General features: G+C 72.9%; 26 protein-coding genes (2 of these 26 running past the window's edge). 17 read left to right on the top strand and 9 right to left on the bottom strand.

Annotation, left to right across the window (positions count from 1 at the left end):
- The 3 genes from ACLF6P_RS07930 to ACLF6P_RS07920 all read right to left on the bottom strand — a co-directional run.
- On the bottom strand, window positions 1–1,292 hold the 5' portion of the coding sequence (locus tag ACLF6P_RS07930) for a radical SAM protein (protein ID WP_415949127.1). It extends 376 nt beyond the left edge of the window; only the first 1,292 of its 1,668 coding nucleotides appear in the window; it begins with the start codon at window positions 1,290–1,292; its stop codon lies beyond the left edge, outside the window.
- A 99-nt stretch (window positions 1,293–1,391) separates the two neighbouring features.
- Complete coding sequence (locus ACLF6P_RS07925) at window positions 1,392–3,647, bottom strand: TIGR04283 family arsenosugar biosynthesis glycosyltransferase (protein ID WP_415949126.1); 2,256 nt, start codon at window positions 3,645–3,647, stop codon at window positions 1,392–1,394.
- Complete coding sequence (locus ACLF6P_RS07920; protein WP_415949125.1) at window positions 3,644–5,188, bottom strand: dihydrolipoyl dehydrogenase family protein; 1,545 nt, start codon at window positions 5,186–5,188, stop codon at window positions 3,644–3,646. The genes ACLF6P_RS07925 and ACLF6P_RS07920 overlap by 4 nt, the downstream gene beginning before the upstream one ends.
- A gap of 285 nt (window positions 5,189–5,473) precedes the next feature.
- On the opposite strand from ACLF6P_RS07920, the gene ACLF6P_RS07915 reads away from it, so the two are divergent.
- Window positions 5,474–6,244 carry a class I SAM-dependent methyltransferase gene (locus tag ACLF6P_RS07915; protein ID WP_415949124.1) on the top strand — a complete coding sequence of 257 codons (771 nt, stop codon included), beginning with the start codon at window positions 5,474–5,476 and terminating at the stop codon, window positions 6,242–6,244.
- Window positions 6,245–6,512: 268 nt separating this feature from the next.
- Here the strand turns inward: ACLF6P_RS07915 and ACLF6P_RS07910 are convergent, their stop codons facing one another.
- Entirely contained in the window at window positions 6,513–7,892 is a 1,380-nt protein-coding gene (locus ACLF6P_RS07910) for a lipase family protein (protein ID WP_415949123.1), read from the bottom strand.
- Between the two features lie 211 nt (window positions 7,893–8,103).
- Between ACLF6P_RS07910 and ACLF6P_RS07905 the strand changes: the two genes are divergently transcribed.
- The 6 genes from ACLF6P_RS07905 to ACLF6P_RS07880 all read left to right on the top strand — a co-directional run bounded on the left by ACLF6P_RS07905 (window position 8,104) and on the right by ACLF6P_RS07880 (window position 13,231).
- A complete protein-coding gene (locus ACLF6P_RS07905) occupies window positions 8,104–8,490 on the top strand; it encodes a DUF3224 domain-containing protein (protein ID WP_415949122.1) in 387 nt (128 codons plus the stop codon).
- A 78-nt stretch (window positions 8,491–8,568) separates the two neighbouring features.
- A complete protein-coding gene (locus ACLF6P_RS07900) occupies window positions 8,569–8,850 on the top strand; it encodes a phosphopantetheine-binding protein (protein WP_415949121.1) in 282 nt (93 codons plus the stop codon).
- Window positions 8,847–10,136, top strand: a complete 1,290-nt coding sequence (locus ACLF6P_RS07895; RefSeq protein WP_415949120.1) for a beta-ketoacyl synthase N-terminal-like domain-containing protein — start codon at window positions 8,847–8,849, stop codon at window positions 10,134–10,136. The genes ACLF6P_RS07900 and ACLF6P_RS07895 overlap by 4 nt, the downstream gene beginning before the upstream one ends.
- Window positions 10,137–10,157: 21 nt before the next feature.
- Window positions 10,158–10,988 (top strand): 4'-phosphopantetheinyl transferase family protein, encoded by an 831-nt coding sequence (locus ACLF6P_RS07890; RefSeq protein ID WP_415949119.1) that lies wholly within the window; start codon window positions 10,158–10,160, stop codon window positions 10,986–10,988.
- A gap of 20 nt (window positions 10,989–11,008) precedes the next feature.
- On the top strand, window positions 11,009–12,424 hold the full coding sequence (gene cysS, locus ACLF6P_RS07885; RefSeq protein ID WP_415949118.1) for a cysteine--tRNA ligase: 1,416 nt from the start codon (window positions 11,009–11,011) through the stop codon (window positions 12,422–12,424).
- A 147-nt stretch (window positions 12,425–12,571) separates the two neighbouring features.
- Window positions 12,572–13,231 (top strand): Crp/Fnr family transcriptional regulator, encoded by a 660-nt coding sequence (locus ACLF6P_RS07880; RefSeq protein WP_415949117.1) that lies wholly within the window; start codon window positions 12,572–12,574, stop codon window positions 13,229–13,231.
- A 91-nt stretch (window positions 13,232–13,322) separates the two neighbouring features.
- Here the strand turns inward: ACLF6P_RS07880 and ACLF6P_RS07875 are convergent, their stop codons facing one another.
- From ACLF6P_RS07875 to ACLF6P_RS07855, 5 genes are all read right to left on the bottom strand, one after another.
- The gene (locus tag ACLF6P_RS07875; RefSeq protein ID WP_415949116.1) at window positions 13,323–15,149 is read right to left on the bottom strand and encodes an ABC transporter ATP-binding protein; all 1,827 of its coding nucleotides are present in this window, start codon (window positions 15,147–15,149) and stop codon (window positions 13,323–13,325) included.
- Window positions 15,146–15,991 carry an ABC transporter permease gene (locus ACLF6P_RS07870; RefSeq protein WP_415949115.1) on the bottom strand — a complete coding sequence of 282 codons (846 nt, stop codon included), beginning with the start codon at window positions 15,989–15,991 and terminating at the stop codon, window positions 15,146–15,148. The genes ACLF6P_RS07875 and ACLF6P_RS07870 overlap by 4 nt, the downstream gene beginning before the upstream one ends.
- Window positions 15,988–16,944, bottom strand: coding sequence for an ABC transporter permease (locus tag ACLF6P_RS07865; protein WP_415949114.1), 957 nt, complete (start codon window positions 16,942–16,944; stop codon window positions 15,988–15,990). The genes ACLF6P_RS07870 and ACLF6P_RS07865 overlap by 4 nt, the downstream gene beginning before the upstream one ends.
- Complete coding sequence (locus ACLF6P_RS07860; RefSeq protein ID WP_415949113.1) at window positions 16,941–18,476, bottom strand: ABC transporter substrate-binding protein; 1,536 nt, start codon at window positions 18,474–18,476, stop codon at window positions 16,941–16,943. Before ACLF6P_RS07860 ends, ACLF6P_RS07865 begins: the two co-directional genes overlap by 4 nt.
- Before the next feature lie 215 nt (window positions 18,477–18,691).
- Window positions 18,692–19,960, bottom strand: a complete 1,269-nt coding sequence (locus ACLF6P_RS07855) for a cytochrome P450 family protein (protein ID WP_415949112.1) — start codon at window positions 19,958–19,960, stop codon at window positions 18,692–18,694.
- 333 nt (window positions 19,961–20,293) lie between these two features.
- Here ACLF6P_RS07855 and ACLF6P_RS07850 point away from each other — a divergent pair, with 333 nt between their 5' ends.
- The 10 genes from ACLF6P_RS07850 to ACLF6P_RS07805 all read left to right on the top strand — a co-directional run.
- Window positions 20,294–21,313 (top strand): DUF6039 family protein, encoded by a 1,020-nt coding sequence (locus tag ACLF6P_RS07850; protein ID WP_415949111.1) that lies wholly within the window; start codon window positions 20,294–20,296, stop codon window positions 21,311–21,313.
- Window positions 21,310–22,542: a hydroxymethylglutaryl-CoA synthase family protein gene (locus ACLF6P_RS07845; protein ID WP_415949110.1), complete on the top strand. Its 1,233-nt coding sequence runs from the start codon at window positions 21,310–21,312 to the stop codon at window positions 22,540–22,542. Before ACLF6P_RS07850 ends, ACLF6P_RS07845 begins: the two co-directional genes overlap by 4 nt.
- Before the next feature lie 2 nt (window positions 22,543–22,544).
- Window positions 22,545–23,369: an enoyl-CoA hydratase-related protein gene (locus tag ACLF6P_RS07840; RefSeq protein WP_415949109.1), complete on the top strand. Its 825-nt coding sequence runs from the start codon at window positions 22,545–22,547 to the stop codon at window positions 23,367–23,369.
- Complete coding sequence (gene fabD, locus ACLF6P_RS07835) at window positions 23,366–25,960, top strand: ACP S-malonyltransferase (protein ID WP_415949108.1); 2,595 nt, start codon at window positions 23,366–23,368, stop codon at window positions 25,958–25,960. Before ACLF6P_RS07840 ends, fabD begins: the two co-directional genes overlap by 4 nt.
- 199 nt (window positions 25,961–26,159) lie before the next feature.
- Window positions 26,160–27,134, top strand: a complete 975-nt coding sequence (locus ACLF6P_RS07830) for a DUF6039 family protein (RefSeq protein WP_415949107.1) — start codon at window positions 26,160–26,162, stop codon at window positions 27,132–27,134.
- A 37-nt stretch (window positions 27,135–27,171) separates the two neighbouring features.
- Window positions 27,172–28,977: an amino acid adenylation domain-containing protein gene (locus ACLF6P_RS07825; protein WP_415949106.1), complete on the top strand. Its 1,806-nt coding sequence runs from the start codon at window positions 27,172–27,174 to the stop codon at window positions 28,975–28,977.
- 10 nt (window positions 28,978–28,987) lie between these two features.
- Window positions 28,988–29,944 carry a chlorinating enzyme gene (locus tag ACLF6P_RS07820; protein ID WP_415949105.1) on the top strand — a complete coding sequence of 319 codons (957 nt, stop codon included), beginning with the start codon at window positions 28,988–28,990 and terminating at the stop codon, window positions 29,942–29,944.
- Window positions 29,945–30,088: 144 nt separating this feature from the next.
- A complete protein-coding gene (locus ACLF6P_RS07815; RefSeq protein ID WP_415949104.1) occupies window positions 30,089–31,294 on the top strand; it encodes an alpha/beta fold hydrolase in 1,206 nt (401 codons plus the stop codon).
- 98 nt (window positions 31,295–31,392) lie between these two features.
- Window positions 31,393–45,186, top strand: coding sequence for an amino acid adenylation domain-containing protein (locus ACLF6P_RS07810; RefSeq protein WP_415949103.1), 13,794 nt, complete (start codon window positions 31,393–31,395; stop codon window positions 45,184–45,186).
- Between the two features lie 59 nt (window positions 45,187–45,245).
- Window positions 45,246–57,671, top strand: the 5' portion of a protein-coding gene (locus ACLF6P_RS07805) for an SDR family NAD(P)-dependent oxidoreductase (RefSeq protein WP_415949102.1). It continues 9,303 nt past the right edge of the window; 12,426 of the gene's 21,729 nt are visible here — the first part of the coding sequence; it begins with the start codon at window positions 45,246–45,248; its stop codon lies beyond the right edge, outside the window.

Raw genomic sequence — 57,671 nt, 5'->3', positions numbered from 1 at the left:
AGCAGGCGGATGCCGTCCAGGGTGCGCTCGAAGGAACCGGCGCCGCGGTGCAGATCGTGGGTGGCGGCGGTGGCGCCGTCGAGGGAGGTCTGGACGGTGAGCTTGCGTCCGACGAGGTGTGCGAGGCCGGCGGCGCGGCGCCCGCGCAGCAGCATGGCGTTGGTCATCACGACGGTGGGCAGCCGGGCGGAGGCGTGGTCGAGGAGGGCGGTGATCTCGGGGTGGAGGAAGGGCTCGCCGCCGGTGACGTACAGCTCGGTGAAGCCCGCGGCGACGGCCTCGTCGACCAGGGTGCGGAAGGTGTCGGCGGGGAGGGTGCGCGGGGTGGCTCTGGGGGAGGAGGCGACGGCGCAGTAATCGCAGGCAAGGTTGCAGTGGAAGTTGGTGTAGAGCCAGAGCCTGGACGGGAAGTACGGGCTGCCGAACAGCGGCACCACCGGCCGGTCGCCCGCCACACCCTCCACACCGGGCTCCGTGCCGACGGGCGTGAACGTGGTCGGAAGCGTGGACCGGTAGAGGTGGAAGCGCCCTCGGGAGCGTTCGGCCGGCGGCAGGATCTCCAGGCAGGTGGTCCACCAGCCGGTCTCGATCGTCTCGACGAAGACCTCGGGCAGTCCCGCGGCACGCATGGAGGCGGCCTGCGCCTGCCAGTCGTAGCCGAGCGGTACGAGTTCGGCGCTCGCCCGGCCGTCGTCGAGGTCCAGGATGGCGTACCAGACCTCCCTGCGCCCGTCGTTGGCCGGCTTGCCGAGCACACCGACGTTGACGACGAGGCTGCCGTCCACGTCCATCTGCCAGGGCAGCCCGCTGTGGGTGCACAGGATGACGTCGGCGCCGGAGGCCGCCACCCGTGCCTGGTGCTGTGCGTACGGCAGTGACTCCCACCAGAAGTCGTTCAGCGCGAGCGTCGAACCGTGCACCATGTGCACCTCGGTGCCGGCGATCGTCCCGCGGCGCTCGGTGGGCAGATCGCCCATCCATGCCGCGAAGTCCCGGCCGGTGGTGGCCAGGGTGTGGTCGTAGACGGTCTGGGCGTACTCGTTGTCCCTCGGATCGCGGTAGCCGCAGCCGCAGTCGGTGTCGCCGCGGGCGATCGCCACGTCGTAGTTGCCGGCGACGCAGGTGATGCCATGGTCGGTCAGGATCGGCCACAGCGCGTCCACGTCGGCACCGAAGCCGCCCAGGTCACCCAGGCAGTAGAGCTTCTCGGCGCCGCGGGCGCGGGCGTCCTCGGCGAAGGCGGCGAGGGCGTACGGGTTGCCGTAGGGCCCTCCGCATACTGCGATCCGCATGAGCTGGCACTCCAAAGTCGTACGGGACATGGGCCGGTCGGAAATGGGCCGGTCGGAAATGGGCCGGTCGGAATCGAGCCGAGGTCCGGAACGAGTCGTTCAGGAAGGGCGGTTGCGCCGCAGACGCGGCAACAGGCGGGGACCCGCGGCATACCGCCGCCGAATGGTCTCCGGATCGACCCCGGCGAAATACAGCAGCTTCAGGTACTGCATGAACACGATCATGCGCCAGACCCCGTGCGCGACAAGCCGCCGCGCGGAGGCCGTGGACGTCGCGGACAGCACCCGCAGCTCGCCGAGCCGGGCCAGGCGCCGTGACATCTCCAGGTCCTCCATGATGGCCAGATCCGGGAAGCCGCCGAGCGTGTCGAAGGCGGTGCGCCGGACGAACATCGCCTGGTCGCCGAAGACATGGTGCAGGCGGCGGGCGCGGGCGTTGGACGTCCGGGCCAGGCAGCCGAGGCCCGGGCCGCGGCGGTCGAAGCGCAGGGTGAGCCCGCCGCCGACCACGTCCGGATCGCGGAGGGCCGCGTGGATCTGGCCGAGGGCGGCCGGATCGATCCGGGTGTCGGCATGCACAAACCACAGCACCTCGCCGCAGCAGTGGCGCGCTCCCTCGTTCATCTGCCGGGCGCGGCCGCGTTCACCGCGTACGACCTTGGCGTGCGGGGCGGCGAGTTCGACGGTGGCATCGGTCGATCCGCCGTCGACGACCACGATCTCGCAGCCGGGGAAGTCCCGGCGCAGCCGGCGCAGCGCCGTCCGGACGGTGGCCTCCTCGTCGAGGACGGGCATGACGATCGAGATCTTCGGGTTGTCATCCGACAGGGCGGCCATGGAGGTGCCGGGCTGTGGGTCGGTCCGCGGGCCGCCCTCCGGCCCGGTCCTCGGCGAGGCACGGACCTCCACGATCGGGAGCAGCCTGCGCAGCGCCGCGTTCTCGGCCGGGTCGAGCACCGCATGCTGGACGCAGGCCGGTACGAGGGTGCCGTTCTCGGGGTGCGCCATGGCGTACGAGCAGGCCGCGAGGCGCTCCTGGGTCGTGCGCAGCCCGGGATCCCCGCTTGTCTCGCCGCGCCGCATCAACTCCCAGGCGGGCGCGACCTCTTCGGCGTCCATGAACAGATGCATCACGAACGTCACCGGCCGCACCCGGCCCCGGTGCCGCAGCATTCTGCCGATCCCGGCCCGGCGTACGGCACGGGTCAGCCAGCCCGCCGCGGTGACCAGGGCGGACGGGTGCCGGACAGCGATACGGGCCAGCTTGGCGGCGAGCAGCGCCGGCGGGGTCCCGGTGAAGTTCACCCGCCCCAGATGGCGGAAGAAGGCCTCGCGTACGGCGAGATCGCGCGGATCGGAGCCGTCGAGGAAGGGGAACCAGTGCTCGCCCACATAGAAGCCGTACGCGGTGCGGTTGCAGCGCACATCGCCGTTGTGAAAGACGTCGTGATCGAGGCGGGTGCCCGCGCCGCGCTCGATCTCCGCCCAGACCGCGTCCGGGGTGGCCTCGCGGTACCGCTCCTTCCAGCGCCGCTCGTCGCCGAGGAAGGCGGCGGGCTGGAAGGAGAACATGCCGTATCCGGCCGCGTGGTTGGCGCGGATGACCTCGGCGATCTCGTCGAGGTTGCCGGGCGTGACCGTCATGTTGTGCGCGAGGAAGAAGCGCACCCCGTGCTCGCGCTTCAGCCGCCGGAACATTCCGGCGAAGCCGCGCCGGTACGGATCCAGCTCCCGCTCGCCGTCCGGCCGTTCGATGCCGCGCCTGCCGTACATGAACCGGTCGAAGTGCGCCGCGAACGAGAGCCGGTCGAAGCGCCGCCGCCCGTCCGGGCCCAGGGCCAGCCGCTCCAGATAGCCGTAGTCGAAGTCGCCGTGGGTGAAGCTCATCGGCTCGCGGCCGTGTTCCGGCATGACGGCCAGCGCGGCGGCGTGGTCGTCGGGCGGCAGCAGGCTGACCTCGCCGCCGATCAGCTGCGTGTGGGCACGCGGGCCGCGCAGCCTGCGCAACAGGCCCATCTGGGCCGCGACCTGCTCGCGGGTGTGGGCGCCGTCGACACGTACCCGGTTGGCATCGCGGGAGTGGTAGCAGGGGGTGCACTTCAGATCGCACTTCGGGAAGACACCGTGCGTGCCCTCGCAGCCCACGCCGTGCCGCCCGATGATCTGGCCGGGCGTCCGCGCGGCCTCGGGGAGCTCCGCCCAGCGCCGCTCCATCGCCGCGGTGAACTCCTCGTCGTAGGGCCGAGTGGCGCGTTCGAGGGCGCGCAGGACCGCCAGGAATCCCCTCGCGCTCCTCGGCTCCCGCGCACGCTTCGCCTCCTCCTTCGTGTCCTCCGCCCCCTCGTGGGCGCTCATCGCCGCACCGCCCTGCGCAGGCCGAGCAGCGCCCCGGTGACCCGGCGGCCCCGAGCCAGCCGCGCGTACACCTCGGTGAGCGCCGCGTGCCAAGGGCCGTCCGCGTACGTCGGATAGGGGTGGACGGTCCTGGCGAACCGCGCCGGGGTCAAGCCCAGGCGGACCGCCGTGGCCAGATGCGCGATGATCTCCCCGGCGCGCGGCGCGACGACCGTGGCGCCGGCGATCCGCCCGCGGGCATCGAGGACCAGCACAGTGCAGCCGTCCGTGCGGCCCTCGGCCACCGCACGGTCGACGCGGTCGTGCTCCAGGACGAGCGTGCGCGCCCCTTCGGCGGCGGTGAGTCCGACCCGGGCCACCTCGGGATCGGTGTACGTCACCTGGGGCACCGCGCCGTGGTCGATGCGGCGCCGCACCCCGAGCAGCGCGTCGGTCACGGCGGAGGCGCCCTGGGTGGCGGCAAGGTGCGTGGAGGCCGATCTGCCGGTGACGTCGCCCGCCGCGTACACGCGCGGGTTGGTGGTCCGCAGCCGCGCGTCGAGCCGCAGCAGCCCACTTCCGTCCAACCGCACACCGGCGGCCTCCAGGGCGAGGCCGCCGGTGCCGGCGAGGCGCCCGGTGGCGACGAGCAGACGGTCGTACGGGACGGGGGTGCCGGGGCTGTACGAGTCACCAGGCGCGCTCGAACCGTGCACGTCGCCCGGGTCACCCGAACTGCGCACGTCGCCCGGGTCACCAGAACCGCGCACGTCGCCCGGGCGGTCCGAACCGCTCACACCACCACGTCCCCCGTACATCACCCCGCCGGTGACCTGCTCGACCCGATACCCGGTCAGCACCGTGACACCCTCCGCCTCCAGCCGTTCCCGGACGGTCCGAGAGGCGTGCGGCTCCTCGCCGGCGAGCAGTCGTTCCCGCACCTCGACGAGCGTGACCCGCGAGCCGAGCCGGGCGAAGGCCTGACCCAGCTCGCAGCCGATCGAGCCGCCGCCGAGCACCACAAGCCGTCCGGGCAGTTCCTCAAGCTCCCACACGCTGTCGCTGGTCAGGGGCTCCGCCTCGGCCAGGCCCGGCACGGGTGGCAGGGCGGGCGCGGAACCGGTCGCGATCAGCGCGTACCGGAAGGAGACCTCGCGCTCACCGGCCCGCAGCCCACGCGGCCCGGTGAAGACGGCCGGGCCGAACGCCACCTCCACCCCGAACTGAGCGAGCGCCTCGGCCGAGTCATGCGGTTCGACGGCCGCGATCGCCCGCCGGACCTCACCCAGCACCGCCGCGAGATCGACGGGTCCGGAGACCGCGGCGAGCCCGTAGCGCCCCACGCCGCGCGCGGCCCGCACCTCGGCGGCCACGTGCAGCAGCGCCTTGCTGGGCACACAGCCCGTCCAGAGGCAGTCGCCGCCGAGCCGGTCCCGCTCGACGAGCAGGGTGCGGGCCCCGAGCCGTCCCGCGGTGCGGGCGGCGGTCAGTCCGGCGCTGCCGCCGCCGATCACCACCAGGTCGTACGTCCCGCTGCCGTGCCGCGGCTCGGCCATGTCCATGGGACCGTCTCACCCGCCTCTCCTCGTCGCCCCGGCAGGGGCACCCGTGCCGCGGCTCCCGCCTTTCCTCGGCATTCGGCCTACGGCAGACATGCTCAGCCGTACCCGCTATACCGGACAATTCACAGTGAGCAGCAACAAGACGCGCCAATGCGGCGCCCTCGGCGCCCCACCGGCCCGCCACGACCGCGACGGTGCGGGTCAGCCGCCCGCCCGCTGCCGAGTGACGGGGACCGCGCCCGACCCAACCCGACCCAACCCGACCCGATCCGAGGAGCCCCAGCCGTGGACGAGTTGAGCGAGGACGACTGGCGCCGTTATCTCGCCGCGTACCACGATGTCCACGCCGGCATCACCGAACAGCTCTTCCGGCGCGCCGAGAGCTCGCCGTACGCCTGGCTGGCCGAGCTGCGGACCCCCGCGCCCGCCGGGCCGGTCCTCGATCTCGCCTGCGGCTCGGCGCCGCTGCGCGAGCTGCTGCCCGATGCCGATTGGCTGGGCGTCGACTCCAGCACGGGGGAGCTGGCCGCCGCCGCGCGGGCCGGGCGCGGACCGCTCGTACGGGCGAGCGCCGAGGCCCTGCCCGTGGCATCGGGCAGCATCGCGGCGGTCGCCGCGTCGATGTGCCTGCCGGTGCTCACGCCCCTGCCGCGCGTCCTCGCCGAGATCCGGCGGGTCCTGCGCCCCGGCGGAACGCTCCTCGCCCTCGTACCGGCCCGCCTCGGACCCAGCCCGATGGGCCTGCTCGCCTGGGCCAGGGTGATGCGCGCGCTCGGCGCGGCACGCCAGCCGTGGCCCAACCCGCAGGCACGCGACGGGCTCGCCGCGCTGCTGCGGCGCTCGGGATTCGAGGTCGAAGTCGACGAACGCAGGGTCTTCACCCTCCATCTGAGCACCCCCGAGGACGCGGCCCGCCTTGCCGAAGGCCTCTACCTCCCCGGTCTGACCCCCGAACGCGCGACCGCCGCCGAGCGGACCCTCACGGCCTGGGCCCGCTCCGGCAGGCGACTGCCGCTTCCTCTTCGGCGGGTACGGGCGACCGCCGTTCGGCGCTGAGCTTCGGATGCCGGATCACCGGGCCGATCCGGCATCCGAACCGTTCCGGAGTGCGTTTTGTTCCGGAGCCAGGGAAACCGGAACCTCCAGGGAATCCGGAACCTCCACGGAAACCGGAACCTCCGGGGAGACCGTCACCAAGGTCCCGCACGCAAACGCGGACCGCGGCCTCGTACGCCTGGCCCGGGGCAGGATCACCGTCCTGGAACCGGACCGCCTGCGCGACGAGTCCGGCTGGCCAGGGGTGGGGGTGGCGGTGGGTTCCGGGCTATGCGGGCTGTTCCGGCTCCAGGGAGTTGCCCGCGGGGATGCGGCCGCAGTCGGACCGGGCCCGGTCGCCGTCGAAGCGGGCGTCGAGCCAGGCCAGGGCCTTGGGGATCCAGGCCGCTGCCGTGCCCAGGTGGCTGAGGAGGTTGTGCTGGTCGTAGTCGATGGCGGGGCTGCCGGTGGCACAGTACTGGCGGGCCAGGGCGCGGACGTCGCCGGCGACCATGACGCCGTCGCCGGTACCGATGCCGGGCGGGCTGTTGAAGGTGCCCTCGAAGATGCCGCCGTTGCCCTGTGCGATGTAGCCGGGGATCGTGGGCGTCGCCGCGGAGCCGAGGTTGAGCTTGTTCACGGCCTCGACGAAGGGGGGAATCGAGTTGGGGTCCGTGTACTCGGGCTTCACCATCTTCTTCCACGTCAGGCCGGGGTACTGGGCCAGGACGTTGATGATGGAGGCCTTCTGGAGCTTGTCGAACAGCTCGTTCCCGTAGTCGCTGAGGTACGGGCGGAGGTCGAGGTCGTAGGAGCGGGCGACGCCGATGACCGCCATCGGCATGATGCCGGCCCATACCTTGCTGCCGGAGACGTACTTGAGGTTGTGCGCCGGGGCCACGAGCAGCCCGCCCTCGGCGAATCCGACCAGCTTCTCGTTGATCTCGGGGGCGTAGGCCGGGGCGAGAGCGGCCGCCCAGTTGGTGGCGATGGCGCCACCGGAGTAGCCGGCCAGGCCGAACCGGGTGCCGTCGTCCAGGCCGGTCTCCGGGGTGCGCAGGGTGGCGCGCAGCGAGTCGAGGGTGTTGGTCCCGTACTCCGGTCCGGCGGCGAAACTCGCCTGCTGGCCCTCGGTGTCCGGGATGATGACGGTGTAGCCCTGCTTCAGGGCGCTCGTCAGGAGCAGTGACTCGGCCTCCGCGATGAGGCCGCCGAGGCTGACGTCGCCGGCGATCACCCGGGACGGTCCGTGCTCGGGGTCGAGCGAGTCGTAGAAGGACTGGTACGACAGGGCCCGGTCGTTGTTGCCGTACAGGCTGCGTACGACCGAGGTCACGTTGGCGGACGGGCGGCCCTGGGCGTCGGTGCTGCGGTACAGGATCTGGACGGCCCGCACCGGTGTGGGGATGCCGGCGAAGTGGTACTGCAGCGTGCGCGTCCTGAGGACGTCGCCGGGGGCGTAGGAGGCCAGCGGCTTGCTGCCGTCGTAGCGGTAGAACGGGTCGCTCGCCGAATCGGCCGTCAGGCTCGCCGCGGCGATGACGTCCGGGGCTTTCGCGGGTGCTTCGGTCGGGGCGGCGGCAGCAGCGGGTGCGGCCGTGAGGATCAGTGACGCGGCGAGGGCTGCGGCCGACAGGCGGCCGGTTCTTCTGGGGATGACTCCACGCATGACTCCACCTGTTCACGAGGCGTGCACCTATGTGACTCGCGGGTAAGTTACCAGCGGTTAATGCGGCTGGGAAGGGATTGGGACGGCGGGGGGGAGAGAGTTCGCTGCGGTGCTCACTTTTGGCTGTGACCGGGCCGCGGATCTCGTGATACTCGGAGCGGCCGGGGTTTCCCGGTGCTGGTTCGTGATGGTTCGGATACGGGAGATGTTCATGGCTCGGGCAGTCGGCACCTTCGAGACTGAATGGGACGAGCACGTGCACGACGAGGAGCAGGGGGTGAAGAGGTTCAGCGCGACCGTGAGCAAGGTCTTCCGCGGGGACCTCGACGGCACCGCCTCCGTGCAGGTGCTGCGGACGGTGGGGCAGGTGCGGACATCGGCCGGTTATGTGGGGATGGAGCGGGTCAAGGCCACGCTGCACGGCAAATCCGGCACGTTCGTCCTGCAGCACAACGGGTCGATGTCGGCCGGGAAGCTCGGCCTGAGCGTGACGGTCGTGCCGGACTCCGGTACCGGGGAACTGCAGGGCCTGGCCGGTGAGATGACGATCGAGAACGCCGACGGAAAGCACTCGTACACCTTCGACTACACCCTCTGACCCCTGCTGACCCCTGCTGACCCCTGCCCCGAGCTCGGCCCTGTGATCGGCGGGGCCAGGTCGTCCTAGGAGATTCGCGTGACTGAATCCGAGATTTTCGCCGCTCTGACCCGGAACCTGGTCGATGTGCTGCCCGATCTCCTCGGTGTGCACATCACGGCCGACCTCACCATGCGGGAACTCGGGGCCAATTCCATCGACCGGATGGACGTCCTGATCGGCACCCAGGAGGAGCTGGGGGTGACGATTCCGGTCAGCGAGTTCGGAGCCGCCCAGGAACTCGGCTCCCTGGTCGCCGTCTTCGCCGAGTACACGAAGCAGGAGACCGGGCCGTCGGCGGGCGCGGGCCGGCGGATATGAACACCGCCGACGACGGCGTCGCCCTCAGCGGTGCCGCCGTGCTCACCCCGCTAGCCGAGGAGCTCGACGGCTTCCTGGCCGCGCTGCTCGAAGGTCGCAGCGCGGTGACACCGCAGGACGCCGAGGGGAGCATCCCGCTCGCGCGGCTCGGGGAGTTCACCCCGGCCGAGTGGGCGGCGCGGCATCTCGACGGGCGGCCGCAGAGCGCCGCGGCACTGCGCAGGCTCGTGGGGCGGGCCGCCGTCCCGGCCCGCACCGCGGCCTGCGTGGCGCTGAAGGCGGTCCTCGACGCGGGGCTGCCGACGGCCGAGGAGACCGGCGGCGGGCCAGGGCACTGGGGCGACGGCGCCGCCGTCCTGGTCGCGGGCAGTCAGTTCGCCCTTGCCCACCAGGCGCGGACCGTGCTCGCCCACCGGGACGCGCCGGCCGGGCTGCGCGCCTCGTACGCGCTGTCGCACATGGACATCGATGTCGTCGGCGCGGTGAGCGAACTGCTCGGCATACGAGGTGAGGGATTCGCCGTCGGCGGGGCATCCGCCAGTGGTGCGCTGGCCCTGGTCCAGGGCGCCCGGATGATCTCCGCCGGCTGGGCGGAACGGGTGGTCGTGGTGGCGCCGGTGGCCGAGCTCTCGGCGGCCGAGGAGGAGGCGTTCCGGCGCAGCGGAGCTCTGGCGCACGAGGGATTCCCGGACGCGCCCGAGCGGATGTGCCGGCCGTTCGACGTGGAGCGGAGCGGATTCGTACGAGGTGAGGGTGCCGCCGCGGTGGTGCTCGAATCCGTACGGGCGGTACGGGCCCGGGGCGGCGAGGTGAAGGCCGAGATCATCGGGCACGGGCAGCGGCTCGACGCCCGCAGAGGCACCGCTCCCGACCGGGAGGGGCAGGTCGCGGCGATGCGGGCCGCCCTGGCGTCCGCGGGTCTCGGCCCCGACGAGGTGGACTACGTGAACGCGCACGGGACCGGTTCGGTGCTCGGCGACGAGACCGAGGCCGCCTCACTGCTCGACGTCTTCGGCACCGGGGAAGCCGGCCCTCGACCCCTCGTCAATTCCACGAAGCCGCTGGTCGGGCACTGTCTGACCGCGGCCGGGCTGATCGAGGCGGTGGCCACGGTCCTGCAACTGCGGGCGGGCGTCTGCCATCCGAACCCGAATCTCGACAAGCCCTTCGAGCCCCGGCTCCCGCTGGTCGGCCGCGAGAGGCAGCAGCGACCGCTGCGCACGGCGCTCAGCAACAGCTTCGCTTTCGGCGGCATCAACGCATCCGTTGCGTTGCGGGCCGCATAGCCACGGTGTGGAGGCATCATCGTGACCGAGACCCGATACGGCTCCATCGGCTCCGAGTTGAGCGCCGTCCAGGTGTGGGTCTGCGGCAACGAGGACCTTCCGATGGACTTCGCCGAGACACTCGCCGTCCACTGGCTCGACGAGGGCGAGCGGCATACGGCCGGACGGTTCATCTTCGACCGCGACCGCGACCAGTATCTGGTGGCGCACACCTTCGTACGCCGGATCCTCAGCCTCGAACTCGGTATCCCCGAAGCAGAGCTGAGCATCGGACGGACGGAGAAGGGGCGGCCGTTCCTGGAGGACCGGGAGGCCGTCGCCCGCCGTTCCCGGGTACGCCCCGACTTCAACCTCTCCCACACGCGGGGCGTGAACGCGGTGGCGATCGGGCACGGGCGCCGCGTCGGCATCGATGTCGAACGCGTCGACCGGACCTCGCGCAGCCGGCTCGACCTGTTCTCCGGTGTCTTCTCCCGGCGCGAGCAGCGCTGGCTCGACGCCCTGCCGGAGGAACGCCGCCCCTATGCGCTGCTGCGGCTGTGGACCCTGAAGGAGGCGTACACGAAGGCGCGCGGGCTCGGCATGAGTCTGCCCTTCGACTCCTTCGACTTCACGCTGTCCACGGAGCGCGGCGTGCTCGAGTTCCGGCCGCCGCCCTGCGATGAATCCGGGCTCTGGCGCTTCGTCGAACTGCAGCCCTCGCCGCGGTCCCTGGTGGCTCTGGCGATCGACGTGAGCGGGGGCGCACCGGCCAGAAGGATCGAGATCCGGCACGGCTTCCCCTGGAAGCAGCCGGAACCGGTTCTGGTGACGCTGCCGCAGTCCCTGGTCGTCACCGAGGAGCACTACTGACCACCGACACGGGAGACAGCGTGAGGATTCGTCTGTACGACACCGGCGCCCGGCAGATCCGTGACTTCACCCCGCTCACCGAAGGCCGCCTCTCGGTCTACCTGTGTGGCGCGACCGTGCAGGCCGCTCCGCACATCGGGCACATCCGCTCGGGCCTGAACTTCGACATCCTGCGCCGCTGGTTCACGTACCGCGGCTATGACGTGACCTTCGTCAGGAATGTCACGGACATCGACGACAAGATCATCGCCAAGGCGGCCGAGCAGGGCAGGCCGTGGTGGTCGATCGGCTACGAGAACGAGCGGGCGTTCAACGAGGCGTACGACGCGCTCGGCTGCCTGCCGCCCACGTACGAACCGCGGGCGACCGGCCACATCACCGAGATGGTCGAGATGATGCGCGGCCTGATCGAGCGCGGTCACGCCTACGAGGCGGACGGCAGCGTCTACTTCGACGTGCGCTCGTACGAGGGATATCTGGAGCTGTCCAACCAGGATCTGGAGCATCTGATGCAGCCCTCCGGCGAGGGCGAGACGGGCAAGCGGGACGCCCGCGACTTCGCGCTCTGGAAGGCGAGCAAGCCGGGTGAGCCCGACTGGGAGACGCCGTGGGGCCGTGGCCGTCCTGGCTGGCACCTGGAGTGCTCGGCGATGGCCCACAAGTACCTGGGCAGGGCCTTCGACATCCACGGCGGCGGCCTGGACCTGATCTTCCCGCACCATGAGAACGAGATCGCCCAGGCCAAGGCGTACGGCGACGACTTCGCGAAGTACTGGCTGCACAACGCCTGGGTGACGATGTCCGGCGACAAGATGTCGAAGTCGCTGGGCAACTCGGTGCTCGTCAGCGAGATGACGAAGAAGTGGCGCCCGATCGTCCTTCGCTACTACCTCGGCACCCCGCACTACCGCTCGATGATCGAGTACAGCGAGGAAGCCCTGCGCGAGGCGGACGCGGCGTTCGGGCGGATCGAGGGCTTCGTGCAACGGGCCGCCGACTACGCGGGACGTCCGGTGGAGCCCGCGGCCGAGGTGCCGCAGGCCTTCGCCGAGGCCATGGACGACGATCTGGGCGTCCCGCAGGCGCTCGCCGTCGTGCACACCACGGTCCGGCACGGCAACAGCGCCCTTGCCGAGGACGACAAGGAAGCCGCCGTGGCCCGCCTCGCCGAGGTGCGTGCCATGCTCGGCGTCCTCGGCCTCGACCCGCTCGACGCGCACTGGGCCGCCCGGGGCGGGCGCGGGGAGGGCGGCTCCCGTTCGGGCGGGGCGCACGGCGGCGTGACCGACACCCTCATACGCCTGGTGCTGCAGCAGCGGGAGGCGGCCCGCGCCCGCAAGGACTGGCCGGCGGCGGACGCGATCCGCGACCGGCTGCAGCAGTCGGGCCTGGTCGTCGAGGACTCCCAGGACGGGCCGCGCTGGCACTTCGCCTGAGAGCGGCATCCCGGTTCCTCCGGGTTCGGGCAGACCTAGCCGAGACCCAAGGTCGGCCTGGCTGAATGACTGTTGCGAGAAGTCATCGGCTGACATTGGGGGGTAACGGTGTCCGTGGCGAAAACCCGTTCGGATATGGTCGCACGTGTGCCTGGGTCCGCGGCGCGGAGGTCCCTGGAATCAGTTCTCCTGGACGTGGCGCTGGCATCGCCGGACATACAGGTCCCGGCGCGCGACAACATCTACAACTGCGGTGACCACGACGAGTCCATCTATTTCCTCGTGCGCGGCATGGTCAAGTCGATGGCATGGTCGCGCGGTGGCAAGCGGTGCATGCTGGCGATCCACACGAGCGGTGAATTCTTCGGTGAAGTCGGCCTGTTGGGGACGCCGCGCCCGGACACCGCGATCGTGATGAAGCCCAGCGTCGTACGCCGGGTTCCCAAGGCGCGGCTGATCGCCTCGCTGCGGGGCGGTGACGTCCTGGACGACTTCAGTCTGCGGCTGATCGCGCGAATCGCGGAGAAGCAGCGGGTCATCATCAACATGGCCACCATGAAATGCGAGAACCGGCTGGCCGCCACCCTGCTCGAACTCGCCCGGAAAATGGGCTCGCGCGATGCCAGAGGGCTCGTCATGGAATGCATCACCCACGAGGATCTCGGGCTGATGGTCGGCACCACCCGCTCCCGTATCGGATTCTTCCTGAAGGCGTTCAGGGACAAGGGACTTGTCGATCTCAACGGGGACGGCACGATGGTGATCCATGAGCGGAAGGTGCTCGCCTATCTGGCGGAGGAGAGCTGAAGTCCGGCGCGGGAGGCCGGAATACGAAAGTGGGGGTGGCGCGAAAATTCGCGCCACCCCCACCGGCCGTTCCCGGCCCCTGCCCCGCCGGTCAGCGCGCCGCCACGGTGGGCTCCGGACGCTCCCCGCGGGCCTCCGCGGCAGCCGCGAGCAGGGACCGGGTCCACGGGTGCCGAGGCGCCGAGAGGACCTCGCCCACCGGGCCCTGCTCGCAGGTGAGTCCTTCGTGCAGGACCACCGTCCGGTCCGCGGCGGAGGCGAGCACCCCGAGATCGTGGGTGATCAGGACGACGCCGAGGCCCAGTTCGCGGCGCAGTCCCGCGAGCAGGTCGAGAATGGCGGCCTGTACCCGTACGTCCAGGCTCGACGTCATCTCGTCGCAGATCAGCACATCGGGGCCGGCCGAGAGCGCCCGGGCGATGGAGACCCGCTGGCGCTGGCCGCCGGAGAGCTCACGCGGGTAGCGGGCGGCGAGGGCCGGGTCGAGTTCCACCTGGGTGAGCAGCTCCCGCATCCGCCCGTCCGCCGCCTCGGCGTCCAGGCCGAGCAGATGACGCAGCGGACGCAGCAGCGTACTGCCCACCGTTCGGCGGGGGTTGAGCGAGCCGCTGGAGTCCTGGGGCACCAGCTGGATACGGCGGCGCAGCTCGGGGGAGCGCGCGCGCAGCGCGGCCGGGAGTACGTCGCCGTCCAGCGAGACCGTGCCCGCGGAGGGCACATGGGCCCCCGTCAGGCAGCGGGCGATGGTGCTCTTGCCGCTGCCGGAGATACCGAGCAGTGCCACGGACTCGCCGCGGTGCACGTCGAAGGAGATGCCGGAGACGACCTCGCGGCGCCCCCTGCCGCGCCCGTGCGCCGCGCCCAGTTCGGTCACCCGCAGCAGGGGCGCGGACGGTGCCGGGGCGGTGCCGGGATCGGTGGCGGGTTCGGTGGTGGTGGCGGTGGCGGCTTCCGGGGTCGGCGTCGGCGTCAGGGTCGGGGTCGGGGTCGCGCGGATCAGTTCGCGGGTGTACGCGGCCGACGGGTTCTTCAGGGTTCCGGGCAGCGGGCCCTGTTCCACGATCCGGCCCTGGTGCATGACGACGAGCCGGTCGGCGGTGCCGGCCACCGACAGATCGTGGGTGATGAGGAGCAGAGCCAGGTCACGGGCGTCGGTCAGGCCGTCGATCTGCTGCATGACGGCGCGCTGGGCGTGGGCGTCGAGGCCGGTGGTCGGTTCGTCGAAGACCAGCAGGCCGGGCATCGCCGAGGTGCTGCGGGCCAGTGCGAGCCGCTGCTGCTGGCCGCCGGACAGCTGGTGCGGGAAGCGCCGCTGGAAGGCCGCGTCGGCGGGCAGCGCGACCTCGGCGAGGCGGCGTGCGACCTCCTCGGCCGAAGGCGTGGCGGACAGTTCGGTGAGCTGGCCGCGTACCCGCAGCGTGGCGGTGAGCGCGGTGGCCGGGTCCTGCGGGAGGTACGAGACGACGCGGCGGCGGTGGCGGCGCAGGGCCGCGCCACGCAGGGAGAGCACGTCCTGCCCGTCGACCTCGATCCGGCCGGCGGTGACAGTCAGGCCCGGTCGCAGGGCGCCGAGCAGGGCGAGGGCGAGGGTGGTCTTGCCGGAGCCCGACTCGCCGACGACACAGACCCGTTCACCCCGGTGTACGCGGAGGGAGACATCGTCGAGGATGGGCTTGCCGCCCGGGCCGGTGATGGTGAGGCCCGAGACCTCGACCAGCACCGGACCGTCGGTGGGCATGACTTTCGCACCGTCGGCGGGCATGACCTCCGGACCGTCGGCGGGTACGACCTCCGCGCCGCCGGCGGGCACGCCCTTCGGACCGTCGGTCTCTGCCGCCGCTGCGGCCAGTGACTCGATCGCCGGCCCGACGGACGGCTGGGTGGGCAGCGCAGGGTGGAGACGGGTGGTCTTGTTCACTGTCCGATCCTTGCTGAGAGGCGGTCAAGGAGACGGTTGGCGCAGACGGTCAGCACACTCAGACAGACGGCGGGGGCCAGCACCGCCCAGCCGTTGAGCGAGATCCCCTCCATGTTCTGGCTGATCATCGCCCCCCAGTGGGGCGCCGCGCTGCCGAATCCGAGGAAGCCCGCCGAAGCGGTCAGGGTGATGGCGATCGCCAGCCGGGTACCGGCGTCCGCGAGCACGGGCCGCACGATGTTGGGCAGCACGTCCCGCAGCAGCACGGAAACGGTGCTCTCGCCGAGCCCCGCCGCCTGCTCCACGTACGAGTGCTGTCTGACCTGCGCCGTCGAGGCGGCCGCGATCCGTGCCACGAACGGCACACCGACCAGGGCCACGACCGTGATCAGGGTCAGCGGTGAATTGCCCCAGCCGTTGAGCAGCACCAGGAGCACGAGCACCGGGGGCAGCGCCAGGAACAGCGCGTTGAGCTGTCCGATCACGGTGTCCAGACGCCCGCCGATGTAGCCGGCGAGCATCCCGATCAGGGTGCCTAGCACGGCGGTGAGGACGGTCGCGATCACCGGGACGAGCACCAGCTCGCGGCCGCCCGCGAGCAGCCGGGCCGCCACGTCACGCCCCGAGGCGTCGGCGCCGAGCAGCAGCCCGGCCCGCGCGGCCGCGTAGGGTTCGGCGCTGATCCGCTCGGGATCCGGGCCGACGAGCCACGGCCCGGCCACCGCCACCAGAGCGATGGCGAGGCCGGGCAGCGCGCCGAGCGCGCCGAGGATCCGGCGCGCCGGCGTACGGGCGGCCCGGGTGGCGGGCCCTTCGGGTTTCTCAAGGAGTGAAGCCTTCATACGGCGGCCGTCCTCAGTCTCGGAGTGGCGAGCAGGGCGATGACATCGGCCGCGGCGAGCGCCAGGATGATCACGCCGGCGAGCAGCAGCCCCACCCCTTCGAGCACCGGGGTGTCATGGTGCTGCACCGCACCGACGAGCACCCCGGAAAGACCGGGATACGAGAAGACCTGCTCCACCACGGCCGTACCGCCGAGCAGCCCGCTGATCAGCCACGCGAAGGCGTGCGCGCACGGCGGCACGATCGCCGGCAACAGATGCCTGCGCAGCACGACGCTCTCCGGCAGCCCGGCGAGGCGCGCCGCCTCCACCGAGGGCAGGGAGTTGGCGTCGATCACGGTCGAACGCACCAGGCGCGCGGCCCAGGCGACCGCGAAGGCCGAGAGCGCGGCGACCGGCAGGACCAGGGCCTCGGGACGGTCCCAGACCCGGCCGCCGATCGGCGGCATCGCCACCGCGGGCAGCAGCCCCAGCATCGTGGAGAACACCAGGGCGAGGATGCTCGCGGTGACGAACTGCGGGATGGACACCAGCGTGACCGAACCGCTCGACAGGAGCCGGTCGATCCGGGAGCCGGGCCGCAGCCCGGAGACCGTGCCGAGCACCAGCGCGAGCGGCACGGCCACCAGGGCCGACAGGAGGACGAGCAGGCCCGTCTCCATGAACGGCTCCGCGATCAGCTCGGTGACCGGCTGCCGGGAGAACATGCTGGTGCCCAGATCACCCTGGACGGCCGCGAAGAGCCACTCCGCCCAGCGCAGCGTCCACGGCCGGTCCAGCCCCCACTCGGCGCGCAGCGCCTCGATCTGCTCGGGCGTGGCGTTGACCCCGAGCGCCGCGGCGGCCGCATCGCCCGGCAGCACCTCGGAGCCGGCGAAGAGCAGCATCGATACGGCGAGGAACAGCCCGCAGGCCGCGATCAGCCGCCGCAGCACGAACCGGGCGACCGTCATGAGAACGTGGCGCGGTCGAACATGGCGGCCGACTGGTTGACGTACACGCCCTCGATGCCCTTGCGTGCGGCATCGGGCTGCTCCTGGAAGCCCCAGAGCAGGTCGCCGCCGTTGTCGTAGAACTCCTGCTGCAGATCCTCGAAGGCCTTCTCGCGCGCCGTGTCGTCGGTCGTGGTCTGGGCGATCGCGAGGCGGCGCCACCAGTCCTTGCCGGTGCCGGTGACATTGAACGGCGCCTTCTCGTGGGTGACCGCCGCCAGGTGCACCGCGGCGGGCCGGTTGATGTAGTAGAAGGCCTGGAAGGGGTGCGTGGCCAGGGACTTGAGGTCCGCGTAGTAGGCGTCGGCGGGCACCTCGTCCAGGGTGAGCTCCACGCCCGCCTCGGCGAGCTGCTGGGCGAACAGGCGGCTCGCGCTGAGCATGCCGGGCACGATGTCGGAGGTGCGCAGCGTCAGCTTGCTGACCCCGGCCTCCTTGAACAGCCGGCGTGCCTCGGCGACATCGCGCTTGCGCGGCGCGATACCGGGCGCGTAACCCGGCAGGCCCTTGCCGATGACGTCGTCCGCCGGGGTGCCGAGCCCGAGCAGCGACTTGGCGACCAGTGCCTCACGGTCCGCGGCGAGCCGCACCGCGCGGCGCACCTTCGGGTCGTCGAAGGGCTTGAGCCGCTGGTTCATCGCGAAGGACAGGCCGTTGGCGTTGGCGACGCCGCTGCGCTCGATGCGCAGCGAACCGTTGCCGCGTTCGGCGCGGGCGGAGGCGGCGCCGATGCCCACGGCGTAGTCGATCTGGCCGCTCTTGAGGGCGTTGAGGCGGGCCGTGGGATCGGCGATCCGGCTGATCTCCAGGGTCTGCACGGTGGGCTTGCTGCCCCAGTAGTCCTTGTTGGCGACCAGACGCACCGTACGCTCGTCGCTGGAGTCCAGCCTGTACGGGCCCGAGCCGACCGCCTTCTTGAAGTCCTTGGTGCCGTCGGGGAAGACCACGGAGAACACGACGAGCACGCTCTCCTTGAAATCGCCCCGGGGACGCTTGAGCGGCACCTCCAGGGTGTGCTCGTCGACGACCTTGATGGCGGCGGTGTCGACGTCGGAATAGACCGAGGCGCGGTTGCTCGGCGGGGTGGCGACCGTCTTCATGCTGAACGCCACGTCGGCGGCGCGCACCGGGCTGCCGTCGTGGAACGTGACGTTCTTGCGGACCCGTATGGTCCAGCGGGTGGCGTCACCGTTCGGTTCGACGGACTCGGCGAGGCTGTACGCGTACCCGCCCTCCTTGAGGACCATCAGCGAGTCGTAGACGTGGCGCAGCGCGATCAGGCTGGCGCCGATGGAGCTGGAGCGCGGGTCGAGGCCGCTGCTGTTGGTGGCGTCCGCCGCGGCGATCCGCAGCAGGGAGGCCTTCGCCTTGCCGCTGCTCGTGGACTCGTCCGAGGGGCCGCAGCTCACCAGCGCGCCGGTGCCCACGGCCGCGCCGACGGCGGCGCCGAACTGCAGGATGCGGCGGCGGTTGAATTCTGGGTTCCTGGTCATGAGGTGCGTTCCTCCGAAGTGGATCGGCGGGGAGGCCGCCGTCTGGCAAGTGGCGTGGGGGGTGGTGCACAAGGGGGGGCGGGGCCGGGGGCCGGCTCAGGCGTGCGGGGGAAGTGCCTGCGCCGGTCCCCGGGCTGCCGGGGTGAGCGTCCGGGCCGGGGCCCGCGGAGTGGGCGTCCGGCCCGAAGGCCGAGGTACGGGCTTCCGGTCCCGGATCAGGTCTGCGGTGTGAACACCACGGGCAGCGCGGTCAGACCGCGCATGATGCGGGTGGGGCGCCAGGTCAGTTCCCCGGCGGGGCAGCCCAGCGCGATGTCCGGCAGCCTGCGCAGCAGCGCCCCGACCGCCACCTGGCCTTCGAGCCGGGCGAGCGGCGCACCGACGCAGTGGTGGATGCCATGGCCGAAGGCCAGGTGCGGGTTGTGGGCGCGCGTCACGTCGAGCTCGTCGGGACGGTCGAACTCCGCGGGGTCCCGGTGCGCCGAGGCGATGGCGGCGGTGACCACGGAGCCCGCGGGGATGACGGTCCCCGCGATCTCCACGTCCTCGACCGCGACCCGCATCGTGGACAGTTCCACCGGCGGGTCGTAGCGCAGGAACTCGTCCACGGCCGTCACCAGCAGCTCCGGCTTGTCCCTGAGCAGCTCCATCTGGCCGGGATGCGTGAACAGCGCCAGCATCCCGTTGTTGATCAGGTTGACCGTGGGTTCCTGGCCCGCGCTGAGCAGCAGCATCGCCGTGGAGATCAGCTCGGTCTCGCTGAGCCGGTCCTCGGCGTCCCGGGCCGCGATCAGCCCGCTGAGCACATCCGGCTGGGCGGCGGCGCCGTCCGCCTCGCCGAGTGCGGCGCGCTTCTCGGCGAGGAGCGCGGTGAAGAACTCCCGCATCAGGGCGTAACCCTCCTGCGGGCCCATGGTGTTCTCGTCCACCTGGTCCGGGGCGGTCAGCATCGCGGTGGCCCACACCCGGAAGTCGCTGCGGCGTTCCGCCGGGACGCCCAGCATGTCGCAGATGACCGCGACGGACAGCGGATGCGAGAAGTCCTCCACGAGGTCGGCCGAGCCGCGGGCCGCGATCCGGTCGATCAGACCGTCGGCGATCTCCTCGACGCGCGGACGCAGCGCTTCCACGCGTCGCATGGTGAAGGCCTTGCCGACCAGGCGGCGCAGCCGGGTGTGGTCCGGCGGATCGGTGTTGAGCAGGTGGTAGAGGTAGTCCGCCTTGTCGTCCTTGTCGCTGGTGACGTAACCGGCGCTGCGGAGCTTCTCGTAGGCCTTCTTGGGGTCCTTGGAGAGCCGTTCGTCGGTGAACGCGTCCCGCGCCTGCTCGTAGTTGAGGATGAGCCAGCGCTCCAGGCCGTTGGGTTCCTTGACGTGCTGCACCACGGTCCGCTCACGCATCTCGGCGTACATCGGATACGGATCGACGCGGGGGCCCGTGGGCAGGACGGGCGGCTCCTCGGCGCTCTGCTGGGACGGCGTCATCTGGGGCTCCAATCGGATACGGGCGCGATGAACGTTCGAGCGCCGTTCGGCCGCTCGATGGTCCGGGGCGTGGCGCGGCGCCGTCTGCTCCAAATTGAGCACGGCCGCACATCGGTGGTGAACACGGCCGGGCTCCGCTTCAGGACCGGCTTCCCGCCAGAGCCGCCGAGGGCCGTGCGGGCACCTTCGCCGGGCGCGGACCGTGCAGAAATGAGCAGAGGCCGCCGTCGTGCGCCCTTAACGTGACCGCGCCGGACCCTCCGGCGGCGTGCTCCGCCCGGGAACGGCTGTCGGCAAGGTGGAATTCAGGAATCCAACACAAGGGGAGCCCGTATGTCCGTGTCGCTGGAAAACGAGATACCCGCGGCGGGCAGCCGCCCCGCCGCATTCCGGCCGGCCCGCCACCAGACCTCCGTACCGGAGGAGCAGCTGCTGAACTCGGCCGACGCGGGGATTCTCATCCACCGGGTCGGACAGCTGAAGTACGAATTCCGCGAGGAGGGACTCGACTTCTCCTCGGAACTCGTGGAACTGATCAACTCCAAGCAGGCCGGCTACATCTCCATCTTCCACTTCGAGGAACTCTTCGGTACCCACAACCGCCTGCACTGGCTCCTCCACCTCAAGCGCCCCGACGACTACGCGCGCATGCTCGACATGGTCGACCACAGCGACACGTGGCGGGACGTCTCCCAGCGCAACCGGCTGCCGCGCAAGGGCGGCGGCAACTGGGAGCGGATGTTCGTCGAGGGCAGCATGTCGGAGACGATCATCTGCCCGCAGCACGGCCTGAGCGCCCATGACGAGCACGACGAGCACGACGACCACGACCACTCCGGCGACACCTTCCAGCCCGCCGCCTTCCACCAGACCACGCTCCCCGCCGAGCGCCTCCTCAACTCGGTCAACTCCGCCCTGACCGTGCACCGCACCTTCCGCGTGCCCTACGCGCTGCGCGAGGAGGCCAGGGTCTTCGCCTTCGAGTGGTGCGGCTACGTCAACAAGGCCCTGGAGGGCGAGCTGACCGCCTTCCTGTACGAGGAGATGTGGGGCCAGCAGGACACCCTGCACCTCTTGCTGCACGCCGCCTCGCTCGACGTCTACCACCGGCTGCTCGAACTGGAGCGCGGCGACCAGGGGCTGCGCGCCCTGCGGGCATCGCAGCGGCTGCCCGAGTCCGCGGGCGGTGCCGTCTGGCACAACACCCTCATCGAGGGCAGCCAGCGCGACACCCTGTGGGTCCCGGTACACCGCCGCACCGGCACCGAGGGCGGGCGGACCGCCGGCGCCGAGGACAGCCGCTCCGGCACGGAGGGCATCCGCACCGCCGATGCCGAGGGCACGAAGCCGTGAGCGCCGGCATCGAGGCCGTCAACGTCTACACCGGCCGCGCCATGATCGAGTCCCGCACCCTGTTCGAGGCCCGCGGCCTCGACACGGCCAGGTTCGACAACCTGATGATGAGCGAGAAGTCGGTCAACCTGCCCTGCGAGGACCCCGTCAGCAACGCCGTGAACGCGGCGAAACCGCTGGTGGACGCGCTCACTCCGGAGGAGCGCGGTCGGATCGAGGCGGTCGTCGTCGGCACCGAGTCCGGCCTCGACTTCGGCAAACCGCTCAGCGCCTACGTGCACGACCAGCTCGGCCTGTCCAGGCGCTGCCGCTCCTTCGAGGTCAAGCACGCCTGCTACGGCGGCACCGCCGCGCTGCGCACCGGGCTCGGCCTGCTCGCCTCCTCCGCCGTCCCCGGCGCCAAGGCGCTGGTGATCGCCGCGGACGCCGGCGGCGAGGTCACGGACATGCCGTACTGGGAGCCCTCGCACGGTGCCGGTGCCGTAGCCATGCTGCTCGGCGAGGATCCCGCCGTACTCGCCCTCGACCCGGGCGCGGTGGGCCTGCACAGCTTCGAGGTGATGGACACCTGCCGCCCCCGGGCCGACCTCGCCGCGGGCGACTCCGACGTCTCGCTGCTCGCGTATCTGGAGTGCCTGGAGTCCTCGTTCACCGACTACCGGGACCGGGTCGAAGGCGCGGACCTGATGACCACCTTCGACTACCTGGCCTTCCACACCCCGTTCGCCGGCATGGTCAAGGGTGCGCACCGCCAGCTCCTGCGCCGGGCCGCGAAGGCCGGATCCGCGGTGATCGAGGAGGACTTCACCCGGCGGCTCGCGCCCTCCCTCGCATGGTGCTCGCGCATGGGCAACACCTACTCGGCCGGCCTGTACGTCGCGCTGTGCTCGCTCATCGAGCACGGCGACTTCGCCGCGCCGCGCAGGATCGGCCTCTTCTCCTACGGCTCCGGCTGCACCTCCGAGTTCTTCAGCGGGGTCGTCACCCGCCGGGCGCAGGAGCAGCTCGCCGAACGCAAGATCGGCGCGGCGCTCGACGCGCGGCTGCCGCTCACCTTCGGCCAGTACGAGAACCTCGCCGGCCACACCCGGCTCGCCATGGCCGGGGTACGCGACCAGGTCTTCGACCACGCCCCCTACCGGGAGGTCTACGACGCGGCCCTCGACGGCCGCGGCCTGCTCGTACTCGACCGGATCGAAGGATTCCACCGCAGCTACCGATGGAGTTGACCATGTCACCGAGCCCTCCTGCCGGGACCGGGCGGGGCGCGCAGGCCGCCGGCTTCCGCACGCTGCGGGTCTCCCGGGAACCCGGCATCCTGCGGGTCGCACTGCACCGGCCCGAGCGCAGCAACAGCATCGATCCGGTGCTCATCGCCGAGCTGCACGCCGCGCTCGATCTCGCCGAGGCGGGCGAGGACTGCCGGCTCGTCGTCATCGAGGGCAGCGGCGGGGTGTTCTCCACCGGGATGGACCTCGTGGACGCGGGCGGCTCCGAACTGCCCGACGAGGCCTCGGCCCGCGAAGGCGCCGAACGCTTTCTCGGGCTGCTGCGCCGGTTCACGACCGTGCCGCGGATCGTCGTCGCCAAGGTCGACGGGCAGGCCGCAGGCGGCGGGGTCGGACTCGCCGCCGCCGCGGACTTCGTCTACGCGACGGAGCGCAGCCGCTTCAGTCTGCCCGAGGCGCTGTGGGGGCTGCTGCCCTGCTGCGTGGCGCCGTTCCTGATCCGCAGGACCGGCTTCCAGAAGGCGTACGCCATGACGCTGAGCACCCAGCCGGTGGACGCGCAGCGGGCGGCCTCCTTCCAGCTCGTCGACGAGGTGGCCGATGACCCCGAGCCGCTGGTGCGCCGCCTCGCCTTCCGCAGCTCGAAGCTTGACGGGACCACCCTGGGCGATCTCAAGCGGTACTACCGGCGGCAGTGGTTCCTCACCGACGAGCACGAGCGGGCGGCGGTCGAGGAGTTCGCCCGGCTGATCACCTCCGACGGCGTACGCGCCCGCCTGGAGGACTTCGCGCAGCACCAGCGACTTCCCTGGGAGGCCCGGCGATGACCGCAGTGCAGGAGGCACCCGTCGGCGGACTCCCCGCGACCGGCGGCGCATGGGTCTTCCCCGGCCAGGGCGCGCAGCGCAAGGGCATGGGGGCCGGGCTGTTCGAGCGCCATCCCGGCCCGGTCGAGGAGGCGGAGGGCATCCTCGGCTTCTGTGTACGCGAGCTGTGTCTGGAGGATCCGCACGGGCAGCTGGGGCAGACGCGCTATCTCCAGCCCGCCCTGTACGTGATCAACGCACTGGCGTGGCTCGACCGGTGCGAGCAGGGCGCGGCGCCCGGGGTTCTCGCGGGGCACAGCCTCGGCGAGTACAACGCCCTGCTCGCCGCGGGCTGTTTCGACTTCGCCACCGGGCTGCGGCTCGTCGCGCGGCGCGGGGAGCTGATGGGGGAGGCGAAGGGCGGCGGCATGAGCGCCGTGGTCGGGCCGCGGGCGGTCGAGGTGCCGGGGCTGCTTGCGGAGGCGGGCGCCGACGACATCGACGTCGCCAACTACAACGGGCCCGAACAGCTGGTGCTCTCGGGTCCGGTGGACTCCCTGAACGCCTTCGCGAAGCTGGTGAAGGCGCGCAAGCTGGCCCGCTGCGTGCCGCTGGGCGTCAGCGCCGCCTTCCACTCCCGCTATATGGCCCCGGCGGCCGAGGAGTTCGCTCGCTTCCTGCGCTCCGTGGACTTCGCCGCACCCCGCGTCCCGGTCATCGCCAACGTGACGGCGCGCCCGTACCCCGCCGACGCCGAGTCCGTACGCGGTCTGCTCGCCGAGCAGATCCGCAGCTCGGTCCGCTGGCGCGAGACGATGGGCCATCTGCGGGCGCACGGCATCGACGAGGTGACGGAACTGGGCCCGGGCACGGTGCTCACGGGCCTGTGGAAGTCCTCCCGCGAGGACTGGGAGGCCTGGCCGGAGGTGGCGGGCCCGGAGGTGGCGGGCCCGGAGGTGGCGGGCCCGGAGGTGGCGGGTACGGGGACGGCGGGTCCGGAGGCGGGTGCGGCGGTTGCTGGAGCGCCGGGGCGTGAAGCGCCGGTGGCAGAGGCGCCGACGGCTCAAGCGGCCCCTGACCCCGCAGCTCCTGACCCCGCAGCCCCTGGCCCCGCGGCCCCCGACCCAGCGGCCCCCGGCATCCCACAGCCGGACGCTGTGACGGCCGACAGCTCCCCGGGAGCAGCCGCAGCCACCCGGCCGCTCGCCTCGCCCACCCCAACCACCCCAACCACCCCAACCACCCCAACCACCCCGAGGATCCACCCCGAGCAGCTCGGATCGGCCGCGTTCCGCGCCGAGTACGGCGTGCGGTTCGCCTACGTCGCCGGGTCCATGTACAAGGGCGTGGCCTCCACCGACCTCGTCCTGCGGATGGCCAGGGCAGGTCTGCTCGGCTGCTTCGGCGCCGGCGGGCTCCGCCTGGAGCGGGTCGAGGAGGCCCTGCGGCTCCTGGGCCGCGAGCTCGGGCCAGGGGGCGGCTTCGGGATGAACCTGCTGCACGCGCTGGACGATCCGGGCCTGGAGGAGGCGACCGTACGCCTGTATCTCCGGCATGACGTGCGCCTCGTGGAGGCGGCCGGGTTCACCCGGCTCACCCCCGCCCTCGTGCGCTACCGGCTCAGCGGCGCGCACCGTGACCGGCAGGGCAGGGCGGTGTCCCCGCGGCGGGTGATCGCGAAGGTCTCCCGGCCCGAGGTGGCCGAGGCCTTCCTGCGCCCCGCCCCGGAGAACGTCGTGCGCCGCCTGGTCGAGGAGGGCGCCCTCACGTCCGTGGAGGCCGAAGCCGCGAGCGAGCTGCCGATGGCGAGCGACCTGTGCGTCGAGGCCGACTCCGGCGGCCACACCGACGGCGGCGTCGCCCAGGTCCTGCTGCCCGCCATGCTTCGCCTGCGCCGTACGGTCGCCGCTCAGCACCCGGCCGCCCGCGCGGTACGGGTGGGCGCGGCCGGCGGGCTCGGCAGCCCGGAGAGCCTCGCCGCCGCCTTCGTCCTCGGCGCCGACTTCGCGCTCACCGGCTCCGTCAACCAGTGCTCAGTCCAGGCCGGTACGTCCGACCTGGTGAAGGACATGCTCGCCGGTGCGGATGTCCAGGACGTGGCCTACGCCCCCGCGGGCGACATGTTCGAGCTCGGCGCCCAGGTCCAGGTCCTGCGCAAGGGCACGCTGTTCGCGGCCCGCGGCAACAAACTCCGCAAGCTGTACCAGCAGTTCGAGAGCCTCGAAGGGCTGGATCCCGCGGCGCGCCGCAGCATCGAGGAGTCCTGCTTCCGGCGCGGCCTCGACGAGGTCTGGGAGCTGACCCGCCGCCACTACCTCGACACCGGCCGCCCGCATCTGGTCGAACAGGCCGAGCGCAGCCCCAGGCAGCGGATGGCGCTCGTCTTCCGCTGGTACTTCGCGCATTCCACCCGCGCCGCCCTGGCCGGCGAGGCCGCCGAACGCGTCAACTTCCAGATCCACACCGGCCCCGCCATCGGCGCCTTCAACCGCTGCGTCCAGGGCACGGCCCTGGAGGACTGGCGCGGCCGGGACGTCGACGCCATCGCCGCGTACCTCATGGACGGCGCCGCCGAAATCATGGGCGAACGCCTTTCCGTACTCGCTCAATAGTGAGCTGCTGCCGCACCCGCGGTGCAGTTGACTTCTGTTCGTCGCCAGAACACTCATGCGTATCTCGCGCGTATCTCGTGCGGCTCCGTGAACCGGAGTCCGCAATCCAGGAGCAATCCCGGAGCTTTCCAAGAGCAACCCGAGAGCAATGCGAGAGACCCCTCCCATGGACCGCGTCCCCTTCGATCGGAGTGCCGTGATGGCTGATTCCCCCGACCCGTTCGTGCTGCCCGTCGCAAGGCAGCAGACCTCCCTGCCGGCCACGGAAATCCTGCACTCCGGGAACTCCGGAATCATCGTCGAACGCACCGGCCAGCTGCGCGCGGAATTCCGCAACGAGGGCCGCCAGTTCGCCCGTGACCTCTCCGAGTACATCAACCAGAAGTACGTCGGTATCGCCTCGGTCTTCGTCTACGAGGAGACCTTCGGCACCAAGGACAAGCTGCACTGGCTCCTTCACATGGCCTCCCTCGACGCCTACGAGACCCTCGTCCAGATGGGCACGAAGGACGAGGGCTGGCGCGAGGTCATGTTCCGCAACCGCATCCCGGAGGAGAAGGGCGGCGGCTCCTGGGACCGGATGTTCCTCGACGGCGAACTGCGCGAGACCGTGCTCATCCCGCAGAGCTTCGGGATGTACGGCACTTCCGACCAGGAGCCCGAAACCCTCGTCGAGGGCGCGGAGGGCCAGCTCGCCAAGCTCGCGGTGCCCACCGCCCAGCACCAGGCGCCCGGCCTTCCCGAGCAGACCCTCAACTCCACCACCTGCGGCCTGCTCATGCACCGCACCGGCGAGCTGAAGTACGAATTCCGTGCCGAGGGCCGCCAGTTCGCCCGCGCCCTCACCGAGAACTGGAACCGCACGCTCGGCGAGCACGGCTCCATCTTCCTGTACGAGGAGGCCTTCGGCCTCTCCGACCGCATCCACTGGTTCATCCACCTCAAGTCGCCGGCCTCGTACTACAACCTCATGGGCCTGCGCGCCCGCACCGACGAGGCCGCCCGCGAGGTCTTCACCAAGCAGTGGATCCCCGAGGAGAAGGGCGGCGGCGGCTGGGAGCGGATGTTCGTCCAGAGCACCCTCCAGGACCTGGCCCTCACCCCCCAGCACTGGGGGATGTACGCGACCAAGACCCGTGACCAGGACCTCCAGGCGTCCCAGGAATCCGACTGACCCCGTCCGCGAACCACCGGCATCCGAGGGAGGCCTCATGCACTCCGGCAGGACCCTGCACGAGATATTCGAGGAGCGGGCGGCACAGTTCCCCGGCCGCACCGCCGTCACCTGCGGCACCGAGCACCTTGACTACGCCACACTCGACGCCCGCGCCGAGCGGCTCGCCCGCCGGATCGCCGCCGCCCGCAAGGGCCCGGGCGGTCTGGTCGGGCTGTGCGCCGACCGCTCCACCGAGCTGGTCGTCGGACTGCTCGCCATCCTCAAGGCCGGGGCGGGCTATGTGCCCCTCGACCCCGGTTACCCGGCCGAGCGCCTCGACTACCTGCTCGCCGACACCGAGGTCGACTTGGTGCTCGCGCTGGGCCGGACGGCCGAGGCGGTCGCCTCCGCTGATGTCCCGGTGCTGCTCATCGACAGCACGGACGGCGAAGGCGACGACGGCTCCGCCACCGCTCTGCCCAAGGCCGGTCCCGACAGCCTGGCCTACGTCATCCACACCTCCGGCTCCACGGGCCGCCCCAAGGGCACCCTCGTCGAACACCGCAACGTCGTCGCCCTCATGGAGCAGGGCCGCGAACTCTTCGGCTTCGACGAGCACGATGTGTGGACCCTGTTCCACTCCGTCAGCTTCGACTTCTCCGTCTGGGAGATCTGGGGCGCCCTGCTGCACGGCGGCCGCCTCGTCGTCGTCCCCACCGAGACAGCGCGCTCCCCGCAGCAGCTGCGCGAGCTGCTCGCCGCCGAACGCGTGACCGTCCTCAACCAGACCCCCTCGGCCTTCCGCGGCCTCGCCGCCGTCGAGGCCGAGCACGAGCGTGCCGGACTGCCGCTGCGGCTGGTGATGTTCGGCGGCGAACGGCTCGACGTGAAGCAGCTCGGCCCCTGGCTCGCCGCCTACGGCGACGACCGGCCGCAGCTGGTCAACATGTACGGCATCACCGAGACGACGGTGCACGTCACCCACCGCCGGATCCGGGAGGCCGACCTGGACGAGCCGGACGCCTCGCCCATCGGCGTCCCGCTGCCCGGCGTACGGATCAGGCTCCTCGACGAGGCCGGCGAAGAGGCCGCTGACGGGGCCCCCGGCGAGATGTGGGTCGGCGGCACCGGAGTCGCCCGCGGCTATCTGCGCCGCCCCGACCTGACCGAGGACCGCTTCCGCACCCTCGACGACGGCGAGCGCTGGTACCGCTCCGGCGACCTCGCCAAGCGCACCGCCGACGGCGGCTACGCCTACCTCGGGCGCACCGACGACCAGGTCAAGATCCGCGGCTACCGGATCGAACCGGGCGAGATCGAACGGCTCCTCGCCACCCACGCGGACGTGGCCACGGCCATCGTCACCCCCGAGGACCACGGCGAGGGCGATGTCCGCATCCTCGCCTACCTGGTCCCGCCGCCCGGCGCCCAGGCCGTCACCGTACGGACCCTCGCCAACGAGCTGTCCGAGCTCGCCGCCCGGACCCTGCCCGAGTACATGCGCCCCTCCGCGTACCGCCTCGTACCGGAGGTGCCGCTGACCCCGCAGGGCAAGGCCGACCGGCGCGCGCTCGATCTGCTCCCGTACGACGAGGCCTTCCCGGCCGGCGGCCGCGGCGGCGAACTCACCGCCACCGGCACCGAGATCATGCGCCTGGTCACCGAGGTGCTCGGCGGCAACGACGGTCTCGGCGGCGATGACGAACTGTTCTCGGCCGGCGTCACCTCGCTGGCCTTCACCCGCATCATCGCGCTGGTCAACCAGCGCTACGGCCTGAGCCTGACCGGGGCCGAGCTGGACGAAGCGACCGTGAACCAGCTGGCCGGCTGCGTCGACGCGCAGACCGCCGCCCGCAAGTAGGAGGACGAGCATGACCATCCAGGACGACGTCAGCACCGCACGCGGCTTCTCCCTCACCCCGAAGGAGCTCGAGGCCTTCCACGAGAACGGCTTCCACGGCCCCTTCAAGGTCTACGAGATCGAGGAGATGAAGGCGATATGGCGCCGCGAGCGCCTGCGCCTCATGGACCGCACCCACGCCGTCTACCAGGACGAGGCGGCCACCTCCGGCAACACCAACATCTCCAACTACGACCGCCACCTGGACAACGCCTTCCTCGCCGACCACATCGGCCGGCCCGAGATCACCCAGCGCGTCAACAGCGTCCTCGGCCCCGACGTGCTCTGCTGGCGCAGCGAGTTCTTCCCCAAGTACCCCGGTGACGAGGGCACCGACTGGCACCAGGCGGACACCTTCGCCAACGCCTCCGGCAAGCCGCAGATCGTCTGGCCCGACGAGGTCAAGGAGTTCGGCGGCACCATCACCGTGTGGACGGCCTTCACCGAGGCCAACGAGGAGACCGGCTGTCTGCAGTTCATCCCCGGCACCCACGAGCGGATGCGCTACGACGAGACCAAGCGCATGGAGTACCGCCCGGAGAGCATCAACCAGGAGGACAAGGAGGGCGTCCGCCGCGGCTTCTTCGGCTACGACTACCGGGAGCTGCAGATCGACCCGGACTGGAAGCCGCAGGAGTCGGACGCCGTCTCCATGGTGATGCGCCCCGGCGAGGCGATCATGTTCTGGTCCACGCTGATGCACGCCTCGCTGCCGCACGCCGGGCGCACCCAGGAGATGCGGCTCGGCTTCGCGGGCCGGTATGTGCCGACCGCCGTGCAGGTCTACCCGGACACGGACGTCATCGACGAGTACGGCGGCTCCGTCTCGCTCGAACGCTACGGCTCCGTACTGGTCTCCGGCACCCCCGAGCCGCACAACCGCCTGGCCACCGAGACGACCACCGGACACCCCTTCCGCAGGCCCTGAGCGGCCCCTTCCCCCGGCCGGTCAGGGCCGTCCCCCTCGGCCCTGACCGGTTCCCCTCCTGCCCGACGAAGCCGATGAAGCCGATGAAGCCGATGAAGCCGATGAAGCCGATGAAGGCCGACGAAGAGAGTGAGGACTGCGGACATGCTGAGTGACGAGGCGGGAAGGGCGGTGACGGAACTCGCCCGCGCGATGCTGTCCCTGCGCCCCCTGGCGCGGGCGCTGGGATCCGGCGCCCGGCTGACCACCGGGCTCGGGCCCGGTGCGGAAGCCGCATCCGCGGCGGCGGTGCTCGACGCGGTCGCCGCCGAACTCGACGTACCCGGGCTCGACTTCACCGCGGCCGGTGACACGGCGGACGAGGGCGTCTTCGAGCGGGTGATGGCCGAGCACCTCGATCTCCCGGCCCGTCTCGCGGCCCTCGGCCCGATCACCGCCAAAGACCGGCCGGCCGCGGTCGCCGAGGCCCGCAAGGCGGCGGCGCGGGTGGCGGCCGAGAGCTTCGGACGCCACCGCCGCCCCACCGACGCCGTCTCCTTCGACGGGGCCCGGCTGCCGGTGTACGAGGCCGGTGAACCCGGCCGCCCCGCCGTGGTGCTCGCCTCGGCCTGCGGAATGCCCGCCGAACTGTGCGAGCCGTGGATCGAGCTCCTGTCGCGTGACCACCACGTCGTCACCTGGGAGAGCCGCGGACTCTTCGGCGGCGCGGAGGACTTCGACAGCCTGGGCCAGGACACCGCGGCACAGGCCGCGGACGTCTTCGCCGTGATGGACCACTGCGGGATCGAGAGCGCCCATGTGATGGGATTCTGCGGCGGAAGCGTCATCGCCCTCGCCGCGGCCGGTGCCCGGCCGGAGCGGGTCTCCTCGCTCAGCCTCTGGCACGGCGCGTACGAACTCGGCGAGGACTGCCCCAAGGCCGACCACCACCGCAACATGCAGGCGCTGATGGCGATGGCGGCGGGGGACCGGGACACCGCCGCCTCGGTGCAGTCCGTCTTCGTGCAGACGATGATCTCGAGCCTGCCGCCCGGGATGGCACACCTCGTGCTGTATCCCTACGCGACACCCGAACTCTTCTACCGCTACTGCCGGGTCAACGGCCCGATCACCGACATCGACGTACGCGGCATGCTCGCCGGGGTGACCCAGCCCGCGCTCGTCGTCACCAGCGAGGACGACAGCACGGCGGATCCGGCGGGCTCCCGCTGGGTCGCGGAGCGGCTGCCCGAGGCCGAGCTCAGGGTCGAGCCGACCGGCGACCACATCTCGCTGTTCACGATGGGCGGCGCGGTCGGCGCGCTCGCCGTCGACTTCCTGGCCCGGGTGACCTCCCGGACAGCCGGCTGAGTCCCGTAGGGCGTGTTTCGAAAGTCGCCCTAGGGCCGGACCCGCCGCCTTCGTGCGGCCGTTCCCTCACTTCCCCTACACAGAACAGGTGAAAGGCGATGAGCGAGACCTTGGAGCGGCCCGCGGAGACGGCCGGGCGGAGCAGTGGCGAGCTCAGGGCGGCCCTGCGGAGCCTGCTTGCGGAGATCGTGCCGGAGCGGGCGGAGGACGGGCCGTCGGACGACGGGCGGTCCGGGGCCGGGCTGCCGGACGACGGGCGGTCCGAGGGCGCGTCGTCGGACGACGGTCGTGCTTGCGCACCTCTGCGGGATCTCGGCTTCGGCTCCCTGCAGACCACCCGGCTGTGGGTCGAGCTGAAGCGCTCCTTCGGCGTGGATCTGCCGCCGCAGTGGCTGGGCGGCGCCTCGCTGGACGAACTGGCGGCGCGGGTGGCCGAGGAGCGGGGCGGGGCGGAGGCGACGGACGCGACGGGGGCAACCACCCCGGTCGGGACCGCGGACCCGACTGGGATCGCGGACCCGACCGGGACCACAGCGTCCGGAACCGAGCCCTCGACGGGGACCACCGACTCGCCCACCGGCCCCCGGCACCACGAGCCCTTCCCGCTCACCCCCCTGCAGCAGGCCTACCTCGTGGCCAAGGACGAGGACACCTCCCCGGACCCCGTCGGCTGCCACCTGTACCGCGAACTGACGCTCCCCGGACTCGACGTCCAACGGCTCACCGCGGCCTGGCAGCGGCTCGTGGACCACCACGCCATGCTGCGCACGGTCATCGACGAGGACGGCACCCAGCAGGTACGCCGGGGCCCCTCGCTCTGGGAGGTCCCCGTCCACGACCTCACCGAGGCCGGCCCGACGGCGCACGAGGAGCATGTCGCGGCCGTCCGCGCTCGGATGTCCCACCGCAACCACCTGCCCGGCAGCTGGCCGATGGGCGCCGTCGAGGTGACCCGCGGGCCGGACGGCGAGGGGCTCGTGCACTTCGGCCTCGACACCCTCCTGACCGACGCACACGGCTACGCCCTGCTCCTGCAGCAGTGGCAGGAGCTGTACGAACACCCGGACCGGCCGCTGCCCGAGCCCGCCACGACCGTCCGCGACTGCGTCCTCGACCTCGCCGCCCAGCGCAGCGGCCCCGGCCACCGGGCGGACCTCGACCACTGGGCGGACCGGCTCGCGGAGCTGCCCCCGGGCCCCTCCCTCGTCCTCGACCGGGAACTCCGGGCACCGCGCCGCCGCCCCCTCGACGCCACCCTCGACCCCGCGCAGTGGGCCGAACTCACCGCCCTGGCCGCACGCCTGGAGGTCTCACCCACCTCCCTCGTCCTCGCCGTGTTCACCGGCACCCTGGCCCGGTACGGGACAGCGCGGCCCTTCTCGCTCGCCGTCACCACCAGCGACCGGCCGCGCATCGGCGCCGATGCCGGGCTCCTGGTCGGCCCCTTCACCTCCACAGCCCTGCTCGTGGCCGATCCCACCACCGGGCAGCCGCTCGACGAGACCGCCCAGGACCTGCACGAACAGCTGTGGGAGGCGCTGCGTCACGGCGCGGTCTCCGGCATCGAGGTGCTGCGTGAACTGCGGGCCCGCACGGGCGTGCAGCCGCCCGCCCCGGCCGTCGTCTTCACCAGCCTGCTCGGCGTCGGCCCCGGCGAGGGCGTCGCCGGCGGATTCGGCGCCGCCCTCACGTACGGCGTGAGCCAGACTTCCGAGATCGCCCTCGACCACCAGATGTGGGAGCAGGACGGCGCCCTGCACTTCCGCTGGGACGTCGTCGAGGACCGTTTCGCGCCCGGCGTGCCGGAGACCGCCTTCGCGGACTTCGCCAACCAGCTCGCCCTCTGCGCCACACAGCCGGCCGTGCGGCGGGCCCCGGGGGAGGTGCAGCAGGCGTACATCGTGGCGCGCTTCGCCGCCCAGACCGATGCGGAGACCGCACAGGGCTGCCAGTGCTACCAGAGCTTCCACGTCGACGACCTCGACCCCGACCGCCTCGCCCGGGCCCTGCTCTGCCTGGCCGAGGGCTACGAGGTGCTGCGTACCGGCATCGGCGCCGACGGCCGACTGGAGATACTCGACCGGCTGCCCGCACCCTGGCACTTCCCCGTCATCGACCTGCGCGGCCGCCAGGACGCCGAGGCGGTACGGGAGTCGATCCGCGAGGAGATGACCGGACGGCCCTTCGCCATCGGCCGCCGGCCGCACTTCGACCTGCGCGTCACCCGCGATACGGACCGGACCTCCACCGTCCACTGCGCCTTCGACCTCGTCCTCGCCGACGCCCCCAGCATCCACCGCCTCTTCCGCGAACTCCTGCGCCTGTACGCCGACCCCGACGCGAGCCCGCGCCCCGTCGCCGCCCACACCGCCGCCGGTGCCGGTGACTCGGCCGCGTACTGGAAGGAGCGTCTCGCCTCACTGCCCGCGGGCCCCGCGCTGCCGCCAGGACCCGGCGGCCCACGGCGCGTGGTGCGCCGCTCGGGGACCCTGCACGGCTGGCGCAGGCTCTCGGCGCTCGCCGCACGCGAGGGCCTGGACGCCGACCACCTGCTGCTCGCCTGCCTCGACGAGGCCCTGGCCGAGGTCTGCCCGGACCCGTACGCCCTGGCCGTGGTGCTCTGGCCGAAGGAGCCGGAGCCCGCGCGGCCCGGCGAGTACTCCCTGCTCAGTTGGATGACGGCCGCCGACTCCACGCTGCCGCGCCTCGGCCGCGCCGCCCACTACCGCGATCTCGCCCGCCGCGATCTCGACGCGGGCGCCGCGGGCGGGGCGCTCGCCGCGCTGCGGCGGCGCGGGCCGGGCGCGGGCGGCGGTCACGGCGGCGAACTGCCGTACCCGGTCGTCTACACGGGCGCCGTCGACATGACCGCGTATCCGCTGCCCGAAGGCGTACGCCGGGGTCCCTGGCTCACCAGCACCCCGGGCTGCTCGATCGACTGCATCCCGGTGATCGAGGGCGACGAACTGCGCTACTGCTGGGACGTCGTCACGGCCGACCTCTCCGAGGAGCTGCTCGACCGCCTCTTCGCCCGGTTCGAGCACGCGCTCACCGCCGTCGCCGAGGAACTCGGCGCGATGCGCCCGGCCCGCCTCACGGCTCACGAGCGGGAACTGGTGCTGCGGACCTGGAACGACACCGAAGTCCCGCTCACCGGGAGCGGCCCGCTGCATCTGCTCCTGGAGGAGCGGGCGCACCTCGACCCGCAGGCGGTCGCGCTGCGCTGGCGCGGCGGCGGCCGGATGACCTTCGGCGAGCTCGACCGGTACGCCGACCGGATCGCGCGCCGCGTGCGCGAGCTCGGGCCCACCGGCCCCGGAGCCACCGTGGGCGTACGGATCCGGCGCGGCCCCGACATGGTCGCCGCCGTGTACGGCGTGCTCAAGGCCGGGGCCGCGTATGTGCCGGTGGAGCCCTGGCTGCCCGCCGGACGGGCGGCCGAGATCCTCACGCTCGCCGGCACCTCGCTCGTGCTCAGCACCTCCGACTCCGAGGGCTGGGAAGCGCCGAGCGGTGTGGAACTCCTGGAGGTCGACCGGATCGGAGCGGACGCCGCCGTCACGGAGAAGCCCGTGGCCTCCGCAGGCGGTTCCGTGGCTTCCGCGGAGAGTCCCGTGGCTTCCGCGGACGGTTCGGACACCGCGTACATCCTGTTCACCTCCGGCAGCACCGGGACCCCCAAGGGGGTGGCCGTGCCGCACCGGGCGGTGCGGAACCTGCTCGCCTGGGCCCACCGCACCTTCGACTTCGGCCCCGATGACCTCGGCCTCGCCGTCACCTCGCTCGGCTTCGACCTCTCCGTGTTCGACCTCTTCGGTGTGCTCGGCCGCGGCGGCGGGCTGTATCTCGCCGACGAGGAGCAGCAGCGTGATCCCGAACTGCTGCTCGACGCACTGCTCGAAGAACCGGTCACGTTCTGGAACTCCGCCCCCACCACCCTCGCCCAGGTCGCCGAGCACTTCGACCGCTGCCCGGGGCACCCGGGCGCGGGCCGCCTGCGCAGGGTCTTCCTCAGCGGGGACTTCATCCCGCTCACCCTGCCCGACCGGGTGCGCACGGCGTTCCCGGCCGCCGAGGTGATCAGCCTCGGCGGACCCACCGAGACCACGGTCTGGTCGGTCTGGCATCCGATCGGCGCGGTGGATCCGGGCTGGCGCAGCATCCCGTACGGCAAACCCATCGACAACACACGGCACTACGTCCTGGACGAAGCGCTCCAGCCCTGTCCCGTCGGCCAGGAGGGAGAGCTCTACACGGCGGGGCTCTGCCTCGCCGACGGGTTCGTGGGCAGCCCCTGGCTGACCGAGGAACGGTTCCTGCCCGATCTGTTCGCCGCGGATCAGGGGGAGCGGATGTACCGCACCGGCGACCGCGCCTCCTGGCAGCCGGACGGCACGCTGCGGATCCTCGGACGCACCGACCACCAGGTCAAGGTGCGCGGCTTCCGCGTGGAACTCGGTGAGGTCGAGCACCGGTTGCGGAGCCACGCGGGTGTACAGGACGTGGTCGTGCTGGCCCAGCCGGACGGCGACGACCGCAAGCTCGTCGCCTATGTGGTGGCGGAGCGCGGGCAGCCGCCCGCCGGCGCCGAGCTGCGGCGGCACGCCGCACAGACGCTTGCGCCGTACATGGTCCCCAACACGGTGGTGTTCCTCGCCTCGTTCCCGGCGACCGCCAACGGCAAGCTGGACCGCGCGGCGCTTCCCTGGCCGCCGCCGGAGGGCTCGACGCAGGCGCCGCCCGCCCAGGCGGCGGAGCCTGCGGCGGTGACCGCCCCGGCGGCCACGGCTCCGGCAACCCTGGCGGCTGCGGCTCCGGTGGCCCCGGCGGCTGCGGCTGCGGCTCCGGCGGCTCCTGCCGCACCTGTGGCGTCGGCGGTGGGTGCCGAGGACGTCGCGGGCATCGTGGCCGAGGTCCTGGGTGTCGAGTGTCTCGACCCCGATGCGGACCTCTGGGACGCGGGGGCGACCTCGTTCACCATGGTGCAGCTCTCCGCCGCGCTCAAGCGGCGCTTCGGCCGGCGGGTTCCGGTCGGGGCGCTGATCTCGGCGCCGACTCCGGCGGGGATCGCGCGGTACCTGTCGGGCGGTGCGGGCGTGGGCGTGGGGTCGGGTGCGAGTGTGGAGACGGTCGTACGGGCGGACGCGGCGAGCGCCGCAGACGAGGCGCAGTCGGACGTGCCGCGGACGGACGTGCCGCGGACGGACGCGCCGGGGACGGACGCACCGCAGCACCAGGCGCCCTCCGCGGACGGGGACGGCGTGCCCGAGCCGGGCGCGAACACCCCCGGTCCCGTGGACATGTTCTCGCCCGAGGAGCGGGACGCCTTCAAGCGGGCCGCCTGGAACCTGCGCCGCATCGGGCCCGGGGAGCAGCGCCTGAGCCTCCCGCGTACCGGTATCGCGCCGGAGCGCTACACGCGCCGCTCCAGCAAGCGCGACTTCCTGGACCGGCCGCTCGACCGGGCCTCGCTCGCCCGGCTCCTCGAACTCCTCGCCGAGGCCCACGCGGACGGCCGCGCGGCCTTCCTGTACCCGTCGGCGGGGGAGACGTACGCCGTCCAGACCTACGTCCACGTCAAGCCCGGCGCCGTGGACGGACTCGCCGAGGGCGTCTACTACTACCAGCCGCGCGAACACGCCCTGCACCTCGTCAACGCCGCGCCGCGCATCGACCGCTCGATCCACTTCTACTACAACCGGCCGGTCTTCGACCGGGCCGGACTCGGCATCTACCTGATAGGCCAGCGCCATGGCATCGCCCCGCTGTACCAGGACGTCGCCGAGCACTTCCTGACCCTGGAAGCCGGCTACATGGGGCAACTGCTGATGTCGGGGCAGGCCACGGCCGGGATCGGCCTGTGCCCGATCGGCACCCTCACGTTCGACAGCATCCGCGGGCAGTTCGGCCTCGACGAAGGGCACGTTTTCCTGCACTCCTTCCTGGCCGGTGCCGTCGAGCCGGTGGCCGAGGGGCCGCAGGCGCCCGCGCCGCACCATGCGTCCGCCGACGCCCGTACGGACGGATCGGGTACGCGGTCGGCCGCGCAGGACGTTCCGGCCGCGCAGGCCACCGAGGCCCTCCAGGGCGCCCCTGCCGTCCAGAGCACTCCAGTCCTCCAGGGCACCCCTGCCGTCCAGAGCACTCCAGTCCTCCAGGGCACCCCTGCCGTCCAGAGCGCTCCAGTCCTCCAGGGCACCCCGACCCCGGCCGTCCAGGCCGCCGCGCCGTCCGCGACCGCCGCCGCCGTCCTGGGCATCGGCTGCCGGCTGCCCGGTGCCGACACCCCCGAGCAGCTGTGGCAGAACCTGCGCGCGGGCCGCACCGCCATCGGGCCGGTGCCCGCGCATCGCGCCGCCGAACTGGGTGAGGCACCCCCCGGCGGCTATCTCGACGACACGGCCTCCTTCGACGGCCTGCGCTTCGGTGTCTCGCCCGCCGAGGCCGAACTGCTCGACCCGCAGCTGCGGCTCCTGCTGCACTCCGTGGCGGACAGCCTCGACGACGCCGGGCACACCCCGCAGTCCCTGCGCCGCGAGGCGGGCCGGGTCGGCGTGTTCGTCGGCGTGATGTGGCAGGACCACCAGATCGCCGGCAGCGACGAGTGGTCGGGCGGCGGGCAGGCGCGTATCTCGGCGCTCGCGGCGGACATCCCCAACCGCATCTCGCACGTCTTCGACTTCGACGGCCCCAGCCTGGCCGTCAACACCTCCTGCTCCTCCTCGCTGACCGCGCTGAACCTCGCCACCGAGAGCCTGCGCCGCGGGGAATGCGATGCGGCGGTGGTCGCCGCGGTGAACCTCGTCTCGCACCCGTACCACCTGCGTCTGCTCGCCGAGGCCGGACTGCTCGCCGCCGACGGCGATCCGCGGGTGCTCGGCGCGGACGCGGCGGGCTGGGCACCGGGCGAGGGCGCGGCCGCGGTGCTGCTGCGGCGTGCGGGCGAGGCACGACGGGACCGGGTACGGGGCGTGGTGGAGGCGACCGCGGCGGGACACCCCGGCCGTACCGCGCGCTTCGGGACACCCGATGCCGACCGGCTCGCGGACTCGCTGCGCAGGATGCTGCACACCGCGGGCCTCGATGCCGCCGACATCGGCTACGCCGAGTGCGCCGCCGCCGGAGCGGCCCTGTCCGATGCGGCCGAACTCGATGCGCTGGCCGCGGTGTTCGGCGGGAGCGGCGGGGTGCGGGCCGGCACCGTGAAGCCGAACCTGGGGCATCTGGAGGCGGCTTCGGGCCTCTCCCAGCTCATCAAGGTGCTGCTGCAGCTCGAACACGAGGAACTCGCCCCCACCCTGCTCGCCGCCGAGCGCTCGCCGCTCGTCGACTGGGACGAACTGCCCGTCGAGATCGTGGACCGCGCCGAGGTCTGGCCCGCCCCGGAGGGCGAGGCACCGCGCCGGGCCCTGGTCAACGCGGTGGGAGCGGGCGGTTCCTATGCCCACGCGGTGGTGCGCGCCGCCGCGGCGGTCCCGGCCTGCGCCCGGCCGCACCCCAAGCCCCTGCAGCAGGCGGTGATCCTCTCCGGCGCGAGCGAACAGGAACTCGCCGCGGCTGCCGCCGCCCTGCGCGCGCGGACGGCTGAGTGGGCGGCTGGTCTGGAGCCGCCGCGCCTGGCGCATGTGGCCTTCACGCTGCAGACCGGACGCCGCGCCCTCGCGCACCGACTCGCCGTGCTCTGCCGCGACTTCGGTGAGCTCACCGACGCGCTGGACGCCTTCCTCGCGGACCGGCCGCATCCCGCGCTGACGGTGGGGACGGGGACGGAGCGCGGCGGTGCGGTGTGCGCTCCGCAGCCGCTCGACGCCGCGGTCACGCTGTGGACCGCCGGGCACACCGTGGACTGGCAGGCGGCCTGGGGGCCGCAGGCCCGCCGGACCGGACTGCCGCTGCCGCCGCGCTCGGGCCGGCCGGTGGCCGGGCCCGCGGCCCCTGCGGCGCGTACGACCACGGACTCCACGGCTCGTACGATCACGGCAACCGCAGCGCGTACGACCACGGCACCTGCGACGCGTACGGCCACGGACCCCGAGACGCGTACGACCACGGCACCCACAGCGCGTACCGCCAATGCCCCCCAGGCATCCGCCAGCCCTGCGCAGGCCGCCGTGGACTACCTCCTCGACGCCTACGCGGAGGCCTCCGGGATCGCCCGTGAGGACCTGGACCCGCATACGCCCCTGGAGCGGTACGGGCTCAGCTCGTATGTGGTGGCACGGCTGAACGACCGCCTGGAGCTGGACTTCACCGATCGCGTCTCGCGCACGCTCTGCTACGCGCACGGCGATCTCGCCTCGATCGCGGCGGAACTGGAGGACCGGCCGGACGCCCCGTGGGCGAACGGAGCCTCGTCCACGCGGACGGCCACGGGCCCCGACCCGCTCGCCTCGGCCGAAGTACGGCAGCCCACCGCCACGACGGAGGAGTCACCCGCCCCCGACAGCCCCCGGCCCTCAGCCCCCGTCGCCATCATCGGCATCGCGGGCCGCTACCCCCAGGCCCCGGACCTGGACACCTTCTGGCAGAACCTCATTGAGGGCCGCGACTGCATACGGGAGCTCCCCGCGGCACGGCGCTGGCCCGGCTGGCCCGAGGGCCTCATGTGGGGCGGTTTCCTCGACGACGTCGACCGTTTCGACCCGCTCCTGTTCCGCATCACCCCGCGCGACGCGGCCCTGATGGACCCGCAGGAGCGCCTGTTCCTGGAGGTCACCTGGGAGACCCTGGAGGACGCGGGCTACTCCCGCAGCAGGCTGCGCCGCCGGCACGACGCGCACGTGGGTGTCTTCGTCGGCAGCATGTACAACGAGTACCCCTACCTGGCCGTGGAACGCGCCGCCCGCACCGGCGGCACGGACGACGCGGGCGCCTGCCCGGCGGGCATCGCCAACCGGGTCTCGTACGTCTTCGGTCTGAACGGCCCCAGCATGGCCGTGGACACCATGTGCTCCTCGTCCCTGACCGCCGTCCATCTGGCCGTGGAGAGCCTGCGCCGCGGCGAATGCGAGGTCGCCCTCGCGGGCGGCGTGAACCTCTCCCTGCACCCGCACAAGTTCCGCCAGCAGGCCCGGCTGCACATGGCCTCCGGCGACCACCGCTGCCGCAGCTTCGGCGCGGACGGTGACGGGTTCGTGCCCGGTGAGGGCGTGGGCGCGGTGCTCCTGAAGCCGCTGGACCGGGCGATCGCCGACGGGGACCGGATCCACGCCGTGATCCGCGGCACCGCCGTCAACCACGGCGGCCAGGCCAACGGCTACATGGTGCCCAACCCCGTCTCGCAGGGAGATCTGGTCACCGACGCGCTGCGCCGCGCGGGCATCGCACCGGACACGCTCGGCTATCTCGAAGCACACGGTACGGGCACCGAGCTCGGCGATCCGGTCGAGATCGACGGCCTGCACCGGGCGTTCGGCGGTGTGCCGGCGGGTTCCTGCGCCATCGGGAGCGTGAAATCGCAGATCGGACACCTGGAGGGTGCGGCCGGGATCGCCGGTCTGACCAAGGTGCTGCTGCAGCTGAGGCACCGCGGCTTCGCGGCCTCGCTGCACGCGGAGCGGCTCAACCCGAACATCGACTGGGCGCGCAGCCCCTTCACCGTGCAGCGCGAACCGGCGCCCTGGCCCGCCCCGCCGGGCGGTGGCCCGCGCCGGGCCGGGATCAGCTCCTTCGGGGCCGGCGGCGCGGGGGCCCATGTGGTCCTGGAGGAGTACGTGGCGCCACCCGTGGCCGCCGCGGGGACAGCCGGGCCGCGTCTCGTGGTGCTCTCCGCCCACGACGAGCAGCGGCTGACCGAGCTGGCCGGCCGTCTCGCCGGCCGCCTCGCGGACGACGTGGCGCTCGAAGACCTCGCGTACACCCTGCAGACGGGCCGTGAGGAGCAGCGCGAGCGGCTCGCCGTGGTGGCGTCCACCGTGGCCGAACTGCGGTCCGCACTCACCGACTTCACCCGGGGCGTACGGGACGGGGTGCTGCGTGGCCGTGCCCCGGCCGGGGCAGCGGGGCCCGGACTCCCGGCCGCGGAGACCGCCACGCTCGCGGAGCTCGGCCGCCACTGGGTCGCGGGCGGATCCGTGGACTGGGAGGCGCACGCCCGCGCCTACCCGGGCCGTCTCACCTCGCTGCCCTCGTACCCGTTCGCGGAGGGCCGCTACTGGCTGCCCGCACCCCCGGCGACCACCGCCTCCGGCACGCCCGGCTCGACGGCCGCCAAGGGGCCCGCGACGGCCGCCGAGCGGACCGCCCACGCGGCGGCCCCGGCGGAGCTCACCGAACCCGGGACCTCCGCCGACCACGCCGACCACGCCGACCACGCCGAGCCGCCCGTCGGTTCCGGCCCCGACGCGCCGACGGCCGCGGCGGAGCAGACCGAGGCCGAGGCATCCACCGACCCCACTTCCCACACCGTCCTCCACCACAAGACCTGGGTGCCCGCACCCGCGCCGGAGGCGGGCCCCGTCGAAGGCACCGTCGTCTGCCTGTACCGGGCGGAGGCCGAGGACACCGCGAAGGCGCTGGCCGAGCGGCTCGGCTCGGGCAGGGTGCTGCTCGTCCTGGAGGACGGAGCCCCCGAAGGCCGTACTCCCGGCTTCTACGACGACCAGAGCGCGGCCGAGGTGCTCGACCAGCTGCTCGACCGCCACCCGGACCTGCGCGGCATCGTCGACCTGTGCGACCTGGCCGCACCGGGGCCGGACCCCGTCCCGTGGACGGCACGCATCGTGGCCCTGCAACGGCTCATCGCGCGCCGCCCGGGAGCGGAGCTGCGGATCCTCCTCGCCACCCACGGCCTCACCGGCCCCGCCCTGGGGGGTGCGGAGGCCGACAGCACCGACAACACCGACAGCACCCTCGCCGGCGCCGAACAGGCCGCGTTCGTACGGATGCTGGGAGCCGAACACCGCAGGGTCCACGCCACCGTCCTCGACCTGGACCTGGCCGCCGGACGGCCGCGTGCCGCCGCCGACCTGATCGCCGAGGAGTACGCGGCCACGGACGGGCACCCCGAACTCGCCCGGCGCGAAGGCCTGCGCCTGCGCCCCCGCCTCGCACCCCTCACCCTGCCCGCCGCCGCCCCGCCGCGGCTCGACCCGCACGGCGTGTACGTGATCAGCGGGGGCACCGGAGCAATCGGAGCGCTCACGGCACAGCGCCTCGTGGAGCGCGGAGCCCGCAAACTCGCCCTCCTCGGCACCCGCGAGCTGCCCGAACGGCACCGCTGGTCGGCTGCTGGGCTGCCCGAGGGCATCGCCTCGCTCGTGGAGCAGGTCCGCAGCCTCGAACGCGCCGGGGCGCAAGTCCTGGTGTACGGCGGGTCCCTGACGGACCGTACGGCACTTGACCGCTTCCTCGGCTCCGTCCGCAGGGGACTCGGCGAGCTGCGCGGAGTGATCCACTGCGCGGGCGTGTCCTCCGGAGGCAGGCCGGCCTTCGTCCACAAGACTCCCGAGGAGCTGCGGGCGGCCTTCGGCCCCAAGGCCGACGGGGCACGCGCGCTGGCCGAGGCCTGCGCCGAGGACCCGCTGGCCTTCTTCGTCCTGGCCTCCTCGGCCGCCGGACTCGTGCCGCGGCTCGGTGCAGGAGTGAGCGACTACGCCGCCGCCAACGCCTGGCTCGACCTCTTCGCCGGGCACCAGGTGCGCAGCGGCAACACCGCGTACTGCTCGGTGAACTGGCCCAGCTGGCGCGAGGCGGGCATGGGCGTGCACCACGCCGATTCCTGCGCCCCGGCCGGGCTCGGCTCGCTCGACAACACGGAAGCACTCGACGCACTGGAGCAGGTCCTCGCCCTCGCACAGCAGCCCGGCAACGAGGTGGCCCAGGTCGTGCCCGTGGCGCCGCTGGACGGATTCGATCCGGACCGGATCCTCGGCGCCGGACCGGCAGTGCGCGAAGCCGGCGCGAGGCAGGTCCCGGAAGTGACGCCCACCGTACGACCGGAAGTGACGCCCACCGTACGAGAGGAGGACCAGGCCGTGTCCGCGACGCCTTCGGGGCCCTCGTCCTGGCTGATGGAACTGTTCTCCGAGGAGCTCGGCATCCCGCTCCCCGATCTGGACCCGACCGCGCTCTTCGACGAACTCGGCGTCGAGTCGGTGATGCTGGGCGAGCTGGTGCGGCGCATCGAGGAGACTACGGGCCGCGACCTGGAGCCCACCGTGCTGCTCAGCCACCCGACGATCGAACAGCTCGACGCCGAACTCGCCGGATGGGGCCCGCAGGACACCGCCCCGCCCGCGCCGCCCACCGGGGACGCGAGCCCGTCGCCGGACACAGGGCACACACCGGCACCGGACGCGGGACACACAGCGGCAGGCGCCGGGCACGCCCCGGCACCGGACCCCGCGCCCGCATCGGCAGCGGGTCCCATGTCCGCCCCCGCAACGGACCCCGCCCCGGCCCCCGACACCCGTATCGCCGTCATCGGCCTCGAATGCGCCTTCCCCGGCGCCCCCGACGCCGCCGCCTTCTGGCGCAACCTGGCCGCCGGCGACTGCGCCGTCACCGAGGTGCCGCGCTCGCGCTGGGACCATCGCGGGCTGTACGAGCCGGAGCACCGGCCGGGACGCAGCATCAGCAAGTGGGGCGGATTCCTCGACGGCATCGAGGACTTCGACGCCGGCTACTTCGGACTCACCGACGAGGAGGCGGACTGCCTGGACCCGGCGGTCCGGCTGGTCCTCGAGACCTCGGTGCGCTGCCTGCGCGATGCCGGATACCAGGACGCCGAACTGCGCGGCCTCGACGTGGGCGTGTTCGTCGGCGCCCGTATGTCGCACTACTCCGCACGTGCGGGCATCCGCTCCGGCGCCGCCGGGCTCGGCGGCGACCAGAACTTCGTGGCCGCCCGGGTCGCCCACCACTTCGACTTCCACGGCCCCAACGTGGTCCTCGACAGCGCCTGCTCCTCCGCCCTCGTCGCGGTGCAGACGGCCTGCCGCAGCCTGCTCGCCGGGGAGTCGGAGTACGCGCTGGCCGGCGGGGTCGACGTACTCCTCGACGAACAGCCCTACCTGGAGTTCAGCGCCGCGCGCGCCCTCTCGCCCTCCGGGCGCTGCGCCACCTTCGACCACGCGGCCGACGGCTTCGTACCCGGCGAAGGCTGCGGCCTGGTGCTGCTCAAGCCGCTGGCCCGGGCCCTCGCCGACGGCGACCGGATCCGCGCGGTCGTGGACGCGGTGGCCGTCAACAACGACGGCCGCACGATGGGCCTGACCACCCCCAACCCCGCGGCCCAGTCCCGTGTCATCCGCAGCGCCCTGCGGATGAGCGGACGCACCGCCGACGAGGTCGGCCTGGTGGAGGCGCACGGCACCGGCACCATGATCGGTGACCCGATGGAACTGCGCGCCCTGACCGATGTGTTCCGCGAGTCCACCGACCGCAGCGGCTACTGCGCCATCGGCAGCGTCAAGTCGAACATCGGGCATCTGCTCAGCGCGGCCGGCATCTCGGGACTCATCAAGGCCGTCCTCGCCATCGAGCACGGCACGATCCCGCCGACCCTGTTCTGCGAACGCCCCAACCCGCGCTTCGACTTCGCCGCCTCGCCGTTCTTCCCGTGCACCGAAGCACGCGCATGGGAGACGGACGGCCGCACACGCGTCGCCGGGGTGAGCGCCTTCGGACTCGGCGGAACCAACGCACACGCCGTCCTCAGCGGCCTCGACCCCGCGCTGCGTCCCACGCCGCCGTCCCGTTCCCCGCTGCCGCCCCCGCAGTTCAGGCGCAGCCGCCACTGGCTGGAACGCCCCGTCGACGGCACCGGGCCCGCGCAGGCAGCCGCGCCGGAACCGAGGCCCCGCACGGTCGTCCCGCAGCCCGCCGCGAAGCCTCGCGGCACCTCGCCGTCCACCTCACTGCTCGCCCTCGACTTCCGCCCGGTCCGCTGAGGCCCTGTCCTCACAGGACCTCGCGCCCGCCGGCCCGCGTACGGAGGAGACAAGCCACCGTGAACGAATCCGAGATCGACTGTCGTATCGTCCTGCGGCACGAAGACTTCGTGATGCAGAACCACCGGGTCCACGAGACCTCGGTGATGCCCGGGGTGACCTTCCTCGACCTCGTCCACCGCATCCTCGCCGAGCGGGGTGCGGATCTCGGCCGGGTCGTCCTGCGCAACATTCTTTTCACCGAGGCGGTCGCCACCGCCGAGGGCCAGGACCGGGAGATCCGCGTCCTGATCGGCGCGGACACCGGCATCCACCGCCCGGTGACCGCGCACAGCCGGCGCCTCGACGCGGACGGGACCACCGGCGAGTGGAAGGAGAACCTGCGCGCCGAACTGCACTTCGAGGATCTGCCGCAGCCTGCCGCGCTGGACGTGGACGCCGAGCGGCGCAGCGCGACGGAGCACCGGGACATGGCCGAGATGTACGCCGTCACCGGATCCCGGGAGATCCGGCACGGCACCGCCATGAAGTGCTTCGGCACCCTGCACACCGGCGGCGGGCGGCTGCTCGCCGAACTCGACATCGACCCGGACGCCGGCGTGAGCGACGAGGCCTTCCACCTCCACCCGGCCAAGCTCGACGCGGCCACGATCGTGGCCTACGGGCAGTCCCGCGTCGCGGTCGACCGGCCGTTCATCCCGATGTTCATCGAGAGCTTCCGCGCGCCGCGCCCGCTGACCGGCCGCTTCCTGGTGCACGTACCCCGGCCCGAGCAACTCTCCGAATCCGGCGAACTCTTCGACAGCGACCTGGTGCTGTACGACGGTGAAGGCCGCTTCGCTGCGGAGTTCCATCGGCTGACCTGCAAGCGGATCCGCCACCCCGAGCTGATCCGGCGGCTCGTCGCCGGGGGTGCGGACGGGCAGGCGGAGACGGACGGCAAGGCGGAGACGGGCGGCCATGCGGCCGCCGGGGCCCGGCGCGGTGCCGAGGCCACCACCGCTCCGGCGCAGGCCCCCGCCACGGACCGCACCGACGCCTTGCAGGACGACACCGCGAGGGAGTTCTACGCAGGGTGGCTGCGCACCCGGATCGGCGATCTGCTCGCCCGCCCCGCCGCACACGTGGCGACGTCCACCGGGTTCTACGAGCTGGGCCTCGACTCCGTCTCCCTCCTGAAGATCGGCCAGGAGCTGGAGGAACTGGTGGGCAGCACGCTGTACCCCACCCTGCTCTTCGAGTACACGGACATCGACAGCCTCGCCCGGTATCTCGCGGACACCTTCCAGACCCCTGAGCTCCCCGGCCAGGCGGACCGCCCTGAGCCGCAGCGGACCGCGGTCCCCGAGACGCCGGAGACACCCGAGGCCGCGCCCCGGCTCCTGGCCCGCCATCCGGTGTGGGCGCACTCCGGGCACGCGCACCCCGCCGATGCGGTGGACCTCGTACTCCTCGGCGCCGAGGCCGAACTGACGGCGGCCGTACGAGCCGCGGCCGGTGCCCGGCGGGTCGTCACGCTGCCGCAGGGCCCTGCGTTCGGCACCGGCACGGGGGACACACCCGGACCCGACCCCGAGCGCATCCACAAGGAGCTCACCGGACTCGGCCTGGACGGGCGCCCGTTCGCCCTGGTCGACGCCCGCGGACTCGACAACGGCAGCGGCACAAGCCCGGTGCTCGACGTCTGGGCGCTCGCCACGGCCCTCGTGCAGGCCGCGCCCACCCACCCGGTGGCGCTGCTGCGCCTGCACACCGTACGGGACGGGGCGGCGGCCACCGAGGAAGCCGCCGTCGCGGCCTTCGCCCGTACGGTCACCGCCGAGACCCCGGTGCTCCGCGCCCGCGCGATCGGCCTGGACGCCGCGGACACGCCCGCGCAGACCGCGGCGGCGATCACGGCCGAGGCGGACCTGGCGTGCGCGGTGAAGACGGCCGGCACCCCGGCCACAGGGACCGGACCGGACGCGGGCACCGTGGACGAGGCCGAGGCCCGCTGGAGCGCCGGCCGTCGGCTCGTACGCCGCTGGACCGAACCGCAGCCGGGGACCGAACCGCAGCCGGGGGCCGAACGGCAGCCGGGAGCCGAACCGCAGCCGGGAGCCGAGCCGCAGCCCGGCCCGGACGGCACCGGATTGCCGTACCGTGAGCGCGGCGTCTACGTGATCACCGGAGGTTCCGGCGGACTCGCCGCCCTGCTCGCCGAGCGTCTCGCGACCCGGGCCCGCGCCCGTATCGTGCTCTGCTCGCGCACCCCCGCGAACGCCGGACTGCGCGCGCGGATGGAGGCATGGCGGCGCGCCGGGGCCGAGGTGCACCATGTGGCGGCCGATGTGTCCTCGCGCGCCGACACCGAGCGACTGCTCCGCTTCACCCGCGATCTCTTCGGCCGTGTCGACGGTGTGCTGCACTGCGCCGGACTCGTCCGCGACGCGCTCTACTTCCGCAAGCGGCCCGCGGACTTCGAATCGGTCCTCGCCCCCAAACTCTGGGGCGCGCGCCACCTCGACGAGGCCACCGCCCAGGACGAGCTCGACTTCTTCGTGCTCTTCTCCTCGCTCTCCGCCGTCGTGGCCAACCCCGGCCAGAGCGACTACGCCTACGCCAACGCCTGCCTCGACCACTTCGCCGACTGGCGTGCCGCCCGCACCGACCGGTCCGGACGCACCGTGTCCGTGGCCTGGCCGCTGTGGGCGGAAGGCGGGATGCGGATCTCCGAGGCCGCGCTCGGACGCGCCCGCCGCGAGAGCGGCACGGTCCCGCTGCCGACGGCCGAGGGCATCGAGGCCTTCGAACGCAGCCTCACCGGCGGCCACGTCCGCACGGCGGTCGCCTACGGGGACGCCGACCGGCTCACCGCACTCTTCCCACAGGCCGAGGGCCCGGTGGAACCGTACGAGACGCCCGCCTCCGTGCGCGAGAGCGCCGCCGGGCGGGCGCAGGCCGCGGACGCCGCGGACGCCGCGGGGCCCGTGCCCCCGGAGGAGGACGGGATCGCGGTCATCGGGATGGCCGGCGAGTACCCGGGAGCCGGCGACCTCGACGCGTACTGGCACAACCTCGCCGAGGGCCGCGACTGCATCACCGAAGTACCCGGCACCCGCTGGGACCACGCGGCGGTGTACGCCGCCGATCCGGACACCCCCGGCACCACGTACGGTCGTTGGGGTGGTTTCCTGGACGGTGCGGACCGCTTCGACCACGCGTTCTTCGGGATCTCACGGCGCGAGGCCGAACGCATGGACCCGCAGGAACGACTCTTCCTGAGGACCTGCTGGCGCACCCTCGAGCACGCCGGATACGCCCCGGCCGCCCTGTCCCGCCAGCCCGTCGGCGTCTTCGCCGGCGTGATGTGGAACCACTACCAGCTGGTGCAGGACGCACCCGACGGGGTGGCGCCGACCGCCATGCACGCAGCCGTGGCCAACCGGGTCTCCTACGTCCTCGATCTGCACGGCCCCAGCATGTCCGTCGACACGGCCTGCTCCTCCTCGCTGACCGCCGTGCAGCTCGCGATGGAGAGCCTGCGCCGCGGCGACTGCGAACTCGCCCTGGCCGGCGGGGTCAACATCGCGGCCCACCCGCAGAAGTACCTGCAGCTCGCGCAGGGCAGGTTCCTGTCCACGGACGGCCGCTGCCGCAGCTTCGGCGAAGGCGGCGACGGCTACGTCCCCGGCGAAGGCGTCGGCGCCGTCCTCCTCAAACCGCTTTCCCGCGCCCTGGCCGACGGCGACCGCGTACTCGCGGTGCTGCGCGCCGGATTCCTCAACCACACCGGCCGTACGAGCGGGTTCACCGTCCCCAGCCCCGCGGCCCAGGCCGCGGTCGTCCACGGTGCGCTGGAACGGGCCGGTGTGCGCCCGGAGTCCGTCGGCTACATCGAGGCGCACGGCACCGGGACCTCGCTCGGCGATCCGATCGAGATCGAAGGGCTGCGGAGGGTCTTCGCACCGGACGGGCCCGGTGAGCCGGGCAGCTGCCGGATCGGCTCCGTCAAGTCCGGTATCGGGCACCTGGAGAGCGCCGCCGGGATCGCGGGGCTCACCAAGGTCGTGCTGCAGCTGCGGCACCGGACGCTCGTGCCCTCCCTGCACGCCGGGACGACCAACAGCAAGATCGACTTCTCGCGTACGCCCTTCGCCGTACAGCGCGAGCTGGAGGCCTGGCCCGCCCCGGACGGCGGCGGACCCCGGCGGGCCGGGGTGAGTGCCTTCGGGGCGGGGGGCGCGAACGCGCATCTGATCGTCGAGGAGTGGAACGGACAGCCCGCCCGGACGCCTGCCGCGGAAGGACCCGAACTGGTGCTGCTCTCCGCGCGGGACACCGAAGCGCTCCGGGAGAGCGCCCGGGCGCTGCGGGACGCCCTCGCGGGCGGGGGCGCGTCGGGGCCTGGCTCGACGGCGGACGGCGCTGCGACGCATGGCCCTGCGACGTACGGCCCTGCGACGGATGGCGCGGGGTCGGTCGGTATGGGGTCGGTCGGTGCGGGGGAACGGCGTGCGGGGGACGGGCGTGCGGTGGTCGACGCCGGCCGACTGCGTGATGCGCTCCTCGAGGAGGCCGCCCGCTGCCTCGGGATTCCGCCTGCCGCCGTGGACCCCGCCGAACCGCTCGCCGACCTCGGCTTCGAGCGCGCCGACGTGCTGCGTCTGCGCGAGCGTGCCGCGGCCCACGGCTCTGGACCCGTGGCATCCTCGGCGGTGACGCTGGAGGACAGCGTCGACACGATCGTCGGCCGGCTGACGGCAGCCGGGGAAGACGCCCGTGCGGAGCAGGCCTCCGACGGCTCGCCGCGCCTCGCCGATGTGGCGCACACGCTGCGGGTCGGACGCAATGCCATGGCCGAACGGCTGGCGGTCGTGGCCACCTCGGTCCCCGAACTGTGCGCCGCACTCGACCGCTTCCTCGCGGACGACCTGCCGCACCCCGATCTCTTCCGCACGGGCCGGGGCGACGCATCCGCTCCGGCCGGCGGATGCGCCGAAGCCTTCCGCGCGGGACGCCTGCACGAGGCCGCCGCGGCCTGGGCCGCCGGCGAGAACGTGGACTGGCCGGCCGTCGCCCCCGCCGGATCGCGCCGCCGGGTCGCGCTGCCCGGTCACCCCTTCCGCGAGGAGCGGTGCTGGCTCGGCAACTGGCAGGCGGGCAACGGGAAGCAGCCGCGCGAGCAGCAGGAGCCCGTGGCCGAGGTGAGCCTGCCGGCGGCCGCCCCGGCGCCCGCGCCCGTCGCCCCGTACACCGGCTCCGAGGTGGAACTCCAGGTCCTGGAGCACGGCATCGCGCTCGTCACCATGGCCGCCGCCGATCAGCAGAACATGTTCACCGACGGTCTCATGCACGGCCTGGAGTGGGCCTTCGCGCAGATCGCGGAGCGCCCCGAGATCACGGCGGTCGTCCTCGCCGGATCCGGCAAGGTCTTCAGCATGGGCGGCACGCCCGAGGCGCTCGCCGACCTGTCCGCCCGGCGTACCCGGTTCACCGACACACCGTTCGTGTACGAGGGGCTGCTGCGCTGCAGCCGTCCGGTGATCGCGGCCGTCTCCGGCCACGCCTCGGGCGGCGGACTGGCGTTCGGGCTCTACGCGGACATGGTGGTGATGTCCCGCGACGCCGTGTACAGCAGCAACTTCCTCAAGTACGGCTTCACGCCCGGCATGGGCGCGACGTACATACTCGAACAGCGGCTCGGGAAGTCCCTGGCCACCGAGATGCTCCTGACCGGGCGGCCCTACGCGGGCGCCGAGCTGGAACGGCGCGGCGCCACGGTCACCTTCCGGGACGCGGCCGAGGTGCTGCCCGCCGCACTCGACCTCGCCCGCTCGGTCGCCGAACTCTCCCCGCAGGCCGTCGCCGCACTCAAGGGCGAGCTGGCCGGGCGGATGCTCGGCGAACTGCCCGCGGTCATCGGCCGTGAGGTGCGGATGCACGAGCAGGTCCTCGGCGAGGACTCGGCGCAGCGGGTGCGGGCGCACTTCGGGAAGGTGGCGGAGTACGGCAGGTCGGGCGCGGACCGGACTCGCGCGGACCGGGCTGCCGAGGACGCGACCGGCGCGGACGGGACCGGCGCGGACCGGAGCGTTGCGCCGCCCGCGGCGGCTCTCGCGGAGCCGACGGCGGCGGTCGCCGCGCAGGAGCCGGTCGCCCCGCCGACGCCGCCGACGGCTGTCGCGCCGACGCCGCCGGTCGAAGACGCTCCGGGCGAGCCGGACTTGGCCGAGGCCGAGGCGGTCATCGCCGGGACCCTCACGGAGGTGCTGTACCTGGACGCCGGGGAGCTCGACCACCGGCTCAGCTTCAACGAGATGGGGGTCGACTCCATCGGCGCCGTCGAGCTGGCCAAGGAGATCAACCGCGCCTTCGGCCTCTCGCTCGACTCCGTGGCCGTATACGACTATCCGACGCTGCCCGCGCTGGCCGAACACGTGACACGCACCCGTGCGCAGAACGCCTCCCTGCACCGCGCGGCCGCCCGCGAGACACAGCCCGCACCCGCACCCGCACCCGGGACGGCCCCTGCCGTGCCCGCCGCCGCCCCGGTGCCGACCGCATCCGCCGTCACGGCACTCCCCGAGCCGGTCACGCCGGCACCCGAGCCGGTCACGCCGGCACCTGAGGCCGTCACGCCGCCGCCCCTGCCCGCCACGGCAACAGCGCAGCCCGCCACCGCGCTCCGGGCGGAGAACCGCGAGGCCGCGCACCCGGCGCCGCAGCAGGCCGTCGCCGCGGACGGGCGCGTACGCCTCGTCCCGCTGGACGTGCCGGGCGCACCCCCGGCGCCCCCCGCCGAGACCCCGGCCACCGCGCCGCCCCGCCCCCACCTCGTGGCGCTCTCCGCACCGGAGCCGGGCGAGCAGACGCACCCGCGGGCCACCCCCTCGGCCGCGACGCCCACGGCCACCGCGGTCACTGAGGTCACTGCGGCCACCGCCACGGTGACCACCAACACCCCGAACACCCCCGGCCCCGACCACCCGGACGAGACCCAGGAGCCCATCGCCATCATCGGCGCCGCGGGCCGCTTCCCGGGCGCACCCGATCTCGACAGCTTCTGGACGAACCTCGTCGAGGGCCGCTCGCAGATCCGTGAGGTGCCGCCGGAGCGCTGGCGCGAGTCCGCGTACTACGATCCCGACCGCCGCGTGCCCGGCCGCTCGTACAGCAAATGGGCCGCGCTGCTCGACGACGTGGACCTGTTCGACGCCCGCTTCTTCCAGGTCTCGCCGCTCGAGGCGGAGGCGATGGACCCGCAGCAGCGCCTCTTCCTGGAGGAGGCCTGGACGGCCCTCGCGGACGCCGGACTGACCGGCACCAAGGGCAAGCAGAGCTGTGGCGTGTTCGTCGGCTGCGGCGCCGGCGACTACCAGTCGCTGCTCGAGGAGGCCGGCGCGGTCGAGACCGGCCAGGCCTTCCTCGGCAGCAGCAGCTCCATCCTCGCCGCCCGTATCGCGTATCTGCTCGACCTCACCGGCCCCACGCTGGCCGTGGACACCGCCTGCTCCTCCTCCCTCGTGGCCGTGCACCTGGCCTGCGAGAGCATCCGCAGCGGTGACTGCGAGACCGCCGTGGCCGGTGGCGTGGCGCTGATGACGACGCCCCGTATGCACGTGTGGACCAGCAAAACGGGCATGCTCTCGCCGACCGGGCGCTCGCTCCCGTTCGACGCGGCCGCCGACGGCATCGTGCTGGGCGAGGCCGTGGGCGCGGTGGTCCTCAAGAGCCTGCGCCAGGCACTGGCCGACGGGGACCGGATCCACGGAGTCATCCGCGGCACCGGAGTCAACGGTGACGGCAGGACCAACGGGATCACCGCCCCCAGCGCCAACTCCCAGATGGAGCTGCTCTCCTCGGTGCACCGCCGGGCCGGTATCACCGGCGCCGACCTCGGCTATCTGGAGGCGCACGGCACCGGCACCCACCTGGGCGACCCGATCGAGGTCAAGGCTCTCAACGAGGTGCTGCGCGCGTCGGGCGCCACGGACTGCGTCCTCGGCTCGGTGAAGGCCGCGATCGGTCATACGACCACCGCGGCCGGCATCTCCGGGCTGCTCGCCCTGCTCATGGCCCTGCGGGCACGCAAGACCCCGCCCGCGGCCCATTTCACCGAGCTCAACCCGGAGATCGACCTGAGCTCAAGCCCGCTCCGCCTCTCCCGCACCGCCGATGTGTGGCGTCCGGGGCCGGGCGGGGTACGGGTCGGGGCGGTCAGCAGCTTCGGCTTCAGCGGGACGAACGCCCATGTGGTGCTCGCCGAGGCCCCGTCCCCGGCGGCTGCGGAGTCCGGCGGCCTCGCGCACAGCGAGCCGGAGCCGGAGGCCGCCCCCGAACCGCTGAGGGCCCACCCCTTCACCCGCACCCGCCACTGGATCACCACCCAGCCGGCCGAAGCACCCGCGACGGAGCCGCCCGCACCGCAGGCACCCGCCGCTCGGATGGACGACAGCGGCGCCACCGCCGTACGGACCCTCCCGGCAGCCGAGGCAGCGCCTGCAGCAGTCGAGCCGGCACTTCCGGCAGCCGGGCCTACTCCGCCGACCACCTGGCCGCTCGACCCTGAGCACCCTGTCGTCGCACACCACCACGTGGCGGGGCGGGCGCTCCTGCCCGGCACCGCGAGCCTGTCCCTCGCCCTCGACTTCGCCCGCGCCCGGGGCATCGGCGGACCGGCCGTGATCTCGGGCGTGCGCTGGCTGCGCCCGCTGCACGCCGAGGAGACACACGCGATACGGGTCGAGGCGAGCACCGAGGGGGAGCGGCACACCCTGGAGTTCACCGGCGACGACGCGCCCGCAACCCCGTTCTCGCGCGCCCAGGTCGCCCCGCTCCACGCCGACATGGCGGCGTCCACGTCCATCGACATCGACGCGCTCGGCCGCGGACTTTCCGGACTGCGCACCGGCGCCGAGCTGTACCGGGACTTCGCGGCGGGCGGACTCGGCTACGGTCCGGCCTTCCGGCTCATCCAGGAGGTCCGCCACGGCACGGACGAGGCACTCGCCGTCCTGGACGCCCCGGCGGCCGAACAGGGCGCGGCCCACTGGCCCGCCCACGGCACCGACGCCGCGCTCCTCGATGCGGCCCTCCAGGTCACCGCCGTACTGCAAACGGGTTCGCAGCAGGGCCCGTTGGTGCCCTTCGCCCTGGAGCGTGCCGAACTGCTCGGCCCGCTCACCACACCGGCACACGTCCACGCCGTACGTACCGGCACCCACACCTTCGCGGTACGCATCGCCGACGACGCGGGCCGGATCACCGCGCGCCTGGAAGGCCTGATGCTGCGGCCCCTGCCCGCGGGACCGGCAACCGGCCTCCCCGTCTACGTCCCTCGCTGGCAGGAGGAGGACCCCGCACCCACCGGTCAGGCGGACGCACCGGACCGCGTCCTGCTGGTCCACGGCCCCCACACCACCGAACTGGCCGCCGCACTGGCGGAACTGCACGCCGACTCCACCGTGCGCACCGCGGCCTGGGACGAGGCGGCCGCAGCCATCAGCCACAGCCCCCAACTCCCCGACCGTGTCTACCTGCTGGCCGAACCCACCTGGGTGGACGCGGCCGACGCACGCGAAGCGCTCGGAGCCCTGCACCGCCTGGTGCACGCCGTGCTCGACCGCGACGGCGCCCACCACCGTCTCGACCTGCGGGCCGTCCTGCCCGGAGCCGTCGACGCCCCGGCCCACGGCGGTACGGGGACGAGCGCGGCGGAACCCGTACAGGTGACGGGCGCGGAGCACGCCGGGGAGATCGTGCCGGGAGCGGCGGCCCTGCTCGGCTACTGCGCGGCACTCGACGCCGAGTTCCCGCGCTGGACGGTCGGCTGCCTCGACCCGGGGACCGGCCGCACCACGGCGCAGGACGCGCCCGGACTGGCCCGGCGCATCAGCGCGGAACAGCCCCTGGACAGCCGTCCGGTGGCCCTGCGCGCGGGCCGTCGCCTCGTACGGTCCTTCGTACCGTGGACCGCGCCGGCGAAGCCGGGCCCCGCAGCCCCGTACCGTACGGGCGGCGTGTACCTCGTCCTGGGCGGCGCGGGCGGACTCGGCAGCGCGGTCTGCCGCTCGCTCGCCCGCAGCGCACAGGCCAGGCTCGTCCTGGTCGGCAGGCGCCCGCTCGACGAGCGGATCGAGACGCTGCTGGCCGACCTCAACCGGCTCGGCGCCACCGCCGAGTACCGGGCCGCCGATGCCACCGACCCGGAGGCGATGCGCCACGTCGTCGCGTGGACCAGGGAGCGGTTCGGGCCGGTCGACGGGGCGGTGCACGCCGCGTTCGTCCTGCACGACAAGACCGTGGCGCAGCTGACCGAGCCGGTCCTCGACGAGGTCTTCGGCCCCAAGGCGGCGGGCGCCGAGGCCTTCTGCGCGGCGCTGCGCGACGAACCCCTCGCCTTCCTCACCCTGTTCTCCTCGGCGATCTCCTTCGTCGACGCGCCCGGCCAGGCCGCCTACGCGGCCGCCAGCACCTTCGAGGACGCCCTTGCGCTGCGCCTGCGGCACCGGTTCGGTGTTCCGGCGCAGGTGGTGAACTGGGGCTACTGGGGCAGCGTCGGCGCGGTCGCCGAGGCACGCTACCGGGAGCGGATGGCCGGCTTCGGTATCGGCTCCATCGAGCCCGCCGAGGGCATGGCCGCGCTGAGCGGCATCCTCGCCCATGGGCTGCCGCAGGCGCTGGCGATCAAGGCGGACCCGGAAGGCCTCACCCGCTTCGGGCTCGGCACCCGCTCCCGCGGGGACCGCGTCGCCGGGGCGGGCGAGCAGCCCGCGCCTGCCGCGACCGCCGTACGCGAGACTGCCGTACGCGAGACCGCCGTGCATGACACCGGCGGACGCGACACCGCCGTACGCGACTACGTGCGCGCCGTCTTCGCCGAAGTACTCAAGTACGAGGCGGACGAACTCGACGACCGCACGACGTTCGAGCACTACGGAGTCGACTCCCTCGTCGGCCAGAACGTCGTCCAGCGCTTCGAGGAGGACCTGGGCGACCTCCCGGCCACGCTGCTCTTCGAGAACCTGACGATCGCCCAGCTCACCGCGTATCTCCAGGAGCGGCACGCCGAGCGGATCGCGGAACTGGCCGGCCCCGCCGCACCGAGCGCCGAGGCGACCGCGGACGACTCCCCGGCCGAGGAGAACCCGCCCGGGCAGGAGCCCCTGCCGACGACGGCCGCGACATCGGCCACCGACACCACGGAGGCCACCGACAGCACAAAGGGCGCGGAGGCCACCGACGCCATCGCCCCCTCCCGCGCACCCGACCCGACCACCCCCATGGACATAGCCGTCGTCGGCCTCAGCGGCCGCTTCCCGAAGTCCCCGGACATCGACTCCTTCTGGCGCAACCTCGCCGCGGGCACCGACTGCATCACCGAGGTCCCCGCCGACCGCTGGGACTGGCGCACCCACTTCGACCCCAAGCGCGGCAAGCCGCAGCGCACCTACGGCCGGTGGGGCGGCTTCCTCGACGGCATCGACCGCTTCGACCCGGCGTTCTTCGGCATCCTGCCCAAGGAGGCCGCGGACATCGACCCGCAGGAACGCCTCTTCCTGGAAACCTGCTGGGACCTCCTGGAACAGACGGGCCAGCTCGGCGAACCCGCACAGACACCCCGCAGGACCGGAGTCTTCGTCGGCGTCATGTACGGCTCGTACGGAAGGCTCGCGGCGGCGCAGTGGGCGCAGGGCCGGCTCGCCGGGGCGCACTCGGCGTACTGGTCGGTCGCCAACCGCGTCTCGTACACCTTCGATCTGCAGGGCCCCAGCTTCGCCGTCGACTCGGCCTGCTCCTCCTCCCTGACCGCCGTCCATCTCGCGGTGGAGAGCCTGCGCCGCGGTGAATGCCGCACCGCCATCGCGGGCGGCGTCAACCTGATCCTGCACCCCGCGCACCTGGTGGCGCTCTCGTCCCTGAACATGCTCGCCGCGGACGGCGCCTGCAAGGTGTTCGACGAGCGGGCCGACGGCTATGTGCCCGGCGAGGGCATCGGCGCGGTGCTCCTGAAGCCCCTTGCCGACGCGGTCGCCGACGGCGACGACATCTGGGGCGTCATCAAGGGCAGCGCCGTCAACTCCGGCGGCCGGACCGGTGGTTACACCGTCCCCAACCCCAACGCGCAGGCCCGCCTCGTCGCGGACGCGGTCCGTGACTGCGGGATCGACCCGCAGCACCTCGGCTACATCGAGGCGCACGGCACCGGGACCGCGCTCGGCGACCCCATCGAGATCGCCGGACTGCGCCGCGCCTTCGGCGGGCGCCCGCCGCGCGACTGCGCGATCGGCTCCGTCAAGGCGAACGTCGGGCACCTGGAGGGCGCCGCGGGTGTCGCCGGCCTCATCAAGGCCCTGCTGCAGCTGCGGCACCGGAAGCTCACCCCGTGCGCGAACCTGGGCGAGCTCAACCCACGGATCGACACGGACGGCTGGACGTTCACCATGCCGCGCGAGCTCACCGACTGGGCGAGCCCCGTGGACGAGGAGGGGCGCACGCTGCCG

This window comes from Streptomyces lothianensis (genome assembly GCF_047779955.1).
Classification (GTDB): Bacteria; Actinomycetota; Actinomycetes; order Streptomycetales; family Streptomycetaceae; genus Streptomyces.
The sequence above is the reverse complement of the archived record's forward strand: the minus strand, read 5'-3'. Positions and strand labels throughout refer to the sequence as shown.

What these genes read in the sequence shown, in the direction of transcription:
- ACLF6P_RS07920 (WP_415949125.1), bottom strand. Translation starts at nt 5,188, where the DNA reads ATGGACATGGCCGAGCCGCGGCACGGCAGCGGGACGTACGACCTGGTG.
- ACLF6P_RS07830 (WP_415949107.1), top strand. Translation starts at nt 26,160, where the DNA reads ATGGCTGATTCCCCCGACCCGTTCGTGCTGCCCGTCGCAAGGCAGCAG.
- fabD (WP_415949108.1), top strand. Translation starts at nt 23,366, where the DNA reads ATGACCGCAGTGCAGGAGGCACCCGTCGGCGGACTCCCCGCGACCGGC.
- ACLF6P_RS07905 (WP_415949122.1), top strand. Translation starts at nt 8,104, where the DNA reads ATGGCTCGGGCAGTCGGCACCTTCGAGACTGAATGGGACGAGCACGTG.
- ACLF6P_RS07810 (WP_415949103.1), top strand. Translation starts at nt 31,393, where the DNA reads ATGAGCGAGACCTTGGAGCGGCCCGCGGAGACGGCCGGGCGGAGCAGT.
- ACLF6P_RS07855 (WP_415949112.1), bottom strand. Translation starts at nt 19,960, where the DNA reads ATGACGCCGTCCCAGCAGAGCGCCGAGGAGCCGCCCGTCCTGCCCACG.
- ACLF6P_RS07910 (WP_415949123.1), bottom strand. Translation starts at nt 7,892, where the DNA reads ATGCGTGGAGTCATCCCCAGAAGAACCGGCCGCCTGTCGGCCGCAGCC.
- ACLF6P_RS07870 (WP_415949115.1), bottom strand. Translation starts at nt 15,991, where the DNA reads ATGAAGGCTTCACTCCTTGAGAAACCCGAAGGGCCCGCCACCCGGGCC.
- ACLF6P_RS07840 (WP_415949109.1), top strand. Translation starts at nt 22,545, where the DNA reads ATGTCACCGAGCCCTCCTGCCGGGACCGGGCGGGGCGCGCAGGCCGCC.
- ACLF6P_RS07815 (WP_415949104.1), top strand. Translation starts at nt 30,089, where the DNA reads ATGCTGAGTGACGAGGCGGGAAGGGCGGTGACGGAACTCGCCCGCGCG.
- ACLF6P_RS07825 (WP_415949106.1), top strand. Translation starts at nt 27,172, where the DNA reads ATGCACTCCGGCAGGACCCTGCACGAGATATTCGAGGAGCGGGCGGCA.
- ACLF6P_RS07925 (WP_415949126.1), bottom strand. Translation starts at nt 3,647, where the DNA reads ATGAGCGCCCACGAGGGGGCGGAGGACACGAAGGAGGAGGCGAAGCGT.
- ACLF6P_RS07860 (WP_415949113.1), bottom strand. Translation starts at nt 18,476, where the DNA reads ATGACCAGGAACCCAGAATTCAACCGCCGCCGCATCCTGCAGTTCGGC.
- ACLF6P_RS07895 (WP_415949120.1), top strand. Translation starts at nt 8,847, where the DNA reads ATGAACACCGCCGACGACGGCGTCGCCCTCAGCGGTGCCGCCGTGCTC.
- ACLF6P_RS07850 (WP_415949111.1), top strand. Translation starts at nt 20,294, where the DNA reads ATGTCCGTGTCGCTGGAAAACGAGATACCCGCGGCGGGCAGCCGCCCC.
- ACLF6P_RS07865 (WP_415949114.1), bottom strand. Translation starts at nt 16,944, where the DNA reads ATGACGGTCGCCCGGTTCGTGCTGCGGCGGCTGATCGCGGCCTGCGGG.
- ACLF6P_RS07820 (WP_415949105.1), top strand. Translation starts at nt 28,988, where the DNA reads ATGACCATCCAGGACGACGTCAGCACCGCACGCGGCTTCTCCCTCACC.